Annotated in this window: 54 protein-coding genes (2 of these 54 running past the window's edge); 30 read left to right on the top strand and 24 right to left on the bottom strand. The window is 53.5% G+C overall.

Translation table 11 applies throughout. The features are described 5' to 3' along the window. A protein-coding gene (gene rdgC, locus HV229_RS19155) for a recombination-associated protein RdgC (RefSeq protein ID WP_003021479.1) crosses the window boundary here: on the bottom strand, positions 1-605 show its 5' portion. 307 nt of this gene lie to the left of the window's left edge; only the first 605 of its 912 coding nucleotides appear in the window; the start codon lies at positions 603-605; its stop codon lies beyond the left edge, outside the window. A 91-nt stretch (positions 606-696) separates the two neighbouring features. Here rdgC and mak point away from each other — a divergent pair, with 91 nt between their 5' ends. Then, on the top strand, positions 697-1605 hold the full coding sequence (mak, locus tag HV229_RS19150) for a fructokinase (protein WP_181546166.1): 909 nt from the start codon (positions 697-699) through the stop codon (positions 1603-1605). Positions 1606-1632: 27 nt separating this feature from the next. Here the strand turns inward: mak and araJ are convergent, their stop codons facing one another. The 3 genes from araJ to sbcD all read right to left on the bottom strand — a co-directional run bounded on the left by araJ (position 1633) and on the right by sbcD (position 7338). Continuing rightward, positions 1633-2805, bottom strand: a complete 1173-nt coding sequence (gene araJ, locus HV229_RS19145) for an MFS transporter AraJ (RefSeq protein WP_047416924.1) — start codon at positions 2803-2805, stop codon at positions 1633-1635. Positions 2806-2992: 187 nt separating this feature from the next. Further along, on the bottom strand, positions 2993-6139 hold the full coding sequence (gene sbcC / locus HV229_RS19140) for an exonuclease subunit SbcC (protein WP_181546164.1): 3147 nt from the start codon (positions 6137-6139) through the stop codon (positions 2993-2995). Next, positions 6136-7338, bottom strand: coding sequence for an exonuclease subunit SbcD (gene sbcD, locus HV229_RS19135; RefSeq protein ID WP_181546162.1), 1203 nt, complete (start codon positions 7336-7338; stop codon positions 6136-6138). The genes sbcC and sbcD overlap by 4 nt, the downstream gene beginning before the upstream one ends. A gap of 190 nt (positions 7339-7528) precedes the next feature. Here sbcD and phoB point away from each other — a divergent pair, with 190 nt between their 5' ends. From phoB to malZ, 5 genes are all read left to right on the top strand, one after another. After that, positions 7529-8218 carry a phosphate response regulator transcription factor PhoB gene (gene phoB, locus HV229_RS19130; RefSeq protein WP_003021496.1) on the top strand — a complete coding sequence of 230 codons (690 nt, stop codon included), beginning with the start codon at positions 7529-7531 and terminating at the stop codon, positions 8216-8218. A 50-nt stretch (positions 8219-8268) separates the two neighbouring features. Then, positions 8269-9564, top strand: coding sequence for a phosphate regulon sensor histidine kinase PhoR (gene phoR / locus HV229_RS19125; RefSeq protein ID WP_047357682.1), 1296 nt, complete (start codon positions 8269-8271; stop codon positions 9562-9564). 405 nt (positions 9565-9969) lie between these two features. Continuing rightward, the gene (gene brnQ / locus HV229_RS19120; RefSeq protein WP_016152017.1) at positions 9970-11289 is read left to right on the top strand and encodes a branched-chain amino acid transporter carrier protein BrnQ; all 1320 of its coding nucleotides are present in this window, start codon (positions 9970-9972) and stop codon (positions 11287-11289) included. 80 nt (positions 11290-11369) lie between these two features. After that, the gene (gene proY / locus HV229_RS19115) at positions 11370-12743 is read left to right on the top strand and encodes a proline-specific permease ProY (RefSeq protein WP_016152018.1); all 1374 of its coding nucleotides are present in this window, start codon (positions 11370-11372) and stop codon (positions 12741-12743) included. Between the two features lie 138 nt (positions 12744-12881). After that, positions 12882-14699 (top strand): maltodextrin glucosidase, encoded by a 1818-nt coding sequence (gene malZ, locus HV229_RS19110; protein WP_094760939.1) that lies wholly within the window; start codon positions 12882-12884, stop codon positions 14697-14699. Here malZ and HV229_RS19105 read toward each other — a convergent pair. Then, complete coding sequence (locus HV229_RS19105) at positions 14693-15595, bottom strand: LysR family transcriptional regulator (protein WP_181546160.1); 903 nt, start codon at positions 15593-15595, stop codon at positions 14693-14695. The two genes, malZ and HV229_RS19105, sit on opposite strands and share 7 nt — an antisense overlap. 273 nt (positions 15596-15868) lie before the next feature. Here HV229_RS19105 and HV229_RS19100 point away from each other — a divergent pair, with 273 nt between their 5' ends. The 5 genes from HV229_RS19100 to HV229_RS19080 all read left to right on the top strand — a co-directional run bounded on the left by HV229_RS19100 (position 15869) and on the right by HV229_RS19080 (position 23253). Then, the gene (locus HV229_RS19100; RefSeq protein ID WP_003021513.1) at positions 15869-16510 is read left to right on the top strand and encodes a hydrolase; all 642 of its coding nucleotides are present in this window, start codon (positions 15869-15871) and stop codon (positions 16508-16510) included. A 173-nt stretch (positions 16511-16683) separates the two neighbouring features. Further along, positions 16684-17229, top strand: coding sequence for an antibiotic biosynthesis monooxygenase (locus HV229_RS19095; RefSeq protein ID WP_047357686.1), 546 nt, complete (start codon positions 16684-16686; stop codon positions 17227-17229). 21 nt (positions 17230-17250) lie between these two features. After that, positions 17251-19119 carry an amidohydrolase gene (locus tag HV229_RS19090; RefSeq protein ID WP_181546158.1) on the top strand — a complete coding sequence of 623 codons (1869 nt, stop codon included), beginning with the start codon at positions 17251-17253 and terminating at the stop codon, positions 19117-19119. 136 nt (positions 19120-19255) lie between these two features. Next, positions 19256-21862 carry a DUF2339 domain-containing protein gene (locus HV229_RS19085; RefSeq protein ID WP_181546156.1) on the top strand — a complete coding sequence of 869 codons (2607 nt, stop codon included), beginning with the start codon at positions 19256-19258 and terminating at the stop codon, positions 21860-21862. Beyond that, the gene (locus HV229_RS19080; RefSeq protein WP_181546154.1) at positions 21859-23253 is read left to right on the top strand and encodes a DUF3999 domain-containing protein; all 1395 of its coding nucleotides are present in this window, start codon (positions 21859-21861) and stop codon (positions 23251-23253) included. Before HV229_RS19085 ends, HV229_RS19080 begins: the two co-directional genes overlap by 4 nt. Before the next feature lie 48 nt (positions 23254-23301). Here HV229_RS19080 and HV229_RS19075 read toward each other — a convergent pair whose 3' ends face one another. Together HV229_RS19075 and acpH are read right to left on the bottom strand one after the other, a co-directional pair. Beyond that, entirely contained in the window at positions 23302-23904 is a 603-nt protein-coding gene (locus HV229_RS19075) for a peroxiredoxin (RefSeq protein WP_003021524.1), read from the bottom strand. A gap of 168 nt (positions 23905-24072) precedes the next feature. After that, a complete protein-coding gene (acpH, locus tag HV229_RS19070) occupies positions 24073-24654 on the bottom strand; it encodes an ACP phosphodiesterase (protein WP_019076154.1) in 582 nt (193 codons plus the stop codon). Between the two features lie 217 nt (positions 24655-24871). Between acpH and queA the strand changes: the two genes are divergently transcribed. From queA to HV229_RS19035, 7 genes are all read left to right on the top strand, one after another. Beyond that, on the top strand, positions 24872-25942 hold the full coding sequence (gene queA / locus HV229_RS19065; RefSeq protein WP_003021529.1) for a tRNA preQ1(34) S-adenosylmethionine ribosyltransferase-isomerase QueA: 1071 nt from the start codon (positions 24872-24874) through the stop codon (positions 25940-25942). A gap of 55 nt (positions 25943-25997) precedes the next feature. Further along, positions 25998-27125, top strand: coding sequence for a tRNA guanosine(34) transglycosylase Tgt (tgt, locus tag HV229_RS19060; RefSeq protein WP_181546152.1), 1128 nt, complete (start codon positions 25998-26000; stop codon positions 27123-27125). Positions 27126-27147: 22 nt separating this feature from the next. Next, on the top strand, positions 27148-27480 hold the full coding sequence (yajC, locus tag HV229_RS19055) for a preprotein translocase subunit YajC (RefSeq protein WP_003021544.1): 333 nt from the start codon (positions 27148-27150) through the stop codon (positions 27478-27480). Positions 27481-27507: 27 nt separating this feature from the next. Next, positions 27508-29355 carry a protein translocase subunit SecD gene (gene secD, locus HV229_RS19050; protein WP_003021547.1) on the top strand — a complete coding sequence of 616 codons (1848 nt, stop codon included), beginning with the start codon at positions 27508-27510 and terminating at the stop codon, positions 29353-29355. A gap of 10 nt (positions 29356-29365) precedes the next feature. Beyond that, positions 29366-30337 (top strand): protein translocase subunit SecF, encoded by a 972-nt coding sequence (gene secF / locus HV229_RS19045; RefSeq protein ID WP_003021550.1) that lies wholly within the window; start codon positions 29366-29368, stop codon positions 30335-30337. A gap of 168 nt (positions 30338-30505) precedes the next feature. Then, on the top strand, positions 30506-30871 hold the full coding sequence (locus HV229_RS19040) for a VOC family protein (protein ID WP_181546150.1): 366 nt from the start codon (positions 30506-30508) through the stop codon (positions 30869-30871). Positions 30872-30894: 23 nt separating this feature from the next. Further along, the gene (locus HV229_RS19035; RefSeq protein WP_016155852.1) at positions 30895-31587 is read left to right on the top strand and encodes a YafY family protein; all 693 of its coding nucleotides are present in this window, start codon (positions 30895-30897) and stop codon (positions 31585-31587) included. A 45-nt stretch (positions 31588-31632) separates the two neighbouring features. On the opposite strand, the gene HV229_RS19030 is transcribed toward HV229_RS19035, so the two are convergent. Both HV229_RS19030 and HV229_RS19025 read right to left on the bottom strand, forming a co-directional pair. Next, positions 31633-32517: a nucleoside-specific channel-forming protein Tsx gene (locus tag HV229_RS19030; protein WP_016152030.1), complete on the bottom strand. Its 885-nt coding sequence runs from the start codon at positions 32515-32517 to the stop codon at positions 31633-31635. Between the two features lie 298 nt (positions 32518-32815). Then, positions 32816-33355, bottom strand: a complete 540-nt coding sequence (locus tag HV229_RS19025; RefSeq protein ID WP_016155853.1) for a DUF3251 domain-containing protein — start codon at positions 33353-33355, stop codon at positions 32816-32818. A 153-nt stretch (positions 33356-33508) separates the two neighbouring features. On the opposite strand from HV229_RS19025, the gene nrdR reads away from it, so the two are divergent. The 6 genes from nrdR to pgpA all read left to right on the top strand — a co-directional run bounded on the left by nrdR (position 33509) and on the right by pgpA (position 37612). Beyond that, a complete protein-coding gene (nrdR, locus tag HV229_RS19020) occupies positions 33509-33958 on the top strand; it encodes a transcriptional regulator NrdR (protein WP_016152032.1) in 450 nt (149 codons plus the stop codon). A gap of 3 nt (positions 33959-33961) precedes the next feature. Further along, the gene (gene ribD, locus HV229_RS19015) at positions 33962-35065 is read left to right on the top strand and encodes a bifunctional diaminohydroxyphosphoribosylaminopyrimidine deaminase/5-amino-6-(5-phosphoribosylamino)uracil reductase RibD (RefSeq protein ID WP_016152033.1); all 1104 of its coding nucleotides are present in this window, start codon (positions 33962-33964) and stop codon (positions 35063-35065) included. 86 nt (positions 35066-35151) lie between these two features. Continuing rightward, positions 35152-35622: a 6,7-dimethyl-8-ribityllumazine synthase gene (gene ribE, locus HV229_RS19010; RefSeq protein ID WP_016152034.1), complete on the top strand. Its 471-nt coding sequence runs from the start codon at positions 35152-35154 to the stop codon at positions 35620-35622. Positions 35623-35641: 19 nt separating this feature from the next. Further along, complete coding sequence (nusB, locus tag HV229_RS19005; protein WP_000801129.1) at positions 35642-36061, top strand: transcription antitermination factor NusB; 420 nt, start codon at positions 35642-35644, stop codon at positions 36059-36061. Positions 36062-36138: 77 nt separating this feature from the next. Next, positions 36139-37116: a thiamine-phosphate kinase gene (gene thiL, locus HV229_RS19000; RefSeq protein WP_075846808.1), complete on the top strand. Its 978-nt coding sequence runs from the start codon at positions 36139-36141 to the stop codon at positions 37114-37116. Beyond that, positions 37094-37612 carry a phosphatidylglycerophosphatase A gene (gene pgpA / locus HV229_RS18995; RefSeq protein ID WP_181546148.1) on the top strand — a complete coding sequence of 173 codons (519 nt, stop codon included), beginning with the start codon at positions 37094-37096 and terminating at the stop codon, positions 37610-37612. The genes thiL and pgpA overlap by 23 nt, the downstream gene beginning before the upstream one ends. A gap of 100 nt (positions 37613-37712) precedes the next feature. On the opposite strand, the gene yajO is transcribed toward pgpA, so the two are convergent. From yajO to xseB, 4 genes are read right to left on the bottom strand one after another with little or no spacing between them, the layout of a single operon-like run. Continuing rightward, positions 37713-38687, bottom strand: a complete 975-nt coding sequence (yajO, locus tag HV229_RS18990) for a 1-deoxyxylulose-5-phosphate synthase YajO (protein WP_047357693.1) — start codon at positions 38685-38687, stop codon at positions 37713-37715. Between the two features lie 56 nt (positions 38688-38743). Next, entirely contained in the window at positions 38744-40606 is a 1863-nt protein-coding gene (gene dxs / locus HV229_RS18985) for a 1-deoxy-D-xylulose-5-phosphate synthase (protein ID WP_049281998.1), read from the bottom strand. A 24-nt stretch (positions 40607-40630) separates the two neighbouring features. Then, complete coding sequence (ispA, locus tag HV229_RS18980) at positions 40631-41530, bottom strand: (2E,6E)-farnesyl diphosphate synthase (protein WP_016152039.1); 900 nt, start codon at positions 41528-41530, stop codon at positions 40631-40633. Next, a complete protein-coding gene (xseB, locus tag HV229_RS18975; protein WP_016152040.1) occupies positions 41531-41773 on the bottom strand; it encodes an exodeoxyribonuclease VII small subunit in 243 nt (80 codons plus the stop codon). Positions 41774-41981: 208 nt separating this feature from the next. Here xseB and thiI point away from each other — a divergent pair, with 208 nt between their 5' ends. Beyond that, complete coding sequence (gene thiI, locus HV229_RS18970; RefSeq protein WP_005125147.1) at positions 41982-43430, top strand: tRNA uracil 4-sulfurtransferase ThiI; 1449 nt, start codon at positions 41982-41984, stop codon at positions 43428-43430. 99 nt (positions 43431-43529) lie between these two features. Here the strand turns inward: thiI and HV229_RS18965 are convergent, their stop codons facing one another. From HV229_RS18965 to panE, 3 genes are read right to left on the bottom strand one after another with little or no spacing between them, the layout of a single operon-like run. Beyond that, on the bottom strand, positions 43530-44609 hold the full coding sequence (locus tag HV229_RS18965) for a hypothetical protein (RefSeq protein WP_115190895.1): 1080 nt from the start codon (positions 44607-44609) through the stop codon (positions 43530-43532). 31 nt (positions 44610-44640) lie between these two features. Further along, a complete protein-coding gene (gene yajL, locus HV229_RS18960) occupies positions 44641-45231 on the bottom strand; it encodes a protein deglycase YajL (protein WP_115190894.1) in 591 nt (196 codons plus the stop codon). Beyond that, entirely contained in the window at positions 45194-46105 is a 912-nt protein-coding gene (panE, locus tag HV229_RS18955; RefSeq protein ID WP_115190893.1) for a 2-dehydropantoate 2-reductase, read from the bottom strand. The genes yajL and panE overlap by 38 nt, the downstream gene beginning before the upstream one ends. Before the next feature lie 174 nt (positions 46106-46279). Between panE and HV229_RS18950 the strand changes: the two genes are divergently transcribed. After that, the gene (locus tag HV229_RS18950; RefSeq protein ID WP_003831002.1) at positions 46280-46771 is read left to right on the top strand and encodes a YajQ family cyclic di-GMP-binding protein; all 492 of its coding nucleotides are present in this window, start codon (positions 46280-46282) and stop codon (positions 46769-46771) included. 94 nt (positions 46772-46865) lie between these two features. Here HV229_RS18950 and HV229_RS18945 read toward each other — a convergent pair whose 3' ends face one another. Next, on the bottom strand, positions 46866-48230 hold the full coding sequence (locus tag HV229_RS18945; RefSeq protein WP_181546146.1) for an MFS transporter: 1365 nt from the start codon (positions 48228-48230) through the stop codon (positions 46866-46868). Positions 48231-48412: 182 nt separating this feature from the next. Here HV229_RS18945 and tssD point away from each other — a divergent pair, with 182 nt between their 5' ends. Genes tssD through HV229_RS18930 form a run of 3 tightly spaced genes read left to right on the top strand, consistent with a single transcriptional unit; the run spans position 48413 to position 49685 of the window. Continuing rightward, a complete protein-coding gene (tssD, locus tag HV229_RS18940) occupies positions 48413-48895 on the top strand; it encodes a type VI secretion system tube protein TssD (protein ID WP_181546144.1) in 483 nt (160 codons plus the stop codon). Between the two features lie 11 nt (positions 48896-48906). Further along, positions 48907-49356, top strand: a complete 450-nt coding sequence (locus tag HV229_RS18935; protein WP_047357696.1) for an STM2901 family protein — start codon at positions 48907-48909, stop codon at positions 49354-49356. Next, positions 49356-49685: a DUF1493 family protein gene (locus HV229_RS18930; protein WP_047357697.1), complete on the top strand. Its 330-nt coding sequence runs from the start codon at positions 49356-49358 to the stop codon at positions 49683-49685. Before HV229_RS18935 ends, HV229_RS18930 begins: the two co-directional genes overlap by 1 nt. Positions 49686-49744: 59 nt before the next feature. Here HV229_RS18930 and cyoE read toward each other — a convergent pair whose 3' ends face one another. From cyoE to HV229_RS18895, 7 genes are all read right to left on the bottom strand, one after another. Beyond that, complete coding sequence (gene cyoE / locus HV229_RS18925) at positions 49745-50635, bottom strand: heme o synthase (protein ID WP_003831005.1); 891 nt, start codon at positions 50633-50635, stop codon at positions 49745-49747. Between the two features lie 11 nt (positions 50636-50646). Next, complete coding sequence (locus HV229_RS18920) at positions 50647-50976, bottom strand: cytochrome o ubiquinol oxidase subunit IV (protein ID WP_003831006.1); 330 nt, start codon at positions 50974-50976, stop codon at positions 50647-50649. Then, on the bottom strand, positions 50976-51590 hold the full coding sequence (locus tag HV229_RS18915) for a cytochrome o ubiquinol oxidase subunit III (protein WP_003831007.1): 615 nt from the start codon (positions 51588-51590) through the stop codon (positions 50976-50978). The genes HV229_RS18920 and HV229_RS18915 overlap by 1 nt, the downstream gene beginning before the upstream one ends. Continuing rightward, the gene (cyoB, locus tag HV229_RS18910) at positions 51580-53571 is read right to left on the bottom strand and encodes a cytochrome o ubiquinol oxidase subunit I (protein ID WP_003831008.1); all 1992 of its coding nucleotides are present in this window, start codon (positions 53569-53571) and stop codon (positions 51580-51582) included. The genes HV229_RS18915 and cyoB overlap by 11 nt, the downstream gene beginning before the upstream one ends. A gap of 19 nt (positions 53572-53590) precedes the next feature. Beyond that, positions 53591-54538: a cytochrome o ubiquinol oxidase subunit II gene (gene cyoA, locus HV229_RS18905; RefSeq protein ID WP_003847580.1), complete on the bottom strand. Its 948-nt coding sequence runs from the start codon at positions 54536-54538 to the stop codon at positions 53591-53593. A 459-nt stretch (positions 54539-54997) separates the two neighbouring features. After that, the gene (ampG, locus tag HV229_RS18900) at positions 54998-56473 is read right to left on the bottom strand and encodes a muropeptide MFS transporter AmpG (protein ID WP_115190891.1); all 1476 of its coding nucleotides are present in this window, start codon (positions 56471-56473) and stop codon (positions 54998-55000) included. Between the two features lie 44 nt (positions 56474-56517). Continuing rightward, the gene (locus HV229_RS18895; protein ID WP_016152050.1) at positions 56518-57096 is read right to left on the bottom strand and encodes a lipoprotein; all 579 of its coding nucleotides are present in this window, start codon (positions 57094-57096) and stop codon (positions 56518-56520) included. A gap of 306 nt (positions 57097-57402) precedes the next feature. Here HV229_RS18895 and bolA point away from each other — a divergent pair, with 306 nt between their 5' ends. After that, positions 57403-57671, top strand: partial view of a transcriptional regulator BolA gene (bolA, locus tag HV229_RS18890; protein ID WP_016152051.1) — the 5' portion only. Its footprint extends 49 nt past the window's final position; 269 of the gene's 318 nt are visible here — the first part of the coding sequence; it begins with the start codon at positions 57403-57405; its stop codon lies beyond the right edge, outside the window.

Below are 57671 nucleotides of genomic sequence, written 5' to 3'. Positions count from 1 at the left end.
TCAAGGATCGCTTTTAGTTCAGCTTCATCCAGTAACTGGAATCCCTGTGCCGTTGTACCGGAACGAACCCATTCTGTCAGCGTCAGCTCAATGGGGTTTTCCATCGTCAGCGGAACGACCGGCAGCGAACCGAGACTCTTACGCAGCAGCGCCAGCGTATCTTCGGCTTTCTTCGCACTCGCGCAATCAACCATGATCAGATCGTTGACGGTATCGATCCACATCATCGTCTGGCTGAAACGGCTAAAGGCGCGCGGCAGCAATGAGTGCAGAACTTCATCTTTCAGCGAGTCTTTTTCGGTCTTCTTGAGTTTGCGACCTTGCTCAGCTTCCAGTTTGAAAATTTTGGCTTCCAGCGCCTGTTTGATAACCGGCGACGGCAGAATTTTTTCTTCTTTGCGGGCGCAGATAATAATTTGGCCATTGGCGGTATGCGTTAATGCATCGCTGTGCGATCCCATCGGCGGAACCCAGCCCATTTTTGCCATATCCTGGCTACCGCAAGGGGTGAACGTCATTGATGCCAGCTGTTTTTCCATCTCTTCGGCACGCAAAGAAACATCGCGGCTAAGACGGTAAACCATTAAATTTTTGAACCACAGCATGATAATTTCCACGGCCTTGTCGTTAAATCCAGCGGGCATGATAGCGAATTGTCGCTATGCTTGCATTGTTAATCGGGAAGAGGAGCAAACAGTGCGTATAGGTATCGATTTAGGCGGTACGAAAACGGAAGTTATCGCGCTTGGCGATGCAGGCGAACAGCTTTTTCGCCATCGCCTGCCCACGCCGCGTGATGATTATCGGCAAACGATAGAAACCATCGCCGCGCTGGTGGAGATGGCGGAAAAGGCCACCGGGCAGTCGGGAACCGTCGGGATGGGCATTCCCGGTTCAATTTCGCCTTACACCGGAGTGGTGAAGAATGCCAACTCGACCTGGCTTAACGGGCAACCTTTTGACAAAGACCTGAGTACGCGTCTGAATCGCGAAGTGCGGCTGGCAAATGATGCCAACTGCCTGGCGGTTTCTGAAGCCGTTGATGGTGCAGCGGCGGGGGAGCAAACCGTGTTTGCGGTGATTATCGGTACAGGATGTGGCGCAGGAGTGGCGCTGAACGGCCGGGCGCACACGGGCGGGAACGGTACTGCGGGCGAGTGGGGGCATAATCCGCTGCCGTGGATGGACGAAGACGAACTGCGTTATCGGCAGGAAGTGCCCTGCTATTGCGGCAAGCAAGGCTGCATTGAAACCTTCATTTCCGGAACCGGTTTTGCCACCGACTACCAGCGTCTGAGCGGTAAGTCGCTCAAGGGCAGTGAAATTATCAGTCTTGTTAATGCCCGGGATGCCCAGGCCGAACAGGCGTTGAGTCGGTACGAGCTGCGTCTGGCAAAATCACTGGCACATGTGGTGAATATTCTCGATCCGGATGTAATCGTGCTGGGCGGTGGAATGAGCAATGTCGACCGACTGTATCAAAACGTGCCAACGTTGATTAAACAGTTTGTTTTTGGCGGTGAGTGCGAAACGCCTCTACGCAAGGCGCTGCACGGTGACTCCAGCGGTGTGCGCGGCGCGGCCTGGTTGTGGCCGCAGGAGTAATATTCGCGTTGCCGGGTAGCGCAGAAGCTATCCGGCAGCGGGAGTCATCCGGGATACGCTGCGCTTCAGGCGACCGTAGAGCAGCAGCGACGACATTGCAGAAAACGACAGCAGCGCCGCCGGCAACGTCACGTAGTTGTAGGCAAAGCCCAGCGTCAGCATCATACCACCGCACCAGGCGCCAATCGCGCTGCCGAGATTAAAGGCAATTTGCCCCCCAGCCGCACCCAGCAGCTCACCCCCTTTAGCATTTTGCAGCAGCAAAATTTGCAGCGGCGCCGACAGGGCAAACAGGCCCGCGCAGCAAATAAAGGCGAAGATCAGCGACGCGGCTTTGATCCCGCCAAAGGCAAAGAGCAGCAGCAGAGCCAGCACAATTACAAAGTCGGTTATTACCGCAATACGCAGCGGCGTATAGCGGCCAGAAAGGCGACCGCTCAGCAGATTTCCCAACACCATCCCCAATCCCACCAGCATCATGATGAAGGTCATCAGCGCTTCGGAAAAGCCGGAGATGAACATCATGTACGGTTTGACGTAGCTGAACCAGGCGAAAACCCCGGCGTTACCAAACATGGTGGCGGAAAAGATGAGCCACGGGGCGGGGGTTTTCAAAAAGTGAAATTGTTCGCGCAGTTTCCCTTTTGCTTCATCGCTGATGTTGGGTACCCAAAAAGTTATCGAGACCATCACGGCGATATTAAAGACGGCTATCAGCAGAAACGTGTAGCGCCAGCTAAATTCCTGGCTCAGCCAGGTGCCGATGGGAATGCCAATCAGATTAGCAACGGTCATACCCGAAACCATGCCCGCGACGGCGGCGGTGACTTTTCCCGGACGGGCCAGCTTCGACAGGATAATCGCGCCAACGCCAAAAAACGCGCCGTGTGGAAAGCCGGAAACCAGCCTGCCCACCGCCAACATTAAATATGAGGAGGAGAGGGTGAAGATGGCGTTGCCGATCACGCACAGCGTGACCAGAAACAGCAGAATGTGCTTGAGCGAAAAACGATTGGAAAAGAGCGCAATAATAGGCGCGCCCAGCACCACGCCAAAGGCGTAAAACGAAATCATATGGCCAGCGGCAGGGATGGAAATTCCCACGTCCCGCGCCAGCTCGGTGAGTACACCCATGATGCCAAACTCGGCCATGCCCAGCCCAAATGTCCCCAGAGCTAAAGAGAAAATGACTTTTTTCATACCACCTGCCAACAAGAAAGACGCACGATGTGCGCCATAGCGGCGAACGTTCGCCGCCAATAGAGATAGCTTGCGGATAAGCGAAGTGGAATGCCATTTCATATCCGTCTTTGTGTATTCACGATCGTGCTATGTGCCGTGCCGGATGGCGCTGGCGCATATCCGGCCTCCAGGTACTGAGCTGCTATCAGGCATCAACTGCAAACATTTTATCGAGTTTACTGTAGCCCAGTCCGTTGATTTTTTTGACCTTGATCTGCACCGGAATGCGTTCTTTCATCGCTTCAACGTGGCTGATGACACCAATGGTTTTGCCAGTGGCGTTGAGCGCATCGAGCGCATCCAGGGCGGTATCCAGCGTTTCGCTGTCCAACGTGCCGAAACCTTCGTCGAGGAACAGGGAGTCAATTCGAGTTTTGTGGCTGACCAGATCGGACAACGCCAGCGCCAGCGCCAGACTCACGAGGAAGCTCTCGCCGCCGGAAAGCGTACGCGTGTCACGCACGGCATCGGCCTGCCAGGTATCAACCACTTCCAGCTCCAGCGCTTCGCTGGCCTTGCGCTGCAACAGATAGCGACCGTGCAGACGGGTCAACTGGTTGTTGGCAAGCCAGACCAGATTATCCAGCGTCAGCCCCTGGGCAAACTTGCGGAATTTATCTCCCTCTTTTGAGCCGATCAGCGCGTTCAGATAGCCCCAGTCTTCGACCTGCTGTGCGACTTTCGCAATCTCGAGCATCAGCGCCTGCTGCTGCTGGCGGTTTTCACCATCCTGCTTGAGCTGCTGGCGAATTTCGCCCTGACGAGTGGTGTTCTCCCGTAGCTGCTGGGTGAGTTGCGCCAGCGCGTCGTGAAGATGTTGCACGGTGAGCGTGAGATCCACCCCGGTTGGGAGCTGTTGTTGATGAGTCGCCAGCGCCTGCTGCGCCTGATTAAGCAGCGTTTGCGCCTGCTGTCGCTGGCCTTCCAGTGATTGCTTCAATTGTTCAAGGCGGTTAAAGGTCTCTTCATCCAGCAGGGCGGCAACAAAGGCGTCGCGATCGGCAAAGATGCTGGCCTGCAATGCGGTATCAAACTGCGCCTGAATTTCTGCAGCGCGCTGAACCTCCTGCGCCTCCTGCTGCTGTAAGGTTTGCCACTGCCCCTGTAAAGAGAGGCAATCGTCGTGCACCTGCCGCCAGTTTTCCAGCGACAGATTCTCAATGTTTTCACCAAGCGCATCGGTTTCAGGCAGCGTTTCCAGCACCGGCGCAAGCTGGGCGATTCGGGCCTGTAATTCAGTCAGTTCGTTCTGGCGCAGCTGCCACATTTGCGCTTCGTTCGCCCGCTCGCTCAGCCATGAGGCGACTTCACCCTCGGCCGGAAGGGACAGACCATGACGGGCCAGCTCGGCGGTTAACGTTGCCTGACGCTGGTCAATATGCTGCTGGAGCTGAGTAATCTGCTCTGTGTGTGCGGTGATTTGCGCTTGCAGGGTATGACGCAGACTCAGCTGGTGAAGCTGCTGCTCGTGCTCTTCCTGGGCGGCAAGCCACGGGGCGATGTCATCCTGCGGTTGCAGCGTCACGTTGAGGCTGGCGGTGACTGTCTGCCACTCTTGAGTAAGTGCTTGCTCTTCCTGAGAAAGCGTTTGTACTTCGCGTTCATCGCGCTGAAGTTGCTGGGTTATCGCCTCAAGTTGACCGCGTAGCGTTGAACCCTCATCGGCCAGCGTTTTGACCTCTTTTTCCAGCGCTTCACGCCGTGTCTGATTCACACTCAGTTCGAGCGTTTGATAGCGCTCAATCGCCGGGTGCGTGGTGGAGCCGCAAAGTGGGCAAGGCATGCCGGATTGCAATAGTGCCCGCTGGCTTTCCAGATCTTTGATCCGGGCTTCCTGCTCGCAAATGATTCTCACATCGGCAAGCCGCTGATTTTTATCTTTATAGCGCTGACGCTTTTCTGTAAGCACCGCATTGCGCTGGGCCAGCTCCTGCTGACGCTGCACAAGCGTGGCGCGTAGCTGCGCCAGTTGCTTTTGCTTCGGGGCGATTTGCCCGTGCAGATTACTCAGCCGCTGGCGTAACGGACGAAGCTGCACATGTTGCGCCAGCGCTTCCGTTACCTGTTGTGCCGAAAGGGTCAGCGTGGGAAGCGCCAGCGCATCGAGCTTGCGCGTGTCGTTCTCCCGCAACTGCTGCCACTGGCGCAGTTGGACGCTGGCGTCGGACTGTTGGGCCAGCAGCGCTTTCCATCCTGCCAGTTCGCTACTCCACAAACGGAAGCGGTCATGTTCCTTCAACCAGTCGGTTAACGTTTGCTGTCCGGCGAGCATAGCGGCCGACTGCGTTTGTGCCTGCTGACGAATACGTCCGCGCAGCGCTAAGCTGCTTTGTAAGCGAGCATTCACTTCCTGAATCTTCTGTCGCGTACGGTCAATCGTAGCCGTTTGTTCCTGGATTCGCTCCCAGTGTGGGCGTAACGCTCTGGCCGGGAGTGCCAGACTCAGCGCCGCCAGTTGCGGCTGCGCCTCTTCCTGCGCCTGAAGTGCAGCCTGTAATGCCTGCTGGTGGCGGTTTATCTCAGCCTGTAGCTCATTTTGCCGCATGAGCCAGTTGAGGTGCTGCTGCTGGGCTTGTTGGCTGGTAAGGTATTGTTTTTCTTCGTCAGTAAGTACCTGCAAACTTTCTGTCAGAGATTGCAGCTGTTCTGGCGCTAACAGCGCAACACCGCTGGCCTGGGCCTGCAGTTTTTCCAGTTCCGTACGCGCTGATTTGTGCTTTTCAAATACCATGGCGGAGATTTGGCCGTAGATCTCAGTGCCGGTCAGCTCTTCCAGCAGCTCGGCGCGTTCTTTCGGTTTGGCATTGAGAAATGCGGCAAACTGCCCCTGAGACAGCAGCATCGAACGGGTAAAACGTCCGTAATCCAGCCCGGTAAGCTCGGCGGTCATCTCCAGCTTATCTTTGACCTTATCGGCGAGGATTTTACCGTCGGAGCAGCGGGCCAGCTCTACGCGAGGGACCTGCAGATTGCCCTCCGGCTGATTGCGCGCCCGGTTCTGGCTCCAGAATGCGCGGTAGGCTTCGCCCCGCACCTCAAACTCGACCTCGGCCAGACACTCCGCGGTGTCGCGGGTCATCAGGTCGTTTTGCGACTGTGACACGGTATTCAGGCGTGGCGTTTCGTGGTACAGCGCAAGGCAAATTGCGTCCAGCAAGGTCGTTTTCCCCGCGCCCGTTGGCCCGGTGATAGCGAACAACCCGTTGCTGGCAAACGGTTCTGCCGTAAAATCGACTTTCCATTCTCCCTTCAGGGAGTTGAGGTTTTTCAGGCGCAGGCTGAGAATTTTCATGCTTCAGCCTCCCCGGCAAGCGTTTGTAAGGTTGCGCTAAACAGCTGGTTAAGCCGCTCACGCTGCGGTTGTTCGAGTTCTTCCAGCGCCAGGCGGCGGTCAAAAACCTCTGCCACGCTCAGCTCGCTTAACGTTTCACGTCGTTCATTGGCCATAATGCGTTCGCGCTGTTCCCGACTGCGGCGCACCAGTAGCACTTCTACCGGTAAATCTTCGGTTAAGGCCTGGATCTTACGTTGCATATCATGCAGGTAGTCGTCGGTGGTGATTTCAATATCCAGCCACACCGGTGGCTCTTGCTGCACGCCGCGCCACTGCTCAAGCTGGGTAGTAATGGCGGCTAAATCGCCTTTCAGTACCGCAAGCTGCTGCGTAACCGGCACGGTGAGATTTTCAACGGCGCTGAGTTTCCCCGCGTCAAAGCTCACCAGATGTACACATTTGCTTTTGCCGCACTCGTCAAAACTGAGGGCAATCGGCGAGCCGCAGTAGCGAATATGTTCCGTGCCGCCGATAATCTGCGCCCGGTGAATATGTCCCAGCGCGATGTAGTCTGCCGGTGGGAAGTTTTGCGCCGGGAAGGCGTCCAGCGTACCGATATAAATGTCACGTACGGCGTCGCTTTTACTGGCTCCGACGGTGGTCAAATGCCCGGTCGCAATGATGGGAAGATTGTGGTCGCCGCGCAGCGTGCAGGCATCCTGATACTGCTGCTGATAATAATCGGTTATTGCGCCCAGTAAATGCTGCTGTTTTTCTTGTCCTGTCAGCCCGGCCTGGCTGGTGATGATGTCGCGCGGACGTAAAAAAGGCACCGGACACAGGATCGCCCCCGGTGTACCGTCGCGTAGCGGCAGTATCTGCGGCCCATGGCCAGCGCTGGCAATCACCGTTGTGTTGAGAAACGCCAGAATATCGCGGGATTCATTGAGCGTGGCGACGGAGTCGTGGTTGCCTGCCAGCACCACCAGATGACAGCCGGTTTGCTGCAGATTGACGACAAAACGGTTATACAGCTCACGTGCATAGCTAGGTGGTGAGCCGGTATCGAAAATATCGCCTGCCACAATAATGGCATCCACCTGCTGGGATTGTGCCGTTTCCAGCAGCCAGTCGAGAAAGGCCTGATGCTCAGCGGCGCGGCTCTTGCTGTAGAAATTTTGGCCCAGATGCCAGTCAGACGTGTGAAGGATGCGCATAAGAGTTCCATGACGGTAAAACAATGGCGGGGATTATAACCCTTCACGAGTGGGAATATCTTGTCTCCGGGCTGTCATAATTCGCCGGGCTGCGTTAAACCTGGACTATCTTTTCATAAATCTGTCATAAAACTGACGCATAATGGCACTGTATTGATGGCAAACGATTTAATTACAAACAGGGCAAATCATGGCGAGACGTATTCTGGTCGTAGAAGATGAAGCTCCAATTCGTGAAATGGTCTGCTTCGTGCTCGAGCAAAACGGATTTCAACCCGTTGAAGCCGAAGACTATGACAGTGCTGTGAACCAACTCAATGAACCCTGGCCGGATCTCGTCCTGCTTGACTGGATGCTTCCCGGCGGCTCGGGTCTACAGTTTATTAAACATCTCAAGCGCGAAGCGATGACGCGGGATATCCCGGTGATGATGCTGACGGCGAGGGGGGAAGAGGAAGATCGCGTCCGGGGGCTGGAAACCGGCGCGGATGACTATATTACCAAGCCTTTTTCTCCCAAGGAGCTGGTGGCGCGTATTAAAGCAGTTCTGCGTCGTATTTCACCGATGGCGGTGGAAGAGGTTATAGAAATGCAGGGGCTAAGCCTTGATCCCACCTCGCATCGCGTGATGACCGGCGAGGATCCGCTGGATATGGGGCCGACCGAATTCAAACTGTTGCACTTCTTTATGACTCATCCCGAGCGTGTCTACAGTCGCGAGCAACTCCTTAATCATGTCTGGGGAACCAATGTGTACGTGGAAGACCGGACAGTGGATGTGCACATCCGCCGCTTACGTAAGGCGCTGGAGCACAGCGGACACGATCGTATGGTGCAGACGGTTCGCGGGACGGGATATCGTTTTTCAACCCGCTTCTGACTGACAAGAATCAAGGCCTGAAGGAATAGGCCGTATAGGGAGTAAGACGTTTGCTAGAACGATTGTCATGGAAAAGGTTGGTACTGGAGCTGATCCTGTGCTGCATACCGGCATTTATCCTTAGCGCTTTTTTCGGTTACCTGCCCTGGTTTTTACTGGCGTCGGTAACGGGCCTGCTTATCTGGCATTTCTGGAATTTATTACGTTTGTCCTGGTGGCTATGGGTCGACAGAAGCATGACGCCGCCGCCGGGGCGAGGCAGTTGGGAGCCGTTGCTGTACGGGCTGCATCAAATGCAACTGCGCAACAAAAAGCGCCGTCGTGAACTGGGTAATCTGATTAAACGTTTTCGCAGCGGGGCGGAATCGCTACCCGACGCGGTGGTGCTGACCACTGAAGAAGGCGGTATCTTCTGGTGTAACGGACTGGCCCAGCAGGTTCTGGGACTGCGCTGGCCGGACGATAGCGGGCAAAATATTCTTAACCTGTTGCGCTACCCGGAATTTACACAATATCTGAAAACGCGCGATTTTAGCCGACCGATCAATCTGGTACTCAATACCGGACGGCATCTGGAAATTCGCGTGATGCCCTATACCGATAAGCAACTGCTGATGGTGGCGCGCGACGTTACCCAGATGCATCAACTGGAAGGTTCACGACGTAACTTTTTCGCCAACGCCAGCCATGAACTGCGTACGCCGCTGACGGTGTTACAAGGGTACCTGGAAATGATGCAGGAGCATCCGCTGGAAGGGACGACGCGTGAAAAAGCGCTGCATACCATGCGTGAACAAACGTATCGCATGGAAGGGCTGGTGAAACAGCTGCTGACGCTGTCAAAAATTGAGGCTGCGCCGACGCTACTGCTGAATGAGAAGGTCGATGTGCCCATGATGCTGCGCGTGCTCGAACACGAAGCGCAAACGCTGAGCCAGCAAAAACATACGTTTACCTTTGATGTTGATAATAGCCTGAACGTGCGGGGTAACGAGGAGCAGTTGCGTAGCGCTATCTCGAATCTCGTCTACAACGCGGTGAACCATACGCCAGCGGGAACGCACATTACCGTACGCTGGCAGCATGTGGCGTCGGGGGCGGAGTTTTGCGTGGAAGACAACGGTCCAGGCATTGCCGCCGAGCATATTCCACGCTTAACCGAACGTTTTTATCGTGTGGATAAGGCGCGATCGCGGCAAACGGGCGGCAGCGGACTTGGCCTGGCCATCGTTAAGCATGCGCTGCATCATCACGACAGTCGCTTGAATATCGAAAGCGAACCAGGCGTTGGGACGCGATTTAGTTTCGTGATCCCGGAACGTTTAATTGCCAAAATTAACGGTTAAGGCGCATTCGTAAGATAATCTTTCCAAAAGCCAGCGCAAGCTGGCTTTTTCTATGCGGTCAATATAACCATCCTGAATTTTACGACGTTTGGTTGTTTTTTGTTCGAACTATTACCCATACCTTTTTCCATGAAATGGTGTTTTGTGCTAACCCCATTTTTCATATCGCTATATTGTTCTGGTTTTTGGATCCCACCTTGCTTTAAAACGTTATAAGCGTTTAAATTGCGCTCCAGGTGCTGTCATACCGACTGCATTTACGCGGTAAATCGAAAAACTATTCTTCGCCGCGCCAGTCTGGGAGTGTTTCCCGCTGGAATTGAGCAAAAATGCCGCTGTATTGTCCCCCAGGGAAAGGCAAAAATTTATTATTTTCAACACCACATCCACAGGCAGTAAGACTTTATGACCCATCAGTTAAAATCGCGCGATATTATCGCTTTGGGATTTATGACATTTGCACTGTTCGTTGGTGCAGGTAACATCATCTTCCCCCCAATGGTTGGTTTGCAGGCAGGTGAACACGTCTGGACTGCGGCTTTTGGCTTTTTGATTACCGCCGTTGGCCTGCCGGTACTTACCGTTGTCGCGCTGGCGAAAGTCGGTGGTGGTGTGGACCGACTGAGCACGCCTATCGGTAAAGTCGCTGGTTTGCTGCTGGCGACCGTGTGCTATCTGGCTGTTGGACCGTTATTTGCTACGCCGCGTACCGCGACGGTCTCTTTCGAAGTCGGGATTGCACCGCTGACCGGTGACTCCGCGCTGCCACTGCTTATCTACAGCGTGGTCTATTTCGCGATTGTGATTCTGGTTTCGCTGTATCCGGGTAAACTGCTGGATACGGTTGGTAATTTCCTGGCTCCGCTGAAAATCCTGGCGCTGGTGGTCCTGTCTGTCGCCGCAATCGTCTGGCCAGCAGGCCCGATCAGCAATGCGATGGAAGCCTATCAAACTGCTGCGTTTTCTAATGGCTTCGTGAACGGGTATCTGACCATGGATACGCTGGGCGCGATGGTATTTGGTATTGTTATCGTCAACGCCGCTCGCTCGCGTGGCGTTACTGAAGCGCGTCTGCTGACCCGTTATACCGTTTGGGCGGGTTTGATGGCGGGTGTGGGCTTAACGCTGCTGTATCTCGCGCTGTTCCGTCTGGGTTCAGATAGCGCAATTCTGGTCGATCAATCTGCTAACGGCGCGGCAATTCTGCATGCGTATGTTCAGCACACCTTTGGTGGCGCAGGGAGCTTCCTGCTGGCGGCGTTGATTTTCATCGCCTGTCTGGTCACCGCTGTTGGCCTGACCTGCGCGTGCGCAGAGTTCTTTGCCCAGTACGTTCCACTGTCTTATCGTACGCTGGTATTTATCCTCGGCGGCTTCTCGATGGTGGTCTCTAACCTGGGTCTGAGCCATCTGATTCAGATCTCTATTCCGGTGCTGACGGCTATCTATCCGCCATGTATCGCACTGGTTGTATTAAGTTTTACCCGCTCATGGTGGCATAATTCTTCCCGCGTCATTGCACCTGCGATGTTTATCAGCCTGATTTTTGGTATCCTTGATGGCATTAAAGCTTCTGCAATTGGCGACGTGTTACCGGCCTGGACCCAGCGTTTACCGCTGGCGGAGCAGGGGCTGGCGTGGTTGATGCCAACAGTCGTGATGGTGGTCCTGGCAGTTATCTGGGATCGTGCAGCGGGTCGACAAGTGACCTCCAGCGCACACTAATATCACTGACAATAAGTTTTAACCACGGGGCTATTAACATGGCCCCGTGGTTTTTTATTGTGTTAACAGGTTAGGAATCGATGGAAAGTAATAACAAGCTAAAGCGTGGGCTGAGCACCCGGCACATTCGCTTTATGGCATTAGGTTCAGCAATTGGTACCGGGCTGTTCTACGGCTCGGCCGATGCCATCAAAATGGCGGGGCCAAGCGTGTTGCTGGCCTATATTATCGGCGGCGTAGCGGCGTATATCATTATGCGCGCGCTGGGCGAAATGTCCGTTCATAACCCTGCTGCCAGCTCCTTCTCGCGCTATGCGCAGGAAAACCTCGGACCGCTGGCAGGCTACATAACCGGCTGGACCTACTGTTTTGAAATCCTGATTGTCGCCATTGCCGATGTGACTGCCTTTGGTATTTACATGGGCGTCTGGTTCCCGGCCGTACCGCACTGGATTTGGGTACTCAGCGTGGTATTGATTATCTGCGCCATCAACCTGATGAGCGTGAAGGTGTTTGGCGAGCTGGAATTTTGGTTCTCGTTCTTTAAAGTCGCCACCATTATCATCATGATTGTCGCCGGTTTTGGCATCATCATTTGGGGGATTGGTAACGGCGGACAGCCTACCGGTATCCATAATCTGTGGAGCAACGGCGGTTTCTTCAGCAACGGCTGGCTCGGCATGGTGATGTCGCTACAAATGGTGATGTTCGCCTACGGCGGGATTGAGATTATCGGGATTACCGCTGGCGAAGCCAAAGACCCGGAAAAATCTATTCCGCGCGCCATCAATTCCGTACCGATGCGTATCCTCGTGTTTTACGTGGGGACGCTGTTCGTCATCATGTCTATTTACCCGTGGAACCAGGTCGGCACTGACGGTAGCCCGTTCGTTCTGACGTTCCAGCATATGGGGATTACCTTTGCCGCCGGGATCCTCAACTTCGTAGTCCTGACCGCGTCGCTGTCGGCCATCAACTCTGACGTCTTTGGCGTGGGGCGTATGCTGCACGGTATGGCGGAGCAGGGTAGCGCGCCGAAAATGTTCGCCAAGACGTCGCGTCGTGGCGTGCCATGGGTGACGGTGATGGTGATGACCATCGCGCTACTGTTTGCGGTGTATCTTAACTACATCATGCCGGAAAACGTCTTCCTGGTGATCGCCTCTCTGGCGACCTTCGCAACGGTATGGGTGTGGATTATGATCCTGCTGTCACAAATTGCCTTCCGTCGTCGTCTGCCGCCGGAAGAGGTTAAGGCGCTGAAATTTAAAGTGCCGGGGGGGGTTGTGACGACCGTCATTGGCCTGATTTTCCTGGTCTTTATCATCGCGCTTATCGGCTATCATCCGGATACCCGCATTTCGCTATACGTCGGCTTTGCGTGGATTATCCTGCTGCTTGCCGGCTGGGTTTTCAAGCGCCGTCGCGAGCGCCAACTGGCTGAAGCGCAGTAATATTTTTGCCGGGTAGCTTAATGTTACCCGGCAATTTTCTCCTCCCCCGCACTCCTCCCCCAATAAACGTTAAGATGATGAGTGATCCTGCACTTCGCTATGGCAAGGTGACGTCATTATCATCAAAGGGGATACGTGATGTTGAACGCCTGGCACCTTCCGGTTGCCCCATTTGTTAAGCAAAACAAAGATCAACTGACGATTACATTATGGCTGGCGGGGGAAAATCCACCCCAGCGGGTGACGCTACGCGCAGAAAACGATAACGAAGAGATTTCGCTGGGTATGCACAAGCAACGCAGCCAGCCGCAGCCGGGCGTGACAGCGTGGAGAGCGGCGATCGATCTCTCCAGCGGACAGCCTCGTCGACGCTATAGCTTTAAATTACTTTGGCTCGATCGTCAGCTGTGGTTTACCCCGCAGGGATTCAGCCGTTTTCCGCCTGCGCGTCTGGAGCAGTTTGCTGTTGATGTGCCGGATAACGGTCCGCAGTGGGTCGCCGATCAGATTTTTTACCAAATTTTCCCGGACCGTTTTGCCCGCAGCCAGTCGCGTGAAGCGACTCAGGATAACGTCTATTATCACCACGCTGCCGGACACGATATTGTGCGGCGCGAGTGGGATGAACCGCTTACGGCCCAGGCCGGTGGCTCCACGTTTTATGGCGGCGATTTGGACGGCATCAGCGAAAAGCTGCCGTATCTGAAAACGTTAGGCGTCACGGCGCTGTACCTGAATCCGGTATTTACCGCGCCGAGCGTGCATAAATACGATACCGAAGATTACCGTCATGTTGATCCGCAGTTTGGCGGCGACAGGGCGCTGCTGCGCCTGCGTCACACCACCCAACAGCAGGGGATGCGCCTGATTCTCGACGGTGTTTTTAACCATAGCGGCGATTCACACGCCTGGTTTGACCGACATAATCGGGGAACGGATGGCGCGTGCCATAATCCGCAATCCCCCTGGCGCGACTGGTATCATTTCTCAGCCGACGGCGTCGCGCTCGACTGGCTGGGGTATTCCAGCCTGCCCAAGCTGGACTTTTCCTCTGAAAGCCTGGTGAATGAAATTTATCGCGGCGAAGACAGTATCGTTCGCCACTGGCTGAAAGCGCCGTGGAGTATGGACGGCTGGCGTCTTGACGTGGTGCATATGCTGGGAGAGGCCGGTGGTGCGCACAACAACCTGCAGCACGTGGCCGGAATTACGCAGGCGGCGAAAGAGACCCAGTCAGAGGCGTATGTGGTGGGCGAGCATTTTGGCGACGCGCGCCAATGGTTGCAGGCCGACGCGGAAGATGCCGCCATGAACTATCGCGGTTTTACCTTCCCTGTATGGGGATTTCTCGCCAATACCGATATCTCATACGATCCGCAATTCATTGACGCCCAGACCTGTATGGCGTGGATGGATAACTATCGCGCGGGTTTGTCGCATCAGCAGCAGTTGCGGATGTTCAACCAGCTCGACAGCCACGATACCGCCCGTTTTAAATCTCTGCTCGGTAAAGACGTCGCACGTTTACCGTTGGCGGTGGTGTGGCTGTTTACCTGGCCTGGCGTGCCCTGTATTTACTACGGTGACGAAGTGGGATTGGATGGGAACAACGATCCGTTTTGTCGCAAACCATTCCCGTGGCAGCCTGAAAAACAGGACGCTAACCTGCTGGCGTTGTATCAGCGGCTGGCAACATTACGCCACCAGAGCCAGGCGCTGCGCCATGGTGGTTGTCAGGTGATTTACGCCGAGGATAACGTGGTGGTGTTTGTACGCGTGCTAAACCGCCAGCGCGTATTGGTGGCGATTAACCGTGGCCACGCCTGTGAAGTGGTCCTGCCAGCCTCGCCATTACTGAGCGTCAGCCAATGGCAGCACCAGGAGGGCAAAGGCGTGCTTGCCGAGGATATCCTGACGCTGCCGGCGATTTCCGCCTCGGTGTGGATGGGTCATTGATATAAGTGCGTAACATCCGGGCTTGCCAGCAGCGTTTCCCGCCACCAGCGCTGCGCCAATCCATCGCGGTTATTGCGCCAGGCCATATAGGCCACGTCTTTTTGGCGAAATGAGATGACCGTTTTTTCCACCAGCTCGCCCGTGGCAAGCCACGGGTTAGCAATATAGCGGGGGAGAAATCCGCAGCCCAAGCCGGCCCGCAGTAGCATCACCTTACTGTGGAAATCATCAACGCGAATCTGCGCCTGCTCCTCCATCAGATTGGTTTGTAACGGATGACAAAAGCGGGCGCTGTCGCTAATGACAATCGCCCGGTGCAGGCACAGCTGTTCGTTAGTCAGGCCATCCGGTGCTGCGGCCAGCGGATGCTCAGGCGCAACGACAAACACATTGTCCAGCGTGCCAAGCATTTTGTAGGACCAGGCCGCTGACGTAGGCGGTTCATTAATCGCCCCCAAAATAATATCTGCTCCATTATGCGTCAGTTCCTCCCAGGAGCCCGCCAGCGTATGGTGGGTGAAGTTAAGGCGGGTTTGCTTATTCAGCGCGTGAAATTCATCGATAATGGGCAACAGCGAGGCGAAAGGGAAGGAGTCGTCCAGCGCAATCGCCAGCTCTTTTTCCCAGCCTGAACTCAGCTGCACCGCCTGCTTTTCGAGATCTTTTGCCGCACTCAGCAGCAAACGTCCCTTTTCCAGCATCATCTGACCGGTGTCGGTAAATTTTGCTCGGTGACCGGAACGGTCAAGCAACTCGATATTCAAATCACTTTCCAGCTTTTGAATCATATAGCTGAGTGCTGCAGGGGTTTTAAACAGCGATTCGGCCGCCGCGGCAAATGAACCCTGTTTATCGAGTGCGTCGAGAATTAGCAAAACATCCAGATTGATGCGCATAAGCAGAAAATATCCTGAAAATTAAACCCCTCTGTTGTACCGAATGGAGAAAAACAATGCCAGTGAATAAATTAGATGAGTCATGCGCATTTTTTTGATGTTGTTTAGGATATATCGCAACACAAAATTAATAGTTTCACTGGATGGTAAGTTTTCTTTAATAACTCGTTAGAAATTTCCCGCTATACTCAACAAGCTTTCTGATTCAGGATCCTGCTGCTGACGGCAGATACAGACCGTTGCCTTTTAACTTATTGATTAAGAAGGTGTGCTATGTCTATTCGGGAACTGATTGACCCTCAAAACTCAACGCTTATTTTTATTGATCATCAGCCGCAAATGTCATTTGGTGTGGCGAATATTGACCGCCAGACTTTGAAAAATAATACCGTGGCATTAGCGAAGGCCGGGAAAATATTTAATGTTCCGGTGATTTATACTTCTGTGGAAACGAAAAGTTTTAGCGGCTATATCTGGCCGGAATTGTTAGCGGTTCATCCTGATGTGAAACCAATTGAACGCACCTCGATGAACTCCTGGGAGGATGCGGCGTTTGTGAAAGCCGTGGAAGCGACCGGGCGTAAAAAATTGATTATCTCCGCGCTGTGGACCGAAGTATGCCTGACTTTCCCGGCGCTGATGGCGCTGGAAGCGGGTTACGAAGTTTATGTGGTAACTGACACTTCCGGCGGCACGTCCGTGGATGCCCATGAGCGTTCTATCGACCGCATGGTACAGGCGGGTGCCGTACCTGTGACCTGGCAACAGGTTCTTCTCGAGTACCAGCGCGACTGGTCCCGCAAAGAAACCTACGACGCCGTCATGGATCTGGTACGTGAGCACAGCGGCGCCTACGGTATGGGCGTGGATTACGCCTACACCATGGTGCATGGCGCGCCGGAACGTAAAGCCTAAATACACCTCATCCTTCATGTTGCCTCTTTGTAGGCTTCGTTTGCGTACCCCGGTCACTCACTTTGTCAGCTTCCGGGGATACACAATCTTGCCGCTTCGATGCGCCATGAATGATTTTGTGTATTGCTTCCGTGGCCTAAGCGGGCCTGTTTCCTCTCAACAAGGAACCCTTTATGGCGCAGAACAAACATGTGACGTTGGTGATTTCCCACACCCTGCTGCCTGAACAAGCGCAGCGGTATGAGCAGTGGCTGGGGAAAATCATGCCGGTGGCGGCCGAGTTTCCCGGTCATCTGGGGGCGAATGTGATTCGTCCTGCAGATGGCAACAACTTGTGGAACATCATTATCCGCTTCGACACGCTGGAGCATCTGTATAACTGGACCCAGTCCGATACGCGCCGCGTGCTGGTCGAAGAGATTGCCCCGCTGCTGGCGGAGGGGGATAAAACCGAAATCCGCACCGAAGCAGCGTTCTGGTTTACGCCGCCCGCGCCCCATGTACGTCAGCCCAGGCGCTGGAAACAGTTTCTGATAACTCTGCTGGTGATTTTTCCCAGCACCAATTTGGTGCCGTGGTTGACCGGCATTGTGCTGCCTGCCATGAAGGGCTCGTTACTCCTGCATCTGATCAATGATGCCTGTGTGGTTGCGCTGGTGGTCTGGTTCTGGATGCCCATCGTAACCGGTCTGTTTGCCGGATGGCTGAAAAAAGCCTGACCGGTTTCTCAGGAGATTGTTATGTCTCAAACTGCCACACTGATTCTGACTCACGGAAAAATTCATACTCTCGAAAGACAAAACCCGCAGGTCGAGGCGGTGGCGATCGCCAATGGTAAGATCCTGGCGACCGGTAGCCACGATCGCATCATGAGTTTTGCCACCGACGGGACGCAGGTTGTCGATCTGCAAGGGCATACGGTGATCCCGGGCCTGAACGATTCGCACCTGCACCTCATTCGCGGCGGTCTGAATTACAACCTGGAATTGCGTTGGGAAGGCGTTCCGTCGCTGGCGGACGCGCTGCGCATGCTCAAAGAGCAGGCTGACAGAACGCCATCGCCGCAATGGGTGCGCGTGGTGGGCGGCTGGAGCGAATTCCAGTTTGCCGAACGTCGCATGCCAACCCTCGAAGAACTGAATGAAGCTGCCCCGGATACCCCAGTTTTTGTTCTGCACCTCTACGACAGAGCTTTGCTGAACCGTGCCGCATTGAAAGCAGTCGGCTACACCAAAGCGACGCCGGACCCGGCGGGTGGTGAGATTGTGCGTGATAGCAACGGTAACCCAACCGGGATGCTGATCGCCAAACCCAATGCCATGATCCTTTATTCGACGCTGGCAAAAGGACCAAAACTGCCGCTGGAAATGCAGGTCAACTCGACCCGGCAGTTTATGCGCGAGCTGAACCGTCTCGGGCTGACCAGCGCCATCGATGCAGGCGGTGGTTTTCAGAACTACCCGGAAGATTACGAGATAATTGAGCAGTTACACGCCAACAAACAGATGACGGTGCGCATCGCCTACAACTTGTTTACCCAGCGTCCGCAGCAGGAACTGGAAGACTTTGAACGCTGGACCGATATGCTCAAACCAGGGCAGGGGACCGACTTCTACCGTGCCAATGGGGCAGGGGAAATGCTGGTCTTCTCGGCCGCGGATTTTGAAGACTTCCTCCAGCCACGCCCGGATCTGCCGGAAGGTATGGAAGATGAGCTGGAGCGCGTGGTGCGCCACCTCGTGGAGCACCGCTGGCCGTTCCGGCTGCACGCCACCTACGATGAATCCATCAGCCGTATGCTCGACGTATTCGAGAAGGTGAATCGCGATATCCCGTTCAATGGCCTGCACTGGTTCTTCGATCACGCTGAAACGATTACCGAACGGAATATCGAGCGCGTAAAAGCGCTGGGGGGCGGGATCGCTGTTCAGCACCGTATGGCATTCCAGGGCGAATATTTTGTCGATCGCTACGGCAAAGATGCGGTCAAACATACCCCGCCGGTGGCGAAAATGCTGGCGGCTGACGTTCCGGTAGGGCTGGGGACTGATGCCACCCGCGTGGCCAGCTACAACCCGTGGACAGCGCTCTACTGGCTGGTTTCGGGCCGTACTGTGGGAGGGATGGCGATGTACGATGATAACAATCGCCTGCCGCGCGATGTGGCGCTGGAACTGTGGACGGCCGGTAGCGCCTGGTTCTCCAGCGAACAGGGTAAGAAAGGGCGCATCGAGAAAGACCAACTGGCCGACCTGGTGGTGCTGTCTAAAGATTACTTCAGTGTGCCGGAAGAGGAGATCAAAGGCATAGAGTCGGTAATGACCATTGTCGATGGCAAAGTGGTGTATGCGGCCGGGCATTTCACTCCGCTGGCGCCGCCGGTCATCCCGGTTGTACCTGACTGGTCGCCGGTGGTAAAAGTGCCGGGGCACTATCGCTCAGCGCCGCCTGCTGCGGCGAAAATTGGCGCAATGGTGCAGATGCACCAGTGCTGCGGCAGCTGCGGCGTACACGGTCATCAGCATGATATAGCGCGTAAATCGGCAATTCCGGTGTCAGATGACCGGGCTTTCTGGGGCGCGCTTGGCTGCTCCTGCTTCGCGTTTTAATCCCTGATCACAGCCCCTGGCCAAACGCAGGGGCTGATTGTCTTTTCTGAAAAGCGGTTCATCGTGTTAACCGATATGGCGCAACTGCAACAATTTGTGTCATTCTGGTCTGTCTTTATACAGTGAAGGTGGAAACATGGATGAGCTGCTAACCCTTGGCTGCATTGTATTATTCTTCGCGCTGGTAGTGGTTCCTGGCCTCGCGATCGTGGCATTCAGACGCAGTGCGGCTGTACGTTCTGAGCTGATGGTCTTGCGCCGTCGGGTAGAGGAGCTGGAGCTGCGCGGTGTGGCGCAGACCAGCGCCGTTGAGCCAACGGCAGCGATGAGCAGCGTATCACCGGAGCCTGTAACTGAGCCGCCGCCTGAGCCCGTTAACCCGTGGGCTTCACAGCCGAAGCCGGATAATGCGGCGGTATCTACGCCCGACGTCGAGCGGCCTTCTGCTTTTGGCGGGGTAATGTCATCGCTGCTGCGCTGGTTTATGCAGGGTAACCCGTTGGCAAAGCTCGGTATTTTGCTCCTGTTTTTGGGGCTTTCTTTCCTGCTGCGTTATACGGTCGAACATTCTCTGTTTCCGCTGGAGCTGCGTCTGGTGGCGGCCGCGCTGTTCGCTATTGTGCTGTTGGCGTTGGGCTGGCGGCTGCGGCATAAGCAACCGATCTATGCGCTGATATTACAGGGGGGAGCTACCGGAGCACTCTATCTCACCGTCTTTGGCGCGTTCCGGCTGTGGCAAATGCTGCCAATGACGCTGGCATTTGCGCTGCTGGTGGTGATTTGTGCGGCGAGTGTGGGGCTGGCTATTCTGCAAAAGGCGCTCAGCCTGGCGATGCTGGCAAGTCTTGGCGGTTATCTCGCGCCGCTGTTGCTTTCCACCGGCGGCGGCAGTCATGTCGCGCTCTTCTCATTCTATCTTCTGCTCTCGCTCGGCATTCTCGCCATCAGCATCTGGCAGCACTGGCGGGAGCTTAATCTGCTTGGCCTGTTGTTCACCTTCGGCGTTGGCGGGGTGTGGGGCCTGGAGGGCTATCGACCAGAGTATTACCTGAGTTGCCAGCTGTTCCTGATCGCCAACACGATTATTTTTGGCGTGCTGAGCGTGGCGTTGTCGCTCCGGGCGCAGGAAAAAGGCAAACAGATTATTGACGGCGTACTGCTGTTTGCCCCACCGCTGATCGGTTTTGGAATGCAGTATGCCATTACCCGGCATATGGCTTATGGTCCGGCGCTTAGTGCGCTGGGCTACGGTGGTTTCTATCTGGTGTTAGCAAAGTTTGCGTTGCGCCGTTCCTCTTCTCTGGGGAGACCTCTGGTATTGTCCGCCCTGGCGCTCGGTGGTGCGTTTACCACTCTTGCTATCCCGTTGGCGCTTTCAGCCCGTTGGACGGCGATGGCCTGGTCGCTGGAGGGGCTTGGGATCCTCTGGCTGGGCGTGCAACAACAGCAACGACGCATGAGTTATAGCGGTACGGCGCTGCTCGTGCTGGCCGTGGGGAGCGCGCTATGGGCGCTGGCGAACGGAACAACCGCGCTCTCAGTCATGCTGATTTTTGCCGTGCTCAGCCTCAGTTGGCTGGTTGCTGCATGGCTATGGCGCAACATTTGGATGCCGGGCAGTTGGGCGCTACTCGCTGGTGGTTTGGTTTTCTGGATTGTTGCGCTCGTTGCGGCATCGCAACTCGTTCTGAAACAGGAGCGGTGGGTACTGTCTGGCGTGCTGGCATTAATGGCGGTATCGAGCTGGGGCTGGCGGAGTATTGCGGGTCGCCTGGCGTGGCGGGAGCTGGATGCCAGTAAATGGCTGCTGTGGCCGATGATGCTGGTGATGCTGATGTATCAGATCGCTGTACAGCAGATGTTTGCGGCGGGCTGGCTGAATCTGGCCTGGTGCGCGGCGCTAATTGTTGCGGTAGCGCTGCTCTGGCGTGACGCACAAATATTACCGCCAATGCTTTCCAGACTGGCGCATTTATCGTTCTTCTGGATGATTTTACTGGCGCTCGCGGTTGAGCTGTTCTGGTTCGCGCAGGGGCTGCCGTGGGGAAGGGCCGCGTGGGGTAGCGGCCTGATGATGGCGGCTGGCGGGCTGCTTATTTTCCTGATTTATCAGTCTGTTCATCGACAAATCTGGCCGTTTCGCATCTGGCCTACCCTCTATTCTGTTCAGGCGATGGTTCCCGTTGTGCTGGTGCTGGTCGGTCTGCTCGTGCTGACCAATTTACAAGATGGCGTGGTTTATCGTCAGACTTATCTGCCGTTGCTCAACCCGCTGGAAGAGGGCGCAGCTTTTGCCCTGCTGGGCTTGGTGGTGTTTTATCGCGCGTCTGAACGCTATTTCCCGGCGCAGCTTTCGGTATGTCGCCCATGGCCGGTTGTGGCGCTGATGGCGCTCAGCTTTTGGTGGCTCAATGGCGTGCTGCTGCGCGCATTGTCCTGGTATGGCGAGGTTGCGTGGCGTGTAGACGCACTATGGGATTCACGGCTGATTCAAACCTGTTTTGCTCTGTTCTGGATGCTGGCGGCATTGGTGGTGATGCTGCGGGCGACCCGGCGCCGCTCGCGTCGGGAATGGCTGTGTGGCGCGGTATTGCTGGGGATAGTCATTGTGAAACTGATGCTGGTGGACAGCGCAGGAGGAGGCGGCCTGGCGCGCGCGGTTGCGTTTATCGGTGTGGCCATTCTGGTGTTGATTATCGGGTATTTTTCACCATTACCGCCCAAAGCAGGAGAAGAAAAATGAAATGGATGAAAGCGGTGTTATGCAGCGTACTGCTGGGCGTGACAGGCGCGGCGGTAAGCAGCGATGAAGTGAAAGAGTCTCCGGCGGACTACGTAACGGGGGTGACGCTGGAAACTACGGGCACATCGCCGTGGTATCGCCTTTCGCTACCTCCGGCGGTGTATCCGGGTACCGCCTGGGCGGATTTGCGCGATGTCCGGGTCTTTAACCATCTGGGGGAGACGGTGCCGTTTACTCTGGTGGCGCAGAAAACCCAGCCCGTTACGCCAGAGGCAGTGGCGCTGCGTTTTTTCCCGCTTGATATGTCACCGGTTACGCCGCGTGAGGAGGGGCAACGAGGCGGAGACGCTATTGTTTTACGCTCGAAGAGCGGCATTGAAATTCATTTGCAAAGTGATGATGTCAAAGCGCTCGGCCAGAGCTATTTACTGACGCTCCCGGAAGAGACGAAAGATGCCTTTTCACTGGCGCAGTTACGCCTGAACTGGGACTCGCAGGCGGGCAACTGGCAGGGGAAAGCCTCGGTTTATGCAAGCAGTGATTTGCGCTACTGGCGACCCGTGCAGGAAGATGCGCCGTTAATGGATCTGACGCGTGATAACGATCGCCTGAAAATGGACACCATCAGCGCCAGCCTCACGCTCTCTGTGGAGGCGACTCGCTACCTGCTGGTGATCCTCGACTCGCAAAGTCCGGCGCTGACGTTAAACAGCGTGAGCGCGATAGCGGCCAGCAGCGAGCCGGAATCCGAGCGTATCGTGATTGAAGCCCAGGGGAATAAGGTTTCGGATGACGAAGCCGTCTGGCGATGGGCGCAGCCCCAGCCGCTGACCTCGCTTCGCATCGATCTGGAAAGTGAAGGTGTTTTACCGGTGGAACTGGCCTGGCGCAGCGCTGAAAAAGAGCCCTGGCAGCCGCTGACAAAAACCATGCTTTACAATCTGGACTGGAGGAGTGCGGAAGATATTCGTCTTTCCGGTCAGTTGGTTGAGGCCGTCCGGATGACGACCATTAACGCCCGGTTGCCAGAGAGGCTGCCTGAGTTGAGCGGCATGCGCGACAGTTATCAACTGGTGTTTAATACGCAGGGCAAAGGGCCTTATATGCTGGCGTGGGGAAACCGGGCGGCGAAAAAGGCTGATGTTGGTCTCGATATGCTGATCCCGGCGTCGCTGCGTAAATCGCAGGAGATAGATTATCTACCGTGGGCGACTCTTCAGGAGAGCGTGGCGCTTGGTGGTGAAGCGCGATTGACGGCAACGTCAGTAGCTGAGCAACAAAGCCAGTGGAAAACGTTGTTGGTGTGGGGGGCGTTAATTCTTGGGGTCGCCGTACTGGCGCTTATGGCGTGGCGAATCTGGCGTGAAGTGAAAAAGGGTAATCCGACATAAACCAATAAAAAAGGCCCGCATTTGCGGGCCTCTTACGATTCATGCCAATTACAGGCTGGAAACGTTCTCGGTCAGGTATTTTGCCACGCCGTCCGGAGACGCGTTCATACCTTCTTTACCTTTTTCCCACTGTGCCGGGCAAACGTCGCCGTGCTCTTCGTGGAACTGCAGCGCGTCAACCATGCGCAGCATTTCGTCGATGTTACGACCCAGCGGCAGATCGTTAACCACCTGGTGGCGAACAACGCCGTTAGCGTCGATCAGGAAAGAACCGCGCAGAGCAACGCCCGCTTCCGGGTGCTCGATGCCGTAGGCTTTCTGGATTTCGCGTTTGATGTCAGCAACCATTGCGTATTTCACTGCACCGATGCCGCCTTTGTCGACAGGGGTGTTACGCCATGCGTTGTGGACAAATTCAGAGTCGAAGGAAACGCCAACAACTTCCACGCCGCGCTTCTGGAATTCTTCGTAACGTTTGTCGAAAGCGATCAGTTCAGACGGGCAAACGAAGGTGAAGTCCATCGGCCAGAAGAACAGAACGGTAGTTTTACCGTTGGTATGCTGTTTGAAGTTGAAGTTTTCAACGATCTCACCGCTACCCAGTACCGCAGCTGCTGTGAAATCCGGAGCCTGACGAGTTACCAGTACCATATAATTCTCCTGCAATGTTAAGGGGTTTTTGGAACGCAACGCGGGCCAGTATAGAGAGTGTTCGCGAATAAGACAAAGAGGCGCTGGCAATCAATGAGACAGGTTTTGTCTATCAATCTTTTGCCGGATGGCGGCTACTGCTTATCCGGCGGCTAATACGGGCTGTAGTCAAAGGGTTTTACGCTGCGCCTGTTCCATCATTTGCGGATAAAACTGCCAGAACCGTTCCTCTAACGCATCGTAATGCGTATCCAGGTCATACCATGAGTCACGCAGGGCATCGAGTCGTGGGCGGCGGCTGGCCATGCCATTCAGGACGTTCTGGATAAAATCCATGTCCCGATAGCGCTCAAGCCATTTCTCTGACCACATATAGTTGTTTAAATTGATAAAGCGCGGTGGCGATTCAGGCAAAATAGTGGTCACCTGGGTGCGAGCATAGCGCACAAAGTCCGCCAGCGGGAAGTCGGGGGATATTTCCGACCAGTGGCGCGACAGAAAATGATCCCACATTACGTCCAGCGTAATCGGCGCGACACGGCGCGTTTCGCTGCGAAACCACTCTTTGGCTTCACGCACCTGCGGCAGGTTATCGGTCATCACGTCGATACGACGGTGCATGAAGATGCCTTCCACCACGTCAGGCGAATAGTGCGTTTCCGGATTGCCCCGGACAAAGTCGGCCAACAAATTGCCGGAAAGCGAGCTGTCGGCGAGGTGAGCCAGATGCAAATGTGCAAGAAAATTCATATCCACTTCATCCTTCAAACTGCCTCTTTGTTGGCTGCCTTCACTCACCCCAGTCACTTACTTGAGTAAGCTCCCGGGGACTCATTCAGTTGCCGCCTCGATGCATCTTGAATGATTTTGTGTATAGATTATGTCTTTTAACTTGAGGGGTAAAGGTTGCAGGGAGGACGCCCCGGCACTAGACTACCCGCCTCTTATTTTAGTCTGAGTCAGTGTCATGCGCGTTACCGATTTCACCTTTGAACTACCCGAATCCCTGATTGCCCACTATCCGCAAGCTGAGCGCAGTAGTTGCCGCTTGCTGTCTTTGGACGGGCCGACGGGCGCGCTGACGCACGGTACTTTCACCGATTTGCTCGATAAGCTCAACCCTGGCGATTTGCTGGTCTTTAACAACACCCGCGTTATTCCGGCGCGTCTGTTTGGCCGTAAAGCCAGCGGCGGCAAGATTGAAGTGCTGGTCGAGCGTATGCTGGATGACAAACGTATTCTGGCGCATATTCGCGCCTCGAAAGCGCCGAAACCGGGGGCCGAGCTGCTGCTGGGCGACGACGAAAGTATTAAAGCAACGATGGTGGCACGCCATGACGCGCTGTTTGAAGTCGAGTTTAACGACGAGCGCAGCGTACTGGATATCCTTAACGCCATCGGCCATATGCCGCTGCCACCGTATATTGACCGTCCGGATGAAGACGCCGATCGCGAGCTGTATCAGACCGTGTATAGCGAAAAACCGGGTGCGGTCGCCGCGCCGACTGCGGGTCTGCACTTTGACGATCCGCTGCTGGCTAAGCTGCGCGATAAAGGCATTGAAATGGCGTTCGTCACGCTGCACGTGGGCGCGGGGACTTTCCAGCCGGTGCGCGTAGACACCATCGAAGATCACATCATGCACTCCGAATATGCGGAAGTGCCGCAGGATGTCGTTGATGCTGTGCTGGCGGCAAAAGCGCGCGGCAACCGCGTGATTGCGGTGGGCACCACCTCCGTACGTTCACTGGAAAGCGCGGCACAGGCGGCCAAAAACGACCTTATCGAGCCGTTTTTCGGCGATACGCAAATATTCATTTATCCTGGCTATAAATATCAGGTGATTGATGCCCTGGTAACCAACTTCCACCTGCCGGAATCAACGCTGATCATGCTGGTTTCCGCGTTTGCTGGTTATAAAAACACCATGCACGCCTATCATGAAGCGGTAAAAGCGGAATATCGCTTTTTTAGTTACGGTGATGCGATGTTTATCACGTACAATCCGCAGGCTATTTCTGAGCGTGTCGGGGAATAAATCCGCGATATGAGTATTTAAAACGTCGGACTGTTTTTCTGACGCAGGAGTTAAGATGAAATTTGAACTGGATACCACAGACGGTCGCGCTCGCCGCGGCCGCCTGGTTTTTGATCGTGGCGTAGTAGAAACACCTGCTTTTATGCCGGTCGGTACTTACGGCACCGTGAAAGGCATGACGCCGGAAGAAGTTGAAGCAACTGGCGCGCAGATTATCCTCGGTAACACCTTCCACCTGTGGCTGCGCCCGGGGCAGGAAATCATGAAACTGCATGGCGATCTGCACGATTTTATGCAGTGGAAAGGGCCAATCCTCACCGATTCCGGCGGCTTCCAGGTTTTCAGCCTGGGTGATATCCGTAAGATTACCGAGCAGGGCGTGCATTTCCGTAACCCGATCAACGGCGATCCGATTTTCCTCGATCCCGAGAAATCAATGGAGATTCAATACGATCTCGGTTCCGATATCGTCATGATCTTCGACGAATGTACACCGTATCCGGCCGACTGGGACTATGCTAAACGCTCGATGGAGATGTCTCTGCGTTGGGCGAAGCGCAGTCGGGATCGTTTTGATAGCCTCGGCAACAAAAGTGCGCTTTTTGGCATTATTCAGGGCAGTGTTTACGAAGATTTACGTGATATCTCCGTTAAAGGTCTGGTAGACATCGGTTTTGATGGCTACGCTGTCGGCGGTTTGGCTGTCGGTGAGCCGAAGGAAGATATGCACCGCATCCTGGAGCATGTATGCCCACAGATTCCGGCAGATAAACCTCGTTACCTGATGGGCGTCGGCAAACCAGAAGATCTGGTTGAAGGCGTACGTCGCGGTATCGATATGTTTGACTGCGTGATGCCAACGCGAAATGCCCGTAATGGTCATTTGTTTGTGACTGACGGCGTGGTAAAAATTCGTAACGCGAAACATAAAAGCGACACCAGTCCGCTCGATGCTGAGTGTGATTGCTACACCTGTCGCAATTATTCGCGCGCTTACTTGCATCATCTCGACCGTTGCAACGAAATATTGGGCGCGCGACTCAACACGATTCATAACCTTCGCTACTACCAGCGTTTGATGGCGGGTTTACGCAAGGCTATTGAAGAGGGTAAATTAGAGAGCTTCGTGACCGATTTTTACCAACGTCAGGGTAGACCAGTTCCACCTGTGAACGTTGATTAATTTTAATAATGAGGGAATTTGAATGAGCTTTTTTATTTCTGATGCGGTAGCGGCAACAGGTGCTCCGGCGCAGGGCAGCCCGATGTCTCTGATTCTGATGCTGGTGGTGTTTGGTCTGATTTTCTACTTCATGATCCTGCGCCCGCAGCAAAAGCGCACCAAAGAACACAAAAATCTGATGAACTCCATTGCGAAAGGCGATGAAGTGCTGACTAACGGTGGTCTGGTGGGTCGCGTGACCAAAGTAGCAGAATCTGGCTACATCGCTATCGCGCTGAACGACACCACTGAAGTGGTTATTAAACGTGATTTCGTAGCTGCCGTTCTGCCGAAAGGCACCATGAAGGCGCTGTAATTTATTGTTTTCCCAAAGGGAACTGCCGTGTTAAACCGTTATCCTTTGTGGAAGTATGTCATGCTGATCGTCGTTATTGTCGTCGGTCTGCTCTATGCGCTTCCCAACCTGTATGGTGAGGATCCGGCTGTTCAAATCACTGGCGTGCGCGGTGCCGCCGCCAGTGAGCAAACGCTGATCCAGGTCCAGAAAACGTTACAAGAAGATAAAATCACACCTAAGTCTGTGGCTCTGGAAGAGGGTGCTATTCTTGCGCGCTTCGACTCCACTGATACCCAACTGCGCGCACGTGAAGTGTTAATGGGCGTATTGGGCGATCAATACGTCGTGGCGCTTAACCTTGCACCGGCAACTCCACGCTGGCTGGCAGCCATTCACGCAGAACCGATGAAACTCGGTCTTGACCTGCGTGGCGGCGTTCACTTCCTGATGGAAGTGGATATGGACACCGCGCTGAGTAAGTTGCAGGAACAAAATATCGATAGCCTGCGCAGCGATCTGCGTGAAAAAGGCATTCCTTATACTACCGTTCGCAAAGAAGATAACTACGGTCTGAGCATCACCTTCCGTGATAGCAGCGCTCGTGATGAAGCTATCTCTTACCTGAGCAAGCGTCACCAGGATCTGGTTATTTCCAGCCAGGGCAGCAATGCTCTGCGTGCGGTGATGACCGATGCGCGCCTGAGCGAAGCCCGTGAGTACGCGGTACAGCAGAACATCAACATTCTGCGTAATCGTGTTAACCAACTGGGTGTTGCTGAGCCGGTGGTCCAACGTCAGGGTGCTGACCGCATTGTGGTCGAACTGCCAGGCATTCAGGATACCGCGCGTGCGAAAGAAATTCTGGGCGCTACCGCGACGCTGGAATTCCGTCTGGTGAACACCAACGTTGACCAGTCTGCTGCGGCATCCGGGCGTGTACCGGGTGATTCGGAAGTGAAACAGTCTCGTGAAGGTCAGCCGGTTGTGCTGTACAAACGCGTGATCCTGACCGGTGATCATATCACCGACTCCACTTCCAGCCAGGACGAATACAATCAGCCGCAGGTTAACATCTCGCTGGATAGCGCGGGTGGTAACATCATGTCCAACTTCACCAAGGACAACATCGGTAAGCCGATGGCGACCCTGTTCGTGGAGTACAAAGACAGCGGTAAAAAAGATGCCAACGGTCGCGCAGTGCTGGTGAAACAGGAAGAGGTGATTAACATCGCCAACATCCAGTCTCGCCTGGGCAACAGCTTCCGTATCACCGGTATTAACAACCCGAACGAAGCGCGTCAGCTTTCTCTGCTGTTACGTGCCGGTGCGTTGATTGCGCCGATTCAGATTGTTGAAGAACGTACCATCGGTCCTACCCTGGGTATGCAGAACATTAAACAGGGTCTGGAAGCGTGTCTGGCCGGTCTAGTGGTGTCTATTCTGTTCATGATCTTCTTCTATAAGAAGTTCGGTCTGATCGCGACCAGTGCGCTGATTGCTAACCTGGTACTGATTGTCGGTATTATGTCGCTGCTGCCGGGCGCTACGCTGAGTATGCCGGGGATTGCGGGGATCGTCTTAACCCTTGCCGTCGCGGTCGATGCGAACGTACTGATTAACGAACGTATCAAAGAAGAGTTGAGTAACGGGCGTTCGGTGCAGCAGGCCATCAATGAAGGTTATGCGGGCGCATTTAGCTCCATCTTTGATGCGAACATTACGACGCTGATTAAGGTCATTATCCTGTACGCAGTTGGCACCGGGGCAATTAAAGGGTTCGCGATTACTACCGGTATTGGTGTGGCGACGTCGATGTTTACCGCGATTGTCGGTACACGTGCCATCGTAAACCTGTTGTATGGCGGCAAGCGCGTCAAAAAGCTGTCAATCTGAGGAGTGCGAAGTGGCACAGGAATATACTGTTGAACAATTGAACCACGGCCGTAAAGTCTGGGACTTTATGCGCTGGGACTACTGGGCTTTCGGCATTTCAGGTTTCCTGCTGATTGCGGCTATCGTGGTGATGGGCGTACGCGGGTTTAACTGGGGTCTCGATTTCACCGGTGGTACGGTAATTGAAATCACGCTGGAAAAACCGGCCGATATGGACGTGATGCGCGATGCGCTGGAGAAAGCGGGCTTTGTTGATCCGCTTCTGCAGAACTTCGGCAGCAGCCACGACATTATGGTGCGTATGCCGCCAACTGAAGGCGCAGACGGCGGTCAGGTACTGGGCAGCAAAGTGTTGAGTGTGATTAACGAATCTACCAACCAAAACGCCGCGGTGAAGCGAATTGAATTCGTGGGTCCGAGCGTGGGTGCAGACCTGGCGCAAACCGGTGCAATGGCGCTGATGGCGGCGTTAATATCCATCCTGGTGTACGTCGGTTTCCGCTTTGAGTGGCGACTGGCGGCAGGGGTAGTTATCGCTCTGGCGCACGACGTGATTATCACACTTGGGATCCTGTCGTTGTTCCATATCGAGATTGATCTGACTATCGTCGCATCGTTGATGTCGGTAATCGGTTACTCGCTGAACGACAGTATCGTCGTATCTGACCGTATTCGTGAAAACTTCCGCAAAATTCGTCGCGGTACGCCTTACGAAATCTTTAACGTGTCATTGACTCAGACGCTGCACCGTACGTTGATTACGTCCGGTACGACGTTGATGGTTATTCTGATGCTGTTCCTGTTCGGTGGTCCGGTACTGGAAGGCTTCTCGCTGACGATGCTGATCGGTGTTTCCATCGGTACTGCATCTTCTATCTACGTAGCATCGGCGCTGGCGCTGAAGCTGGGTATGAAGCGTGAGCACATGCTGCAGCAGAAGGTTGAGAAAGAAGGGGCGGATCAACCGTCAATTCTGCCTTAAACTATTAAGAGTGAAGATACTGGAATCCCGATCGCAAGGTCGGGATTTTTTTGCCTGCGATTTGCTAGCAGTCCATTATCTTTTCCGGTCGCCATACTACTGACAGTATGCTGTCAGTAGCCCTGTCTTATAGTCCTTCTGAGATTACCCACACAGGCAGGAGGAAGTATGAATAACGTAATTAGCTGGTTTGAAATCCCCGTGGCACAAATGGAGCGCGCCATTGCTTTTTATGAGCCAGTGATGCAGGTTTATTTGCGTCGTGAGAATATGGACAGCGCGGAGCTGGCCGTATTTCCACATCAGGATCCCGCTCCCGGCGGGGCGCTGGCTAAATTTGACGGTATTACGCCTTCAGCGCAGGGCGCTATTATTTATCTGCATACGGATGATTTGGCTGCAACGCTTAAACGCGTCGCCACCGCTGGCGGTCAGTGCGTGTTTGGTCCGCTCGAACTGGGGCAGGATATTGGCACTATTGCGCTGTTTACTGACAGCGAAGGCAATCGTGTTGGTTTACATCAACCCGCGTAATATTTTCAGGACTGAGGATTAAAATGACCAGACGCGCCGACCGCTTGTTTCAGATTGTACAAATCCTGCGTGGCAGGCGAGTGACAACGGCGGCGCTGCTGGCAGAACGTCTTGAGGTTTCTGAACGGACGATTTATCGCGATATCCGCGATCTCTCTTTATCCGGCGTGCCTATTGAAGGAGAAGTGGGCAGTGGATACCGCTTAATGGCGGGGTTTGATCTGCCGCCGTTGATGTTAACGCATCGCGAATCAGAAGCGTTAATGGTAGCGATTCGGTTGCTGAAAACATGGGGCGGGGATTCACTCTCACAGGCGCTGGAATCCGCGCAGGAAAAAGTGCTGGCGATATTGCCGCCAGAGTGTCGGCGCAGAGCCGAGCAAACGCGGGTTTTCGCGCCAGATTTTGGCAATCAGCCGCATTCACGCAGTGCTTTTGATCTCATACATCGCGCGGTTTCGGCGCAGCAGGTGCTGGCGCTGCATTATCGCGACGAGTCCGGGAATCTCTCCTGGCGCGACGTTCAGCCGTTGGGGTTATTTTTCTGGGGTGAGCACTGGTTGCTGGTTGCCTGGTGCGAGAAACGTGACGATTATCGCTGCTTTCGCGTTGATCGGTGTCTGAAGATCACGCCGCTCGACAGGCATTTTCGTGAATCTGCAGATCGCTCGCTAAGTGACTTTTTACGTAAAGTACGCTGTGAAGACCAGCCATAAAAAAGCCAGCGGTTAAGCTGGCTTGTCTGCGATAAATTGGCAGGATTAGAAGTTGTAACCTACGACCAGGTAACCACCCCAACCGGTAGAACGGACGTTAAAGTTGCCTTTATTGAAGTTCAGCTCTGCATCATCATTCCATTGACCCCCGTTGTGCCAGTAACGAGCGACGACGGAATAATGCCAGTGATCGTAATTCAGCGCCAGAATATGGCTGGAAGCGATAGAGTTGTTAGTACGCGCTTTATTGCCATTAAGATCGGAGAAATCATCGTCGCCCAGATCGGATCCCCAATCGAAGTTGGTAAAGCCAATGTAGCTAAGATTACCGCCCCACAGTTCAGTGATTGGTACAAAATATTTCACTTTGAAACGATAGCCGTCCCACTCGTTTTCGTTGGCTGCACCGTAGTTCTGCCACTGATATTTGGCATACACGTTAAGAGACAGGCTCATCGGCAGACCGGTATCGATATCGGTACCCAGACCCATATACCAGGTGCTCTGGCGGCCATCTTTGTTACGACCCATATCGTAGATGTAGTTATTGGCGAAGTACCACTCTTTGAATGGACCGAAGCTCAGGTCGGTGCCGGTCAGTTTATCGATGGAGAAGCGCGGTTCAATTTCCATAAACAGCGGAGAACCGTGGTTCCAGATACCTTTCGCATCAGTGTTACCACCAAAGAAGACAGGTGCATCCATGTAACCATAGAAATCGAACCAATCTTTTTTCGCAAAAGCTTCATATTCCAGGTAGGTATCGTTGCGAATCTGCGGTCCGAAACGGGTGTGGTAGCTTCCCACTACGTTGACGCTCTGGTGCCACCAGTCGGACAGATATTGCGGTTTGTCATTTTCTGCAGCGTTGGCAGTAAAAGACGAGGAGAGCGCCAGCACTGCACCGGCTGCAAGTAATGTTTTTTTCATATGTATGCCACTGTTTGAAATCCCTTTCGGGAGTGAAAAAGGCGCAAATTGCGTTTCTAAATATTTCGTGTTTCTTCGGAGCCTATTATAAAAATCATTGTTCACAAAAATATGTGTTGTTTCACAGTTCTATCATTTACGTAATCGATTGCGTTCACGTTTGCTTACTTTAGGCGGCGAATTGTACTGGCTCCCATGAATGTTGCCAAGTTTTACCAGAAATATCGGTTATGTCAGGTGAGTAACAAAACGGGCCGGAATGATGTTGCGGAACGCACAAAACGTCCCGCAAAAAAGTTTATTGATTAACAGGCTGGATGTCGTGGATACGAACAAATCCTAACTGGTCCGGAGAAAGGCCATTTATCTGCAGCGGAATGTCTACGTCGCTGGGAGCAAGGATACTTGCCGGGGCCGTTACCAATTGGTTCTGAACGTTCGTTTCCTGATAGTTATCCGTGGTGCCCTGAATTTGTCCATACTCGACGGTGGCGCTAAAGGCGGGTAAAGGCGTAGTGGATTCACCCTGAATACGTAATGTGAGCCGCGTGCCGTCGGCGTTCGGCGCAATATTGACAAGTGACATCCGTAACATGCCAATCTGGCTGTCCAGTCGGGCTGGTGTATTGGAACCCGGCAGCAGATAGGCTCCGCTGGTTGATTTGGCATTCAACATATTTTGTTGTGTAATTTTTACCGTTTCCTGATTTAGCTGTGTCATCTCTTTATTCAACGTGCTAACGCTTTGATGCATCTGGCGTACTTCGCTTTGCTGTGCGCATGCGCTAAGACTAAAGAGACTTCCCACCAGGAGAATTCTTAGGTAACGTCTTGTCATTGTGATTACTTCCTTCATTGTCGCGATAGCATAATGGTAGTGCGCACCGAGCACGAAGGCATCGATCCTTTGTCTCAAAAGCGCTGCGCCTTTGTTGTCACGCCAGTTCAGGGTAAAATAGATTTCTGTTAACCACTGAGGACAGGACGCCGTATGCATTGCCCATTCTGTTTCGCCGTAGACACTAAGGTAATTGACTCTCGTCTTGTAGGCGAGGGCTCCTCAGTACGCCGCCGTCGGCAGTGTCTGGTCTGTAACGAACGTTTCACCACTTTTGAAGTGGCTGAACTTGTCATGCCGCGCGTTGTGAAAAGCAACGATGTGCGTGAACCCTTTAATGAAGATAAGCTGCGCAGCGGCATGCTCAGAGCGCTTGAGAAACGTCCGGTCAGCTCAGATGACGTCGAAATGGCGTTGAACCATATCAAATCACAACTGCGTGCGACTGGCGAGCGTGAGGTGCCGAGCAAGATGATCGGCAACCTGGTGATGGAGCAGTTGAAAAAACTCGATAAAGTCGCCTACATCCGCTTTGCCTCGGTTTACCGGAGTTTCGAAGATATCAAAGAATTTGGCGAAGAGATTGCTCGCCTACAGGACTAAGCCATGCAGGATGAATTGTACATGGCGCGCGCGCTGAAGCTTGCTGCGCGCGGACGTTTTACCACTCACCCCAATCCCAACGTGGGCTGCGTGATTGTCAAAGATGGGGAGATCGTCGGTGAAGGGTATCATCACCGCGCGGGTGAACCGCATGCCGAAGTCCACGCTCTGCGCATGGCTGGAGAAAAAGCGCAAGGGGCGACTGCCTATGTAACGCTTGAACCCTGCAGCCATCATGGTCGTACCCCCCCGTGCTGCGATGCGCTGATTGCCGCAGGCGTGTCACGTGTGGTTGCAGCGATGCAGGATCCCAATCCGCAGGTAGCCGGTCGTGGTCTCTACCGTTTGCAGCAGGCGGGCATTGACGTCAGTCACGGGCTGATGATGAGCGAGGTTGAGCAGCTTAATAAAGGCTTTCTCAAGCGTATGCGTACGGGATTCCCCTACGTGCAGCTTAAACTTGGTGCGTCGCTTGATGGGCGTACGGCGATGGCCAGTGGTGAAAGCCAGTGGATAACCTCGCCGCAGGCGCGTCGCGATGTGCAACGATTACGGGCGCAAAGCCATGCCATCTTAACCAGCAGCGCTACGGTGTTGGCTGACGACCCTCAGCTTACCGTGCGTTGGTCGGAACTTGGGGAGTCAACCCAGGCGAGTTACCCGCAGGAAAATCTGCGCCAGCCTATCCGCATTGTTGTTGATAGCCAGAATCAGGTCACGCCGGAACACCGTATTGTGCAACAGCCTGGAGAAACCTGGATTGCCCGGACAAAAGATGATCCTCGTAGTTGGCCGGAGACGGTGCGCAGCCTGAAGGTGCCGGAACATAACGGGCATCTGGATCTGGTGGTGCTGATGATGCAACTGGGCAAGCAGCAAATTAACAGCATTTGGGTTGAAGCAGGTCCAACGCTTGCGGGCGCGTTATTACAGGCCGGTCTGGTCGATGAGCTAATCGTGTATGTTGCGCCTAAACTGTTAGGCAGCGATGCACGAGGATTATGTGTGCTTCCAGGCCTTGAGAAACTGGCTGACGCCCCCCATTTCAAATTCAACGAAATACGCCATGTAGGTCCGGACCTTTGCCTGCATTTAGTGGGCGCATGATCTCCCGGTTCGAAAGGGAAGCAGCGCACAGATTATTATGATAAAATCCGCCCCCCTGCGGGGTCTAGTGAATCCGAAGGAAGAATATGAACATTATTGAAGCTAACGTTGCTACCCCGGACGCTCGCGTCGCCATCACCATTGCGCGTTTCAACAACTTTATCAATGACAGCCTGCTGGAAGGTGCGATCGACGCCCTGAAACGTATTGGTCAGGTTAAAGATGAAAACATTACCGTCGTTTGGGTTCCGGGCGCGTATGAGCTGCCGCTGGCAGCCTCAGTACTTGCAAAATCCGGTAAATACGACGCGGTGATTGCGTTAGGTACGGTGATTCGTGGTGGCACCGCGCACTTCGAATATGTGGCTGGCGGTGCAAGCAATGGCCTGGCGCATGTCGCTCAGGACAGTGGCATTCCGGTAGCCTTCGGTGTTCTGACCACCGAAAGTATTGAACAAGCCATCGAACGTGCTGGCACTAAAGCTGGCAACAAAGGCGCAGAAGCTGCACTGACTGCACTTGAAATGATTAATGTATTGAAAGCCATCAAGGCCTGATTTTTGTAAGGGGAAATCCGTGAAACCTGCTGCTCGTCGCCGCGCCCGTGAGTGTGCCGTCCAGGCGCTCTACTCCTGGCAGTTGTCCCAGAACGACATCGCTGATGTTGAATACCAGTTCCTGGCGGAACAGGACGTAAAAGATGTCGACGTTCTGTATTTCCGTGAACTGCTGTCCGGGGTGGCGACTAACAGCGCGTACCTGGATGGATTAATGAAGCCTTATCTGTCTCGTCTGTTGGAAGAGCTGGGTCAGGTAGAAAAAGCCGTGCTGCGTATTGCGCTGTTTGAACTGTCTAAACGTAGTGATGTGCCGTACAAAGTGGCCATCAACGAAGCGATTGAACTGGCGAAAACCTTCGGCGCTGAAGACAGCCATAAATTCGTGAACGGCGTACTGGATAAAGCAGCACCTGTGATTCGCCCCAACAAAAAGTAATCCCGAGGCCGGCTGGATGGTGGAACTTGTTTCCGCTGCCCCCGGCTTTTTCTTTTTTTTCTGCTGAGGCATAACGTATGGCATGCGGCGAATTTTCCCTGATTGCCCGTTATTTTGACCGCGTAAGAACGTCTCGTCTTGATGTCGAAACCGGTATTGGTGACGATTGCGCACTTCTGAACATCCCTGAAAAACAGACGCTGGCGATCAGCACCGATACGCTGGTGGCAGGCAACCACTTCCTCCCCGACATTGATCCCACCGATCTCGCCTGGAAAGCGCTGGCGGTGAATTTGAGCGATCTGGCGGCGATGGGAGCCGATCCTGCGTGGCTGACGCTGGCGCTCACGCTGCCTGACGTCGATGAAGCCTGGCTTGAAGCCTTCAGCGATAGCCTGTTTGAACTCCTCAATTACTATGATATGCAGCTGATAGGTGGTGACACCACGCGTGGGCCACTGTCGATGACGCTGGGTATCCACGGCTACGTCCCTGTTGGACGGGCCTTAAAACGCTCCGGTGCGAAACCGGGGGACTGGATTTATGTGACCGGTACGCCGGGCGACAGCGCGGCCGGGCTGGCGATTTTGCAGGATCGCTTGCAGGTGGCAGATGCAAAAGACGCAGACTATCTGCTTAAACGTCATCTGCGTCCAACGCCGCGTATTTTGCAGGGACAAGCCCTGCGCGATCTGGCCAGTGCGGCTATCGATATTTCCGACGGCCTGATTTCCGATCTGGGGCATATCGTCAATGCCTGCGGCTGTGGGGCGCGGGTTAACGTCGATGCGTTGCCATACTCCACGGCATTTGCCCAACACGTTGAGCCGGAACAAGCCCTGCGCTGGGCGCTTTCTGGGGGTGAAGATTATGAGTTATGCTTTACCGTACCGGAAATTAACCGTGGCGCACTGGACGTGGCGCTGGGAAATCTCGGCGCATCGTTTACCTGCATTGGGCAGATGAGCGCGGACGTGGAAGGCATTCACTTTACGCGCGACGGAAAACCCGTCACGTTCGACTGGAAAGGATATGACCATTTTGCCGCGCCTTAAAAAAGATGTCGCCAAAAGCCGCCTGAGTATGCGCAATCCGTGGCACCTGTTGGCCACCGGTTTTGGCAGCGGGCTGAGCCCAATTGTTCCAGGCACGATGGGATCGCTGGCGGCGATCCCTTTTTGGTATTTAATGACGTTTCTGCCGTGGCAGCTGTATTCACTGGTGGTCATGTTGTCTATCTGTATCGGCGTTTATCTGTGCCATCAAACGGCGAAAGATATGGGCGTGCACGATCACGGTAGCATTGTTTGGGACGAGTTTGTCGGGATGTGGATAACCCTGATGGCGCTGCCGACCCACGACTGGCAGTGGGTCGCCGCGGGATTTGTGATTTTCCGTATTCTGGATATGTGGAAGCCGTGGCCGATCCGTTGGTTCGATCGCAACGTGCATGGCGGTACGGGGATCATGATTGATGATATTGTGGCCGGAATACTCTCCGCCGGAATTTTGTATTTTATCGGCCATTACTGGCCGGTAGGGATCATTTAAATAGGTTTGCCGGATGGCAGCGTAAACGCCTTATCTGGCCTGGAAACACGATGGCGGTTTCGTAGGCCCGATAAGCGTAGCGCCATCGGGCAATGCCAGATTATTTAAATCCGACCACCGGATGCTGTTTGTACGGCGTTTCCAGCTCGGCAATCTGCTCTGGCTTCAGCGTCAAATCCACCGCATTAAGTAACTCATCCAACTGTTCCTCGCGTGAAGTGCCGATAATCGGCGCAGCCACCCCCGGTTTGCTCAGCAGCCAGGCCAGCGCAACCTGCGCACGCGTTACGCCTAATTCCTCACTGACACCGGTCAGCCGCGCGGCAATTTGGGCGTCGTTTTCATCGCTCTCAGAGTATAAATTTTTACCGACTTCATCAGAAACCAGACGTGCGGTCGTTTCTCCCCAGGGGCGCGTCAGGCGACCACGCGCCAGCGGACTCCAAGGGATCACCGCGACGCCCTCCTGATAGCAAAGCGGCAGCATTTCGCGTTCTTCCTCACGATAGATCAGGTTGTAGTGATCCTGCATGCTAACGAACTGCGCCCAGCCGTGTTGTTTCTGTAAGGCCAGTGCCTGAGCAAACTGAGATGCGTGCATGGATGAGGCGCCAATATAGCGAGCTTTACCGGCTTTCACTACGTCGTTAAGGGCTTCCAGCGTTTCTTCGATAGGCGTATTGTAATCCCAGCGGTGAATTTGCAGGATGTCCACATAGTCCATACCCAGGCGTCTGAGGCTATCGTCGATTGAGCGCAAGATTTGTGCGCGGGATAATCCTTCCGCTAAATCATCAACCTGGTGAAAAACCTTGGTGGCGACCACGACATCTTCGCGGCGGGCGAAATCACGCAGCGCGCGGCCGACAATCTCTTCGCTGCTACCAGCGGAGTAGCTGTTGGCGGTATCAAAAAAGTTAATGCCGCCTTCAAGAGCGTGTTTGATTATCGGGCGGCTGCTTTCTTCTGGTAGCGTCCAGGCGTGATTGCCGCGATTGGGCTCGCCAAACGTCATGCAACCCAGGCAAAGGCGGGAGACCCGTAGGTCGGTTTTTCCTAAGGTGTTGTATTTCATTAATCCACTCCTGCTATGCTCGTGATGAGTTAAGCATAGCAGGAGCGGGGAGGGGATTATGCCAGCCAGGCCTTGATTTTGGCCTCAATTCCGGCGGCATTAAGTCCCAGTTCGGCGCGAGCCTCGTCCTGAGTCCCCTGCGGGATGAAGAAGTCAGGCAGGCCAATGTTCAGCACTGGAACAGGCTTGCGATGGGCCATCAGCACTTCGTTTACGCCGCTACCAGCGCCGCCCATAATGGCATTCTCTTCGAGGGTGACCAACACCTCGTGTTGGGCTGCCATTTCGAGGATCAACGTTTCATCCAACGGTTTCACAAAGCGCATATCAACCAGCGTGGCGTTCAGTGATTCTGCGACCTGAGCGGCTTCCGGCATTAGGGTGCCGAAGTTGAGAATCGCCACTTTCTCACCGTGACGCTTCACGATGCCTTTGCCGATTGGCAGATGTTCCAGCGGCGCCAGCTCAACGCCCACCGCGTTACCGCGCGGATAACGTACGACCGTCGGACCGTCGTTGTAGTGATAGCCGGTGAACAGCATCTGGCGACATTCGTTCTCATCGCTTGGGGTCATAATGACCATTTCCGGGATACAGCGCAGGAAAGAGAGGTCGAACGCCCCTTGGTGGGTTTGTCCATCTGCGCCAACGATACCTGCCCGGTCGACGGCGAACAGGACCGGCAGTTTCTGGATGGCGACATCATGCAGTACCTGATCGTAAGCGCGTTGCAGGAAGGTGGAGTAAATAGCCACGACCGGCTTATAACCGCCAATCGCCAGACCGGCTGCAAACGTCACCGCGTGCTGCTCGGCAATCGCCACATCAAAGTAGCGATCCGGGAACTTACGTGAGAACTCCACCATACCGGAGCCTTCGCGCATCGCCGGGGTGATCGCCATCAGCTTATTGTCTTTCGCCGCGGTCTCGCACAGCCAGTCACCGAAGATCTTTGAATAGCTCGGCAGGCCGCCGCTGCTTTTCGGCAGGCATCCGCTGGATGGATCGAATTTGGGTACCGCGTGGAACGTAATCGGATCTTTTTCCGCCGGCTCGTAGCCACGACCTTTTTTGGTCATGATGTGCAGGAACTGTGGACCTTTGAGATCGCGCATGTTCTTAAGCGTGGTGATAAGCCCCAGCACGTCGTGTCCGTCCACCGGGCCAATATAGTTAAAGCCCAGCTCTTCAAACAGCGTACCCGGCACAACCATGCCTTTGATGTGCTCTTCGGTACGTTTGAGCAGTTCTTTAATCGGTGGTACACCGGAGAACACTTTCTTCCCGCCTTCGCGCAGCGAGGAGTAGAGTTTGCCTGAGAGCAGTTGCGCCAGGTGATTGTTCAGCGCGCCGACGTTCTCTGAAATCGACATTTCGTTGTCGTTGAGGATAACCAGCATGTCGGGCTTAATATCACCCGCGTGGTTCATCGCTTCAAATGCCATGCCTGCGGTGATTGCACCGTCCCCAATCACACAAACGGTACGGCGTTCCTTGCCTTCTTTCTCGGCGGCAACCGCAATACCGATACCTGCGCTGATGGAGGTTGAGGAGTGCCCAACGCTCAGTACGTCATATTCGCTCTCACCGCGCCATGGGAATGGATGCAAACCGCCTTTCTGCCGAATGGTGCCGATTTTATCGCGGCGGCCGGTCAGAATTTTGTGCGGGTAAGCCTGATGTCCCACATCCCAGATTAACTGGTCAAACGGGGTGTTGTAGACGTAGTGCAGCGCTACGGTGAGTTCCACCGTGCCCAGACCAGAGGCGAAGTGCCCGCTGGAACGGCTTACGCTGTCGAGCAAATAGCGGCGCAGTTCGTCGCAAAGCTTTGGCAGGCTCTCTTTTGGCAGCAGGCGTAACTCCTGAGTGGAGTCGACCAGCGCCAGGGTCGGGTATTTGGCTATATCAAAACTCATCGCAAGCTCATGGGATATGTTGGTTTATTTATCACGCTGGATTATGTAGTCCGCTAGCGCTTCCAGTGCCGAGGTATCGAGTGACTGTGCGGCCAGCAAACTTAGCGACTGGCGGGCATCCTCAATTAAATCCCGGGCTTTATTCTGGGCTTGCTCAAGACCCAGAAGTGCAGGATAGGTACTTTTGCCAAGCTGCTGGTCAGCACCCTGACGTTTACCCAATGTTGCAGTATCGCCTACCACATCTAGGATGTCATCCTGAACCTGGAAGGCCAGACCGATGCTTTCTGCGTACTTGTCGAGTATTGCCAGGCATTCTCGCCCTTTATCGCCAGCGCTTAACGCACCCAGACGCACGGCGGCGCGAATCAATGCCCCGGTTTTATGGCGGTGAATACGCTCCAGCGCATCCAGTTCTACCTGATGGCCTTCAGCGTCCAGATCCAACGCCTGACCGCCGCACATACCGGCGATACCGCTGGCCTGGGCCAGTTCAGAGATCATCGCGATGCGGTCACGATCAGAAACTTCCGGCATCGGGGCGTCGCTGATAATGGAGAACGCCAGCGTCTGTAGCGCATCTCCAGCCAGGATCGCATTAGCCTCGCCAAATTTTACGTGGCAGGTCGGCAGACCGCGGCGCAGGTCATCGTCGTCCATCGCGGGTAAGTCATCGTGCATCAGCGAATAGGCATGGATACACTCGACGGCGGCAGCGGGAGCATCAAGCGTACTCAGGCTGACGCCAAACATCTGACCGGTCGCATACACCAGAAACGGGCGCAGACGTTTACCGCCTAATAATGCGCCATATTGCATGGTTTCGACCACGGGAGTGTTCTGAAAGGGCAATGGCGCGATAAAACGGCTCAGTGCCTGGTTGGCCTGCTCAACGCAAGCCTGTAGCTGCTGCGTAAAATCCATTTACTCATTATCCGGTGTGAAAGGCGTAAGGGCGGCGTCTTCAGTATCTGACAGCAGGATTTGTACGCGCTGTTCAGCCTGTTGCAACTTGACCTGTCCCTGACGTGCTAACTGTACGCCACGTTCAAATTCGTTCAGCGCTTCTTCCAGCGGCAGGTCGCCGCTTTCCAGACGGGTAACAATCTGTTCCAGGTCGCTCAGCGCTGTTTCAAAACTGGCTGGCGCTTCATTTTTCTTCGGCATAATGAATGTCTGACTCTCTGTATTGGCAGCACAAGGCTATGGTAACGGACTCGCACTGATAAGCAAATAACGCACAATGGTAAGGCGATGTGCACAGGATGACCATGATGGTGGTATACTTGCGCGCCTGGATGCAGCCGCAGGGTATGGGCTGCTGTATTTTTTTCCATTACAAGTCATTCAGACTTGCCAAAGAACCATTGCCGCCATGAAGTTTATCATTAAATTGTTCCCAGAAATCACCATCAAAAGCCAATCTGTGCGTTTGCGCTTTATAAAAATTCTGACAGGGAACATTCGTAACGTTTTAAAGCACTATGATGAAGACCTTGCCGTTGTCCGCCACTGGGATCACGTTGAGGTTCGCGCTAAAGATGAAAGCCAGCGCTTGGATATTCGCGACGCGCTGACCCGTATTCCGGGGATCCACCATATTCTCGAAGTTGAAGACGTGCCGTTTACCGATATGCACGATATTTTCGAGAAAGCGCTGGTGCAGTATCGCGATCAACTGGAAGGCAAAACCTTCTGCGTACGCGTTAAGCGTCGCGGTAAGCATGAGTTTAGCTCTATTGAGGTGGAACGCTATGTTGGCGGTGGACTGAACCAGCATATTGAATCCGCGCGCGTGAAGCTGACGAAGCCGGACGTGACGGTTAATCTTGAAATCGAAAACGACCGTCTGCTGCTGGTTAAAGGCCGCTATGAAGGTATTGGCGGTTTCCCGATCGGGACGCAGGAAGATGTACTGTCGCTGATTTCCGGTGGTTTCGACTCCGGCGTGTCCAGCTATATGCTGATGCGTCGCGGCTGCCGCGTGCACTACTGCTTCTTTAATCTCGGCGGCGCAGCGCATGAAATCGGCGTTCGCCAGGTGGCGCATTATCTGTGGAACCGCTTTGGTAGCTCGCATCGCGTGCGTTTTGTCGCGATCAACTTTGAGCCGGTGGTTGGCGAGATCCTGGAGAAAGTCGACGACGGTCAGATGGGCGTGGTCCTTAAACGTATGATGGTTCGTGCAGCGTCGAAAGTCGCTGAGCGCTACGGCGTACAGGCGCTGGTAACCGGTGAAGCCCTGGGCCAGGTGTCCAGCCAGACGCTGACCAACCTGCGCCTGATCGATAACGTTTCTGACACCCTGATCCTGCGCCCGCTTATCTCCCATGATAAGGAGCACATCATTAATCTGGCGCGTGAAATTGGTACTGAGGACTTTGCCCGTACCATGCCGGAATACTGCGGTGTGATTTCAAAAAGCCCGACGGTGAAAGCGATTAAAGCGAAGATTGAGGCCGAAGAAGAAAACTTCGATTTCTCTATCCTCGATAAAGTGGTTGAAGAAGCGAACAATATCGATATTCGTGATATCGCCCAGCAGACGCAGCAGACCGTGGTGGAAGTGGAAACCGTGAGCGGCTTCGGCCCGAACGATGTGATTCTGGATATCCGCTCTGTGGATGAACAGGATGACAAACCGCTGAAGGTTGACGGTGTGGACGTCGTTTCTCTGCCGTTCTACAAACTGAGCACCAAATTCGGCGATCTGGACCAGAGTAAAACCTGGCTGCTGTGGTGTGAACGCGGGGTGATGAGCCGTCTGCAGGCGCTGTATCTGCGCGAGCAGGGCTTTGAAAACGTGAAGGTATATCGCCCGTAGTGACTTTTGCCTGAGGGTGCTGCGCTTATCAGGCCTGCAAGCGGTATGTTTTGTAGGCCTGATAAATTGTTTACGCTGCCATCCGGCAATATAACAATATTATTCAAAACGGATGGGGAGCTTTTTCCCGTTCGACTCCCAGACACCCTGATAGACGCCGTCTTTTAACTCCAGCATTATCTTCTCTTCCGATTGTTCAGCGGCAGAGGTCTTCAGTACATAATGTTGATTGTCGGCTGTGTCGCATTTACCGTTTAATTCAATCGGTGCACCAAATTTCTGGTAAAAGTAAGCCCCTTCAAAAAAATCACCGTATTTGCAGTCCACCTTCAACACAATACGCATGCTTTTTCCCAACGTGCCGTACATGACCTTGCCGTCAATGCCGGGCGCTGGCGAAACCGGTGTAGTTCTCTTTGCGGTAGTCAGATACTGGCCGTAAGGCGTGAGCTGATTATGCAGTTCAACGGTCGGGATTTTCGTGGTGAAATCGCCCAGTTCGTCACCCGCGCGATTGGCGTGGTTGCTACAACGTCCATTCAGGAAAGCCAGATGGTCTTTTTGCAGGGAGAATTTGTCGATGTAGTACAGACCGTCGGTGTAGGTTGCACACGATGCGTAGAATTCGGCAAAGCCAGAATCTCCACCGTCTTCTTTTATTTGCTCCGGCTTTTGTGATTTCTGTGCGGCAACAAAGGTATCAATTTGGCTGCGGATATCTTTTCTGATACGGGTGTTTAATTCGGTCATCGTGGAGCGGGAAAAGAGGTCGTTAAGGGTAATTGTCGCGCCGTTGGCTAAATCGAAGCTGATCGGTACATTGTACGACTCGCAATACGCCCCGCAGCCTTCGACAAACATGTTGAGGGTCAACACTTTGGCGTCGCGATACTCAACCGTGTAGTCAAGGTTTGCGGTGGGATTCATCTCTGATTTCGCAAACTGATTCACGGTCGCTTGTGGATTATTTCCCGGTAGCTGATTGATAAAGCTTGTGAAAATATAATCGTTAATGCGTTTTGCAACCTGTGGGTTATCCGTTGAGGTAAACCACGGCACGCGATATTGCATCTCAGTGCTTGCGGGATAGCGATACTCAAGGCTCTCAATTTCAAGTTGAGTCGCACTGGCGTAGCCGGAAAGGAGCAGTAAAGCCGCTCCGCTCAGATATCCTTTCATCATAATTCCTTGAATGCGAGTGGCCTGAAGATTACTCGTAGTAGTTATAAATTCCCGCTGCCATCACCAGTTGTGATGCCACTTCGTAAGCTTTTTCGCGACTCACCAGGAGATCAATGATTTTTAAACCGAAATCGATAGAGGTTCCCGGTCCCTGGCTGGTTAACAGATTGACGCGCGGATCCCATACGACGCGCTTATCCTGCCACTGGTCAGTGGGAATATTGTCTTTCAGCGCCGGAAAACCGGTCATGTTACCGATGGGAAAAATATCGTGTGGGACGAGGACTGTGGCGGCAGAGGCGCAAATTGCCGCGACAATGCGCCCGGAGCGATGAAACTGTTTCACGGTTTCGACAAGCAGAGGGCTGTCGCGAAAACACTCGGCGCCTTTAATACCGCCGGGCAGCACGATAATGTCGAAATCCCCGTCAGCAACTTCCACTAATGGTGCATCCGCCAGTAGTTTTACGCCGCGTGAGCACACGATCGTCAGGCCGCCATCGCTGGCAACGCTTGCAGTCGTGACCTTAATTCCGCCGCGAACCAGCAGATCGATAGTGGTGACCGCTTCGGTCTCTTCACTACCAGGGGCGAGACATACCAGTGCTTGAGCGCTCATACTCACTTTCCTTTCTCTTAACCATTTCAAACAGGCGGGCATTTTCCGGGACGGCGATGCCGTGCGCGCGGGCGCGTTTTAACAAATAACCGGTAATGTAGTCGATCTCAGTATGGCGCAGGGCATGTATGTCTTGCAGCATTGATGAGATATTTTCCGCCGTACTGTCAATCACTTGCTCAACATAATAGCGTAAATCATCTGCTGATGTGTGGTGGCCTTCGCGTTCAATGACCGCCGCCACCTCCTCGCAGATGAGCGCTATTTTTTCAGGATGATGGCGTAACTCTCCATTTGAGCAATTCCATAATGCGGTCAGCGGGTTAATGACGCAGTTGACGGCCAGCTTGCGCCACAACTCAGCGCGAATATTGTTGTGCCAGGCGACGTCCGGCAGCACCTCTTGCAGGACTTCAGCCAGATAACTGAAATCACCGTCTTGTTCACGCGCCGGGCCAATCCTTGTTGTTCCCTGAGCGACATGAATGATCACGTTGCCGTCACGGCGTGCCGCGTGGGTTGTGGTGCCCATCAGCAGAGGTTGCTTAATGTTATGCAACTCTTCAATCGTCCCCATACCGTTGTGAATCAGCAGAATGGGAGTGGTGTCAGGCAGAATGGAGGCCAGGCCTTTGACCGCATCAGAAACCTGCCAGGCTTTCAGAGTGACAAGCAACAGGTCGCTTTTCGCCAAAAAATCGGGGTCGTTTGCCGTCAGGGATTCATTGAATACTGACCCATCCGTGTCGATCAGGTTAACGCTGCAATAGGGTTGCGGTACGCGTAGCCACCCCTGAACCTCATGTCCATGTTTGCACAGCGTGGTTAGCCAAAGCTGTCCTAACGCTCCACATCCCAGTACGGTAATTTTCATTCTTCCTCCTCACCTGCAACATCACCAGGTGTTAATCCATATCGGCCGTACCCCATTATTGTTCGCAGGTATCAGTACCACGTACAATTAAAGGATACAGCCTAGTATAGCGCTGTCTGTTGTGTAACTTTGCAGGTATTATGCTTCGCATCAAAAATGAAGGGAGAGGAAAAGATGCCATCTTTCGATATTGTTTCTGAAGTTGATCTTCAGGAAGCCCGTAACGCGGTAGATAACGCCAGCCGCGAAGTGGAGTCACGCTTTGATTTTCGTGGCGTTGAAGCGACTTTTGAGCTGAACGAGTCGAATAAGACGATTAAGGTGCTAAGCGAGTCTGATTTCCAGGTCAATCAGTTGCTGGATATTTTACGTGCCAAGCTGCTGAAACGTGGTATTGAAGGCACTTCGTTGGACGTACCAGAAACCTTCGTGCATAGCGGTAAAACCTGGTTTGTTGAAGCTAAGCTGAAACAGGGCATTGAAAGCGCGGTGCAAAAGAAAATCGTTAAGCTGATCAAAGACAGCAAACTGAAGGTGCAAGCGCAAATTCAGGGCGAAGAAATCCGCGTGACCGGCAAGGCGCGTGACGATCTGCAATCCGTTATGGCGCTGGTTCGCGGCGGCGATCTCGGCCAGCCGTTCCAGTTTAAGAACTTCCGCGATTAAGTCGTAATGCCTGATGGCGCTACGCTTATCCGGCCTACAGGTTGCACACGCTATTTGTAGGCTGGATCAAACGATAGTCGCCATCTGGCACTCTTCACGCCTGGCTGATGGCCTGTTCAACCTCAAATCGATTCGTCACTTTGCTGTCGATTTTCACGTAAGCCGAATGCTCTTTCGCAACAATTAACACTTCGCTTATCCCTTCTTTAGCCAGCAGACGCTGCTTAAGGGTGTCATCTGCGGCAATCTCAGGTGGGATTTCCACTCGCAGGCTACTGACATACGGCGGCTCTTTCATTGTGCTTGCCACCAACAACCAAACTGTCGCCAGAAGCGCGCCGGCCAGGAATACCGCCTGACCATCAAACATTTCGACCACCCAACCGCCGAGCGAACCGCCAATCGCCACGCCAAGAAACTGGCTGGTGGAGTAAACGCCCATCGCCGTGCCTTTATAGCCAGCCGGAGACTCTTTGCTGATAAGCGAGGGGAGGAGGGCCTCCATCAGGTTGAAGGCGAGGAAGAATATCTGAACGCCCGCAATCAGCCCCCAAAAACGCACGTTAGCGCTCCACAATACAATCTCTGCGATAAGGATCAGTAACACGCAGGCGAGGAATACGCGCTTCATCCGCCGCTTCACTTCTGCGTAAATGATGAACGGCACCACGGAAACAAAGGACAGCAGCATCGTCACCAGATAAATTTTCCAGTGCTCTGCGGCGGGGAAACCGGCTTTCGCCAGTTGGCCCGGTAAGGCGACGAAAGTGGACATCAACAAAATGTGCAGACACATGATGCCAAAGTTGAGCTTGAGCAGTTTGGGCTCAGCCAGCACTTTGCTGAAGCTGCCTTTTACCATGCCAGATTCGCGGTTCAGCACGTGGCTGGTGCTATTGGGAACGACCCAAATAGTCAGCACAATGCCGGTGGTTGCAAGAGCTGCAATCATCCAGAACAGCGCGTGTAGCCCCAGCGCATGGGTAATGATCGGTCCTAGCACCATCGCAATGGCGAAGGTGATACCAAAGCTGACGCCGATAAACGCCATCGCTTTAGTACGGTTTTGCTCACGGGTTAAGTCGGAAAGCAGCGCCATCACGGCGGCGGCAATCGCGCCAGAGCCTTGCAAAGCGCGACCGAGAATAATGCCCCAGATTGAATCGGAGAGGGCGGCAATCACGCTGCCGAGAACGAATACCGCCAGCCCGCCGACGATAAGCGGCTTACGACCGATGCGGTCTGAAAGCAGACCAAAGGGGATCTGGAAAACGGCTTGCGCCAGACCATAAATGCCAATGGCAAGGCCAATCAGCGCTTCACTGGCACCCTGTAGCGCCATACCGTACGTGGTCAGAACCGGCAGAACCATAAACATGCCAAGCATGCGCAACGAGAATACGGTCCCTAAACCCCAGGTGGCGCGCAACTCACCGGGCGTCATTTTGTAATCGTTCATTCCCACCTCTGTATTAATTTCGCGCCTAGTGTAAAGCGGGGAAGGAGTGCGGTAAACCTCTACGATATGTGGAATTGTGTAGTGGGAAAATTGAAATAATTACAACTGCAACTAATTTACTTGCGATAATTACAGGTGTAGTCTTTTTGTGGTTATTTCTAATGGAAAGAGGGAAAAGGAAAATGGCGATTCCGGGCAATATGTGGATTTATGACGATGGTGGTGCGCTGATTAAGGGCGGGTGTGATGTAGAGGGAAGAGAATACAGTATTGAATTTAAAGGCTTTCATCACAATTTGTCTATTCCCACTGATAACGGTACAGGCAAGCCAACAGGCACACGCCAACATTCACCGATGATGATCGTCAAAGAGTTTGACTACTCTAGCCCGTATTTATACAAAGCTGTCGCTTCTGGTCAGAATCTTAAGTCCGCAGAGATTCGTTGGTACAAAATCAATGATGCCGGTCAGGAAGTTGAATACTTCAATATGTTTCTGGAAGGGGGGCGGATTGTCTCCGTTTCTCCCTCGATGGCTGGTCCAGAGGACATGAATAATAACCATCTTGAAACCATAGAATTACGCTACGAAAAAATCACCTGGAAGCATTGCGACGGGAACATTATCTATACCGACGCATGGAATGACCGGCAGACGGCATAATGGGGGATTGAATGGACACAACTGAAGAGGCGAATGGAACCTATTGGTATCATGGTCACAGCAATCTGTCCGCTGGCGAATTGTTCGATCTCATCTTTCTGGAACAGTTTTGTGATGAGTTAGGTATTGGTATTGAATCGGGAGCCGCTATTCTGGCTGGTCAACCCTGGTTGAAGACGAGACAAAAACCTTCCGGGGCTATTGAAGGAACAAGTGTTGTTTCCAAATACGGGAGAATGCTTCTGAAAGATGCGCGGGTACCATTTGGTATTAAAGTCCCCACTCCGGTGGGGTTAAGGATACAAAGCACTAACAAACTCGCTGCTGTGATTGCTCGTTATGTACCCTGGCTTGGGTGGATTGGTCTTGTAAATGCACTTGTGCAAGTATCCAGAAAGACTCAGATAAAATACAACTTAATTGCTCGCTCTAAAGATCGCATTCAGTGGACATCATTCTAATGAGTATTCAAGACGATGTGTTAAAGCTTTTCAGGGAAGAAATACCTGGGTATTTGGATGAAAACTGGAAAGAGGTTCCTTTAGAACTCGACTCAGATTTGTTTGATGCCCCCGGTGATGATCTTCACAGTGCTCTGGATCGATATGAGAAAGAGTTCAAAGTCGATTTATCATGTGTGAACTGGAAACCTTATTATCCATGGCACAATCTGCCACTATTCACTAGATGGTTCAAAGCTAACCGGGAAGAAGTGGAAGCAACACGCATACCGCTAACCGTAAGGATGTTTGCTGAGTCGGCTGAAGCGGGGAAATGGCTTTATGACTGAATAACATCCCTGCCAATAAAAAAGGGTGCCGGAGGCACCCTTTTCGTATCAGCAGATCGTTACCAGACGTAAGTCAGCAGGTTCTGCGAGTTTGGCACCATAAAGTCAACTGACATCATCACGGAAAGCGCGGTAATGGCGATGATGGAGAAACCGAACAGCTTGCGCGCCCAGACCCTGTCATCTTCCACTTTATAACCGCGCAGCGCCATGCCCAACCACCAGACGCTCACCGCCGCAGCAACAATCAGGTATTTATAACCAGCATAGCCGCCCAGGGTTAGCATCAGCGTGGCGATAGCAAACGCCACGATGTACAGCGTGATATGGTTCTTCGCGACCGAAATACCTTTCACCACCGGCAGTACCGGGATGTTGGCTGCCTGATAATCCTTAAAGCGGAAAATCGCAATCGCGTAAGAGTGCGGCATCTGCCACAGACTGAAAATAGCCAGCAGAATCAGCGCACCGCTATCGAACTCACCTGTTACGGCGCAGTAGCCAATCACCGGCGGCGCAGCGCCGGAGAGTGAGCCAATCAGCGTGCCATAAACGGAATGGCGCTTCATGTACAGGCTATAGACGCCCACATAGACCACGAAGCCCATTACCCCCAGCCAGCAGGCCAGAGGGTTCGCGCCAAACCACAGCAGCATAAAGCCAGCAATACCCAGCAGGGTGGCGTATACCAGCGAGACCGCAGGGGAAATCAGACCTTTAACCAGCACACGGTTTTTGGTCCTCTCCATCTTCCTGTCGATATCCCTGTCGATGTAGTTGTTAAATACACAACCCGACGCCACAACCAGTGACACCCCAACCAACGTGTAGATAAACAGGGGATAATCAATGCTGCCTTTCGAGGCCAGCAGGAATCCCCCAATCACCGAGATCAGGTTGCCAAAGATGATGCCTGGTTTTGTTACTTGCAGGTATTGCTTAAACATCATAATCGCCGCTCTTAGTGCATCATCATGTTGTAGTTAAGGTTCCACATAATCCAGATGGAGCCCACAACCAGGATGGCGATGATTAGCACAGTAAAGACAAAGGCTGTCATGTTCCAACCTTCATCAGATTTGCTATTCATGTGCAGGAAGCACACCAGGTGCACCAGAATCTGTACCACTGCCATTGCCAGAATAGTTCCCAGAATGACGGCAGGAGAGGCAGAACCTGTCATGACCATCCAGAACGGAATAACCGTCAGGATTATCGACAGGATAAAACCTGTCATGTAGGTTTTTACGCTGCCATGGGATGCGCCGCCGCTCTCGTTAGAATGACTCATTACATCGCCCCCATCAGATAAACAACAGTGAACACACAGATCCACACCACATCCAGGAAGTGCCAGAACAGGCTCAGGCACATGATGCGGGTACGGTTAGTACTGGTCAGGCCGCGACGAGCAACTTGCACCATCAGCACCGCCATCCAGATAAGACCGGAGGTGACGTGCAGACCGTGCGTGCCGACCAGCGCGAAGAACGCAGACAGGAAGCCGCTGCGATCCGGACCCATACCGTTAACAATCAGGTGATGGAATTCATAGAGTTCCATCCCGATGAATCCGGCACCGAACAAGAAGGTCAACGCCAGCCAGGAGATAACCTGGCTCTTGTTGTTCTTGTACATGGCGATCGCCGCCATGCCGTAAGTAATAGAGCTGAATAACAGCAGGAATGTTTCAACCAGAACGAACGGCAGTTCAAAAATGTCCTTACCTGTTGGGCCACCTGCTGTGCCGTTCACCAGAACGGCATAGGTTGCAAACAGAATAGAGAACAGAATGCAGTCGCTCATCAGGTAGACCCAGAATCCGAAGATCTTGGTCTGGCCTGCATCGTGGTGCCCGTGTTCGTGCGCGTGGGCAGTCGCGTGCGTTAAAGTATCAGTTGCCATTTTTCAGCCCTGCCTTAGTAATCTCATCGAAATGCTGGTTTTCCAGTTTTTCGACTTCCGGGACCGGCACGTAGTAATCCACGTCTTCATCAAAGCTTTTCACAATCCAGCTGATGATCATGCCTGCGAAGCTTGCAATCGCCAGCCACCAGATATGCCAGATCATGGCGAAACCAAACAGTGTTGCGAAGGCGGTAATGACGATACCGGCACCGCTGTTTTTCGGCATATGAATTTCTTCATAGTGCGCAGGCTGCTTGTACGCTTCACCTTTTTCTTTCATTTCCCAGAAGGCATCACGCTCGTGAACGTGCGGCACAACGGCAAAGTTGTAGAACGGAGGCGGGGAAGAGGTTGCCCACTCCAGCGTACGACCACCCCATGGGTCACCGGTCAGGTCGCGGTTCTGCTCGCGGTCGCGAATAGAAACGAAGATCTGAATCAGCTGGCACAGGATACCCAATGCAATCAGCGCGGCACCGCAGGCGGCAACGACCAGCATCGGATGGAACTGCGGGTCAATCTGCTGGCTGAGGCGACGGGTCATCCCCATAAAGCCCAGCACATACAGCGGCATAAACGCCACGAAGAAGCCGATGATCCAGAACCAGAATGCGCGTTTACCCCAGGTTTCGTTCAGCGTGAAGCCAAACGCTTTTGGCCACCAGTAGGTCATACCTGCGAAGCATCCAAATACGACGCCGCCGATGATAACGTTATGGAAGTGCGCAATCAGGAACAGACTGTTGTGCAGCACGAAGTCCGCACCCGGAACCGCCAGCAGTACGCCGGTCATGCCGCCGACTGAGAAGGTAACGATAAAGCCAATCGTCCACAGCATCGCTGAGTGGAATACGATACGACCCTGGTACATGGTGAACAGCCAGTTGAAGATCTTCACCCCGGTCGGGATGGCGATAATCATGGTGGTAATACCGAAGAAGGCGTTTACGTTAGCGCCTGCACCCATGGTGAAGAAGTGGTGCAGCCAAACAACGAACGACAGCACGGTGATACACACGGTTGCCCACACCAGTGAGGTGTAACCAAACAGACGTTTACGTGAGAAGGTTGCAGCGATTTCGGAGAATACACCGAAGACCGGCAGAACCAGAATGTACACTTCCGGATGGCCCCAGGCCCAAATCAGGTTGATGTACATCATCATGTTGCCGCCCATATCGTTGGTAAAGAAATGGGTGCCCAGATAGCGATCCAGGGTCAGCAACGCGACGGTAACCGTCAGGATTGGGAAAGACGCGATAATCAGGATGTTCGCACACAGCGATGCCCAGCTAAATACCGGCATCTTGAACATGGTCATTCCTGGCGCACGCATCTTAATGATGGTCACAAAGAAGTTGATCCCGGTTAGGGTTGTACCAATACCGGACAACTGGACTGCCCATATCCAATAATCGACCCCGACGCTTGGACTGTACTCTATTCCCGAGAGTGGCGGGTACGCCAGCCAACCGGTCTGTGCGAATTCACCCACGCCCAGAGACAGGTTAACCAGGATTACGCCGACAACGGTGAACCAGAAGCTCAGGTTGTTCAGGAACGGGAATGCAACGTCACGTGCGCCGATCTGCAGCGGAACCACCAGGTTCATCAGACCGATAACAAATGGCATTGCCACGAAGAAGATCATAATCACGCCGTGAGCCGTGAAGATCTGGTCGTAGTGGTGAGGTGGCAGGAAGCCCGCTTCACCTGCAGAAGCCAGCGCTTGCTGACTACGCATCATGATGGCGTCGGCAAAGCCACGAATCAACATGACGATTGCGACAATGACATACATGATGCCAAGGCGTTTGTGGTCAACCGAAGTTAGCCACTCTTTCCACAGGTAGGTCCACTTACCGAAGTAAGTGATTAGGCCCAGTAAGGCCGCACCACCGATGATAATGGCAGCGATCGTAACCATGACAATTGGTTCATGGAACGGCACTGCATCCAGCGTCAATTTTCCGAACATCGTATTCTTCCTCGGCCCCTTAGTGAGCGGATTCCGCGTGGCTCATGTCCATGCCTTCCATTCCTTCGTGTGCGCTGTGCTCACCTTCGGGTTGGGTCATGTCCATGCTCTTACCGTGAGCCATAAATTTGTTAATAACGTCTTTAAACAAATCAGGTTTCACGTTGGAGAAGTATTCCACCTGGTTGTATTCGCTTGGCACAGCCACTTTTTCGAACGCAGCCATGTCGCTCATGGTGTTCGTGGACTGTTTAGCTTTAGCAACCCATTGGTCGAATTCGGCGCGGTCCTTTGTTGCGATAGCCTTGAACTTCATACCGGAGAAGCCTGGTCCGCTATAGCTTGCGGAGATACCATCATAAGTACCGACTTCGTTGGCGATCAGATGCAGTCGAGTCTGCATACCGGCCATGGCATAAATCTGGCTACCCAGACGCGGGATAAAGAAGGAGTTCATCACGGAGTTGGACGTCACTTTGAACTCAACCGGAGTATTCGCCGGGAAGGCGATTTCATTCACGGTAGCGATACCTTGTTCCGGATAGATGAAGAACCATTTCCAGTCCATGGAAACCACTTCAATGGTAATGGGCTTCTCGTCATGCGCCAGCGGTTTGCTTGGCTCAAGAGCGTGAGTAGTTTTCCAGGTCAGTACTGCAAGGAAAATGATGATTAAGATCGGCACCGTCCAGACCACAGCTTCCACTTTATTGGAGTGTGACCAGTTCGGGCTGTACTTCGCATCTTTATTGCTTGCACGATACTTCCAGGCGAAACCAACAGCCATCAAGATGGCAGGAATAACGACAATCAACATCAGGCCAAATGCCGTCAGTATCAGAGAACGTTGTTCCAGTCCAATCTGTCCTTTAGGGTCAAGCAGCGCAGAATTACAGCCACTGAGTAATGCAGTGCCTGCAATTAATGACAACCATCCCAAACTTTTATTGTATTTCCTGAGTCTCATTTAACGACCTCAATTCCACGGGACCGGGTGGCGTTTAAAGTGTGAGGGCATTTTACGGGAAGGTTACATTACTGTAAACATCCTTGGATCTGTGTTACTGGGTTCTGCCGTGCATGTCACATATGTTGCAATATATGTCGTTTTGACTTTAAGAACCTGTTGCAACATCACGTTATAACGAAAGCGGGCAAGCGGGAGATGTGCTGAGGGCAATTGGTATAACCAATACGAAAATAAAACAATTGTTTAACAATTGATTATCAATAAAAAGACAATTTAAGAACAAAAAATAAATCTGTAGTGGCTGAATCGAGTAAGGGAAATAGTATATATAAAAGGCGTCAATAATTTCCAAATTCTTTGGCGCACAAAATAACAAATAATATTTTTAGTAATTGTTGTTTATTTAGCCGTTATAATTACGCAGGGTGATTGCAACGGCGATATTAATGTGGATTTTTACGCCAGGCGGGTTTTGCGCAGTGCCAGATAATCCAGCAATCCACCAAAAACGACCCCGCAGACCGCGACCACCACCGAGATTTCCAGCAGTTCCGGCAGGAAGGAGAAGTGGGTGTAATCCAGCGCGTTCATGGTTAACAGCAGCAGCCAAACCACCAGCAGCCCGCAGCCCGCAACCAACGTCATTAATGCCAGGCTGTACGCGCCACGAAATTCCGTGCGCGGAATGAAGCTCTCATTTTGCCAGCTATGTTCCAGAGTCTGACGACAAACCAGCAGCAGTATGAGGCCGGGGATAGCGGCAAACACAGAGAACAAATAAAACGTTGGCCACCCGTGCGCTTCAACAAACCAACCTGCTACCGGGCCAACGTAAACGCGACCAACGGCGGAAAGCGCGGAGAGCAGAGCGAACTGGGTCGCTGAGAAGGACTTATTGCACAGCGTCATTAATAAGGCGACAAACGCTGCCGTACCCATGCCACCACACAGGTTTTCAAAGAAGACGGCGGCGGCCATACTGAACATGTGTTTGTCAGTGATGGACAATAACCAGTAGCCCGCATTCGACGCCCCCTGCAGGATGCCGAAAATCAGCAATGCGCGAAACAGCGAAAGGCGTTGCATCAGGATCCCGCCGTACAGCGCGCCAACGATGGTTGCCAGCAGTCCGAGCGTTTTATTCACCACGCCAACTTCACCCGCATCAAATCCGACGCCGCGGATTAAAAAGGTTGTAGTCAGGCTCATGGCAAAGGCATCCCCGAGCTTATACAGAACGATAAGCAGCAGAATTAGCCAGGCGTTGTTACGACCAAAGAAGTCGCGCAGCGGGGCCACAACCGCTTGCTCCAGCGTTTTGGGCACCGGAATGGCATCAGTCGGTTCGGGCGCTAGCAGGGTAGCGATGATGCAAGGTATCAGCAGCGCCGCCATCAGCCAGTACATTCCTTGCCAGCCCAGCCAGCGGTCGGCCATCCACAGAGCCAGCCCACCGGAAACCAGCATCCCTAAACGATAGCCCAGCACGCTGATAGCCGCGCCGGTGCCGCGTTCTTCGGCGGGTAGCACGTCGGTTTTCCATGCGTCAAAGACGATATCCTGCGATGCCGAGCAAAACGCGATCACCACCGCAAGCGCGGCCATCCAGCGTAGCTGCGTGCCAGGCTCCAGAAAGCCCATCGCGGCGATAGAAATCAGTAACAGCACCTGAGTTGCCAGCAACCAACCACGGCGTCGACCTAAAAACGGCGGCGTGTAGCGGTCCATTAGCGGAGACCAGAGGAACTTAAACACGTAGGCCTGACCGACCAGAGAAAAGAAACCGATGGTTTTAAGATCGATATTCTCGACTGTCATCCATGCCTGAAGCGTACCCGAGGTCAGTGCGAGTGGTAAACCGGAGGCGAATCCCAGTATGAGCAGGATAGCTGAACGTGGTTGCTGAAAAATACGTAAGTAATGACTGGACATGGGCTTCTATAGGCCCGACGAACGCCGGGCCATATGGGCAGAAATTAACGAGCGTTCTGCTTGATGAAATCGTGAACGCTGGTGTCCTGAGACATATCAGCGATGGTATCGGTCAGCACGCTGTTAACGGCGTCAGCGATATTTTTGTTAGAGGCCTGCAGTGCGCCTTCAACAGAATAGCTTGCGCGGTAGTTTTTGGTCATCTTGTTGCCGTTAGCAGCAGTCGCAATGATGGCGATGTCTGCTTTGGTGGCGATGTTATAGCGCACGCTACCCTGGGACACGTCTGCATACAGCTGGCTAACAATGATTTGCAGGTTAACAGCACCGTTTGGCCCAATCATATAACCGCGTGCGGTCATCTGTTTTTCCAGTACTTCTTGCAGCAGGAAGCGCAGATCGCGGGACGCGGTCAGGGTAACAAGCTGGTTGTCACGGGTAACTTTTGCCAGCGCCTGATCCTGACGCTGGTCGGCACCGTTGATGCTAACGGTCACACCCATCAGGCTCGGGTCCTGCTGTGGCAGGGTAATTTTCGGGGAAACTTCAATAGTGGTCGGCGGCGTTGCGCATCCAGCTAACATAAACAGCGCGACAAACGGGACGAGGATTTTTTTAAACATGCCAGGGCTCTCAGCGAATCTAAATTGTATGGTTGGAGAAAATTCCCGCCATCATAACATCGCCAACGATGAGGGGAAGTGGGTAACGCATGTAAATTCATTGTGTTGTCAGTTTTATGTCTTTGTGGAGACCATAAACGGACTTTTTGCAATAAATCGAAGTGAGGATTTAGTGAACTTCATCCATTTGGCTGAGAAAATCAGACAAACGCTAATTTTTTGTTGCTAAGGTGTAATGAAAGCGGTAAAAGCGGCTAGTATTTAAAGGGATGGGTGACATCTCAGCGTTGTCGGAGGAAAAACTTCATGATGATTCGTGAGCAAATAGAAGAAAAATTAAGGGCAGCGTTCCAACCCGTGTTCCTCGAAGTTGTGGATGAAAGCTATCGTCACAATGTCCCGGCAGGTTCTGAAAGCCACTTTAAGGTTGTGCTGGTTAGCGATCGCTTTACAGGTGAGCGTTTTCTGAATCGTCATCGGATGATTTACAGCACCTTAACGGTGGAGCTTTCCACAACCGTTCATGCACTTGCCCTGCATACCTACACCATTAAGGAGTGGGAAGCGTTGCAGGA

It is taken from the genome of Citrobacter sp. RHBSTW-00524 (genome assembly GCF_013747755.1).
Classification (GTDB): domain Bacteria; phylum Pseudomonadota; class Gammaproteobacteria; order Enterobacterales; family Enterobacteriaceae; genus Citrobacter; species Citrobacter braakii.
This window is presented reverse-complemented; position numbering and strand designations above follow the sequence as displayed.

Bases quoted from the DNA above. Each gene is read 5' to 3' on its own strand.
- HV229_RS19080 (WP_181546154.1), top strand. From the start codon at position 21,859: ATGAAATGGATGAAAGCGGTGTTATGCAGCGTACTGCTGGGCGTGACA.
- tssD (WP_181546144.1), top strand. From the start codon at position 48,413: ATGGCGATTCCGGGCAATATGTGGATTTATGACGATGGTGGTGCGCTG.
- ampG (WP_115190891.1), bottom strand. From the start codon at position 56,473: ATGTCCAGTCATTACTTACGTATTTTTCAGCAACCACGTTCAGCTATC.
- HV229_RS19100 (WP_003021513.1), top strand. From the start codon at position 15,869: ATGTCTATTCGGGAACTGATTGACCCTCAAAACTCAACGCTTATTTTT.
- queA (WP_003021529.1), top strand. From the start codon at position 24,872: ATGCGCGTTACCGATTTCACCTTTGAACTACCCGAATCCCTGATTGCC.
- HV229_RS18945 (WP_181546146.1), bottom strand. From the start codon at position 48,230: ATGAACGATTACAAAATGACGCCCGGTGAGTTGCGCGCCACCTGGGGT.
- ribE (WP_016152034.1), top strand. From the start codon at position 35,152: ATGAACATTATTGAAGCTAACGTTGCTACCCCGGACGCTCGCGTCGCC.
- sbcC (WP_181546164.1), bottom strand. From the start codon at position 6,139: ATGAAAATTCTCAGCCTGCGCCTGAAAAACCTCAACTCCCTGAAGGGA.
- HV229_RS19105 (WP_181546160.1), bottom strand. From the start codon at position 15,595: ATGCGCATCAATCTGGATGTTTTGCTAATTCTCGACGCACTCGATAAA.
- araJ (WP_047416924.1), bottom strand. From the start codon at position 2,805: ATGAAAAAAGTCATTTTCTCTTTAGCTCTGGGGACATTTGGGCTGGGC.
- yajL (WP_115190894.1), bottom strand. From the start codon at position 45,231: ATGAGCGCTCAAGCACTGGTATGTCTCGCCCCTGGTAGTGAAGAGACC.
- HV229_RS18920 (WP_003831006.1), bottom strand. From the start codon at position 50,976: ATGAGTCATTCTAACGAGAGCGGCGGCGCATCCCATGGCAGCGTAAAA.
- HV229_RS19040 (WP_181546150.1), top strand. From the start codon at position 30,506: ATGAATAACGTAATTAGCTGGTTTGAAATCCCCGTGGCACAAATGGAG.
- acpH (WP_019076154.1), bottom strand. From the start codon at position 24,654: ATGAATTTTCTTGCACATTTGCATCTGGCTCACCTCGCCGACAGCTCG.
- HV229_RS19035 (WP_016155852.1), top strand. From the start codon at position 30,895: ATGACCAGACGCGCCGACCGCTTGTTTCAGATTGTACAAATCCTGCGT.
- HV229_RS19090 (WP_181546158.1), top strand. From the start codon at position 17,251: ATGTCTCAAACTGCCACACTGATTCTGACTCACGGAAAAATTCATACT.
- ispA (WP_016152039.1), bottom strand. From the start codon at position 41,530: ATGGATTTTACGCAGCAGCTACAGGCTTGCGTTGAGCAGGCCAACCAG.
- thiL (WP_075846808.1), top strand. From the start codon at position 36,139: ATGGCATGCGGCGAATTTTCCCTGATTGCCCGTTATTTTGACCGCGTA.
- HV229_RS18965 (WP_115190895.1), bottom strand. From the start codon at position 44,609: ATGAAAGGATATCTGAGCGGAGCGGCTTTACTGCTCCTTTCCGGCTAC.
- HV229_RS19095 (WP_047357686.1), top strand. From the start codon at position 16,684: ATGGCGCAGAACAAACATGTGACGTTGGTGATTTCCCACACCCTGCTG.
- HV229_RS18930 (WP_047357697.1), top strand. From the start codon at position 49,356: ATGAGTATTCAAGACGATGTGTTAAAGCTTTTCAGGGAAGAAATACCT.
- HV229_RS19030 (WP_016152030.1), bottom strand. From the start codon at position 32,517: ATGAAAAAAACATTACTTGCAGCCGGTGCAGTGCTGGCGCTCTCCTCG.
- HV229_RS18935 (WP_047357696.1), top strand. From the start codon at position 48,907: ATGGACACAACTGAAGAGGCGAATGGAACCTATTGGTATCATGGTCAC.
- cyoB (WP_003831008.1), bottom strand. From the start codon at position 53,571: ATGTTCGGAAAATTGACGCTGGATGCAGTGCCGTTCCATGAACCAATT.
- HV229_RS19085 (WP_181546156.1), top strand. From the start codon at position 19,256: ATGGATGAGCTGCTAACCCTTGGCTGCATTGTATTATTCTTCGCGCTG.
- nrdR (WP_016152032.1), top strand. From the start codon at position 33,509: ATGCATTGCCCATTCTGTTTCGCCGTAGACACTAAGGTAATTGACTCT.
- pgpA (WP_181546148.1), top strand. From the start codon at position 37,094: ATGACCATTTTGCCGCGCCTTAAAAAAGATGTCGCCAAAAGCCGCCTG.
- yajO (WP_047357693.1), bottom strand. From the start codon at position 38,687: ATGAAATACAACACCTTAGGAAAAACCGACCTACGGGTCTCCCGCCTT.
- ribD (WP_016152033.1), top strand. From the start codon at position 33,962: ATGCAGGATGAATTGTACATGGCGCGCGCGCTGAAGCTTGCTGCGCGC.
- xseB (WP_016152040.1), bottom strand. From the start codon at position 41,773: ATGCCGAAGAAAAATGAAGCGCCAGCCAGTTTTGAAACAGCGCTGAGC.
- proY (WP_016152018.1), top strand. From the start codon at position 11,370: ATGGAAAGTAATAACAAGCTAAAGCGTGGGCTGAGCACCCGGCACATT.
- phoB (WP_003021496.1), top strand. From the start codon at position 7,529: ATGGCGAGACGTATTCTGGTCGTAGAAGATGAAGCTCCAATTCGTGAA.
- yajC (WP_003021544.1), top strand. From the start codon at position 27,148: ATGAGCTTTTTTATTTCTGATGCGGTAGCGGCAACAGGTGCTCCGGCG.
- panE (WP_115190893.1), bottom strand. From the start codon at position 46,105: ATGAAAATTACCGTACTGGGATGTGGAGCGTTAGGACAGCTTTGGCTA.
- cyoE (WP_003831005.1), bottom strand. From the start codon at position 50,635: ATGATGTTTAAGCAATACCTGCAAGTAACAAAACCAGGCATCATCTTT.
- HV229_RS18950 (WP_003831002.1), top strand. From the start codon at position 46,280: ATGCCATCTTTCGATATTGTTTCTGAAGTTGATCTTCAGGAAGCCCGT.
- HV229_RS18915 (WP_003831007.1), bottom strand. From the start codon at position 51,590: ATGGCAACTGATACTTTAACGCACGCGACTGCCCACGCGCACGAACAC.
- dxs (WP_049281998.1), bottom strand. From the start codon at position 40,606: ATGAGTTTTGATATAGCCAAATACCCGACCCTGGCGCTGGTCGACTCC.
- sbcD (WP_181546162.1), bottom strand. From the start codon at position 7,338: ATGCGCATCCTTCACACGTCTGACTGGCATCTGGGCCAAAATTTCTAC.
- HV229_RS18895 (WP_016152050.1), bottom strand. From the start codon at position 57,096: ATGTTTAAAAAAATCCTCGTCCCGTTTGTCGCGCTGTTTATGTTAGCT.
- cyoA (WP_003847580.1), bottom strand. From the start codon at position 54,538: ATGAGACTCAGGAAATACAATAAAAGTTTGGGATGGTTGTCATTAATT.
- HV229_RS19075 (WP_003021524.1), bottom strand. From the start codon at position 23,904: ATGGTACTGGTAACTCGTCAGGCTCCGGATTTCACAGCAGCTGCGGTA.
- HV229_RS19025 (WP_016155853.1), bottom strand. From the start codon at position 33,355: ATGACAAGACGTTACCTAAGAATTCTCCTGGTGGGAAGTCTCTTTAGT.
- tgt (WP_181546152.1), top strand. From the start codon at position 25,998: ATGAAATTTGAACTGGATACCACAGACGGTCGCGCTCGCCGCGGCCGC.
- brnQ (WP_016152017.1), top strand. From the start codon at position 9,970: ATGACCCATCAGTTAAAATCGCGCGATATTATCGCTTTGGGATTTATG.
- thiI (WP_005125147.1), top strand. From the start codon at position 41,982: ATGAAGTTTATCATTAAATTGTTCCCAGAAATCACCATCAAAAGCCAA.
- malZ (WP_094760939.1), top strand. From the start codon at position 12,882: ATGTTGAACGCCTGGCACCTTCCGGTTGCCCCATTTGTTAAGCAAAAC.